The organism is Agromyces humatus (genome assembly GCF_021228295.1).
Lineage (GTDB): Bacteria > Actinomycetota > Actinomycetes > Actinomycetales > Microbacteriaceae > Agromyces > Agromyces humatus.
In genome coordinates this window covers 1-57671 of record NZ_JAJQPD010000010.1, presented here as the reverse complement: position 1 = coordinate 57671, position 57671 = coordinate 1, and the positions used below count along the sequence as shown (strand labels likewise).

Annotated in this window: 51 protein-coding genes and 1 pseudogene; 42 read left to right on the top strand and 10 right to left on the bottom strand. The window is 69.4% G+C overall.

The features are described from left to right. Positions 1–137: 137 nt before the first annotated feature. Complete coding sequence (locus LSF15_RS15755; protein WP_232499514.1) at positions 138–476, top strand: Rv2175c family DNA-binding protein; 339 nt, start codon at positions 138–140, stop codon at positions 474–476. Positions 477–531: 55 nt separating this feature from the next. On the opposite strand, the gene LSF15_RS15750 is transcribed toward LSF15_RS15755, so the two are convergent. Further along, positions 532–1644, bottom strand: coding sequence for a polyprenyl synthetase family protein (locus tag LSF15_RS15750; protein WP_232499513.1), 1113 nt, complete (start codon positions 1642–1644; stop codon positions 532–534). Between the two features lie 74 nt (positions 1645–1718). On the opposite strand from LSF15_RS15750, the gene LSF15_RS15745 reads away from it, so the two are divergent. The 24 genes from LSF15_RS15745 to LSF15_RS15630 all read left to right on the top strand — a co-directional run bounded on the left by LSF15_RS15745 (position 1719) and on the right by LSF15_RS15630 (position 28805). Then, complete coding sequence (locus tag LSF15_RS15745; protein WP_232499512.1) at positions 1719–2102, top strand: SCO2097 family morphological protein; 384 nt, start codon at positions 1719–1721, stop codon at positions 2100–2102. Positions 2103–2495: 393 nt separating this feature from the next. Beyond that, positions 2496–2927, top strand: a complete 432-nt coding sequence (gene mraZ, locus LSF15_RS15740; protein ID WP_232499511.1) for a division/cell wall cluster transcriptional repressor MraZ — start codon at positions 2496–2498, stop codon at positions 2925–2927. A gap of 104 nt (positions 2928–3031) precedes the next feature. Continuing rightward, positions 3032–3985 carry a 16S rRNA (cytosine(1402)-N(4))-methyltransferase RsmH gene (gene rsmH, locus LSF15_RS15735; RefSeq protein ID WP_232499510.1) on the top strand — a complete coding sequence of 318 codons (954 nt, stop codon included), beginning with the start codon at positions 3032–3034 and terminating at the stop codon, positions 3983–3985. Beyond that, a complete protein-coding gene (ftsL, locus tag LSF15_RS15730) occupies positions 3982–4572 on the top strand; it encodes a cell division protein FtsL (protein ID WP_232499509.1) in 591 nt (196 codons plus the stop codon). Before rsmH ends, ftsL begins: the two co-directional genes overlap by 4 nt. Before the next feature lie 44 nt (positions 4573–4616). After that, positions 4617–6425: a peptidoglycan D,D-transpeptidase FtsI family protein gene (locus tag LSF15_RS15725; protein WP_232499508.1), complete on the top strand. Its 1809-nt coding sequence runs from the start codon at positions 4617–4619 to the stop codon at positions 6423–6425. Positions 6426–6438: 13 nt separating this feature from the next. After that, a complete protein-coding gene (locus LSF15_RS15720) occupies positions 6439–7986 on the top strand; it encodes a Mur ligase family protein (RefSeq protein ID WP_232499507.1) in 1548 nt (515 codons plus the stop codon). Beyond that, the gene (locus tag LSF15_RS15715) at positions 7983–9410 is read left to right on the top strand and encodes a UDP-N-acetylmuramoyl-tripeptide--D-alanyl-D-alanine ligase (RefSeq protein ID WP_232499506.1); all 1428 of its coding nucleotides are present in this window, start codon (positions 7983–7985) and stop codon (positions 9408–9410) included. The genes LSF15_RS15720 and LSF15_RS15715 overlap by 4 nt, the downstream gene beginning before the upstream one ends. Next, positions 9407–10504, top strand: coding sequence for a phospho-N-acetylmuramoyl-pentapeptide-transferase (gene mraY, locus LSF15_RS15710; RefSeq protein WP_232499505.1), 1098 nt, complete (start codon positions 9407–9409; stop codon positions 10502–10504). Before LSF15_RS15715 ends, mraY begins: the two co-directional genes overlap by 4 nt. Beyond that, positions 10504–12045 carry a UDP-N-acetylmuramoyl-L-alanine--D-glutamate ligase gene (gene murD / locus LSF15_RS15705; RefSeq protein ID WP_232499504.1) on the top strand — a complete coding sequence of 514 codons (1542 nt, stop codon included), beginning with the start codon at positions 10504–10506 and terminating at the stop codon, positions 12043–12045. The genes mraY and murD overlap by 1 nt, the downstream gene beginning before the upstream one ends. Continuing rightward, positions 12005–13267: a putative lipid II flippase FtsW gene (ftsW, locus tag LSF15_RS15700; RefSeq protein WP_232499503.1), complete on the top strand. Its 1263-nt coding sequence runs from the start codon at positions 12005–12007 to the stop codon at positions 13265–13267. Before murD ends, ftsW begins: the two co-directional genes overlap by 41 nt. Next, the gene (gene murG / locus LSF15_RS15695; protein ID WP_232499502.1) at positions 13264–14364 is read left to right on the top strand and encodes an undecaprenyldiphospho-muramoylpentapeptide beta-N-acetylglucosaminyltransferase; all 1101 of its coding nucleotides are present in this window, start codon (positions 13264–13266) and stop codon (positions 14362–14364) included. The genes ftsW and murG overlap by 4 nt, the downstream gene beginning before the upstream one ends. A 99-nt stretch (positions 14365–14463) precedes the next feature. After that, entirely contained in the window at positions 14464–15864 is a 1401-nt protein-coding gene (gene murC / locus LSF15_RS15690; RefSeq protein WP_232499501.1) for a UDP-N-acetylmuramate--L-alanine ligase, read from the top strand. A gap of 196 nt (positions 15865–16060) precedes the next feature. Then, positions 16061–16942: a cell division protein FtsQ/DivIB gene (locus LSF15_RS15685; protein WP_232499500.1), complete on the top strand. Its 882-nt coding sequence runs from the start codon at positions 16061–16063 to the stop codon at positions 16940–16942. Between the two features lie 251 nt (positions 16943–17193). Further along, on the top strand, positions 17194–18390 hold the full coding sequence (gene ftsZ / locus LSF15_RS15680; RefSeq protein WP_232499499.1) for a cell division protein FtsZ: 1197 nt from the start codon (positions 17194–17196) through the stop codon (positions 18388–18390). Positions 18391–18421: 31 nt separating this feature from the next. Next, positions 18422–19093 carry a YggS family pyridoxal phosphate-dependent enzyme gene (locus tag LSF15_RS15675; RefSeq protein ID WP_232499498.1) on the top strand — a complete coding sequence of 224 codons (672 nt, stop codon included), beginning with the start codon at positions 18422–18424 and terminating at the stop codon, positions 19091–19093. Between the two features lie 33 nt (positions 19094–19126). Further along, a complete protein-coding gene (locus LSF15_RS15670) occupies positions 19127–19612 on the top strand; it encodes a cell division protein SepF (protein WP_232499497.1) in 486 nt (161 codons plus the stop codon). Between the two features lie 5 nt (positions 19613–19617). Continuing rightward, complete coding sequence (locus LSF15_RS15665; RefSeq protein ID WP_232499496.1) at positions 19618–19932, top strand: YggT family protein; 315 nt, start codon at positions 19618–19620, stop codon at positions 19930–19932. A 116-nt stretch (positions 19933–20048) separates the two neighbouring features. Continuing rightward, positions 20049–20726 (top strand): DivIVA domain-containing protein, encoded by a 678-nt coding sequence (locus LSF15_RS15660; protein ID WP_232499495.1) that lies wholly within the window; start codon positions 20049–20051, stop codon positions 20724–20726. A gap of 40 nt (positions 20727–20766) precedes the next feature. Then, a complete protein-coding gene (gene lspA, locus LSF15_RS15655) occupies positions 20767–21360 on the top strand; it encodes a signal peptidase II (protein WP_372460036.1) in 594 nt (197 codons plus the stop codon). Beyond that, the gene (locus LSF15_RS15650) at positions 21360–22280 is read left to right on the top strand and encodes an RluA family pseudouridine synthase (protein ID WP_232499493.1); all 921 of its coding nucleotides are present in this window, start codon (positions 21360–21362) and stop codon (positions 22278–22280) included. Before lspA ends, LSF15_RS15650 begins: the two co-directional genes overlap by 1 nt. 103 nt (positions 22281–22383) lie before the next feature. Then, positions 22384–25851 carry a DNA polymerase III subunit alpha gene (dnaE, locus tag LSF15_RS15645; protein WP_232499598.1) on the top strand — a complete coding sequence of 1156 codons (3468 nt, stop codon included), beginning with the start codon at positions 22384–22386 and terminating at the stop codon, positions 25849–25851. 47 nt (positions 25852–25898) lie between these two features. Then, complete coding sequence (gene hisD / locus LSF15_RS15640) at positions 25899–27209, top strand: histidinol dehydrogenase (protein ID WP_232499492.1); 1311 nt, start codon at positions 25899–25901, stop codon at positions 27207–27209. Positions 27210–27236: 27 nt separating this feature from the next. Then, positions 27237–27710: a transcriptional regulator NrdR gene (gene nrdR / locus LSF15_RS15635; protein WP_232499491.1), complete on the top strand. Its 474-nt coding sequence runs from the start codon at positions 27237–27239 to the stop codon at positions 27708–27710. Positions 27711–27752: 42 nt separating this feature from the next. Further along, complete coding sequence (locus LSF15_RS15630; protein WP_232499490.1) at positions 27753–28805, top strand: quinone-dependent dihydroorotate dehydrogenase; 1053 nt, start codon at positions 27753–27755, stop codon at positions 28803–28805. On the opposite strand, the gene LSF15_RS15625 is transcribed toward LSF15_RS15630, so the two are convergent. Continuing rightward, positions 28778–29836 (bottom strand): App1 family protein phosphatidate phosphatase, encoded by a 1059-nt coding sequence (locus LSF15_RS15625; protein ID WP_232499489.1) that lies wholly within the window; start codon positions 29834–29836, stop codon positions 28778–28780. The genes LSF15_RS15630 and LSF15_RS15625 overlap by 28 nt on opposite strands. Positions 29837–29937: 101 nt before the next feature. Between LSF15_RS15625 and LSF15_RS15620 the strand changes: the two genes are divergently transcribed. From LSF15_RS15620 to LSF15_RS15600, 5 genes are all read left to right on the top strand, one after another. Further along, positions 29938–30600 (top strand): TetR/AcrR family transcriptional regulator, encoded by a 663-nt coding sequence (locus LSF15_RS15620; protein WP_232499488.1) that lies wholly within the window; start codon positions 29938–29940, stop codon positions 30598–30600. A 123-nt stretch (positions 30601–30723) separates the two neighbouring features. Continuing rightward, a complete protein-coding gene (locus LSF15_RS15615) occupies positions 30724–31536 on the top strand; it encodes an ABC transporter ATP-binding protein (RefSeq protein ID WP_232499487.1) in 813 nt (270 codons plus the stop codon). Beyond that, positions 31533–32222, top strand: coding sequence for an ABC transporter permease (locus LSF15_RS15610; RefSeq protein ID WP_232499486.1), 690 nt, complete (start codon positions 31533–31535; stop codon positions 32220–32222). The genes LSF15_RS15615 and LSF15_RS15610 overlap by 4 nt, the downstream gene beginning before the upstream one ends. Next, positions 32219–32962, top strand: a complete 744-nt coding sequence (locus tag LSF15_RS15605) for an ABC transporter permease (protein WP_232499485.1) — start codon at positions 32219–32221, stop codon at positions 32960–32962. The genes LSF15_RS15610 and LSF15_RS15605 overlap by 4 nt, the downstream gene beginning before the upstream one ends. Further along, positions 32959–33885, top strand: coding sequence for an ABC transporter substrate-binding protein (locus tag LSF15_RS15600; RefSeq protein WP_232499484.1), 927 nt, complete (start codon positions 32959–32961; stop codon positions 33883–33885). Before LSF15_RS15605 ends, LSF15_RS15600 begins: the two co-directional genes overlap by 4 nt. Here the strand turns inward: LSF15_RS15600 and LSF15_RS15595 are convergent. The 3 genes from LSF15_RS15595 to LSF15_RS15585 are packed head-to-tail and all read right to left on the bottom strand — an operon-like array spanning position 33882 to position 35921. After that, positions 33882–34646 carry a DedA family protein gene (locus tag LSF15_RS15595; protein WP_232499483.1) on the bottom strand — a complete coding sequence of 255 codons (765 nt, stop codon included), beginning with the start codon at positions 34644–34646 and terminating at the stop codon, positions 33882–33884. The two genes, LSF15_RS15600 and LSF15_RS15595, sit on opposite strands and share 4 nt — an antisense overlap. 34 nt (positions 34647–34680) lie before the next feature. Continuing rightward, on the bottom strand, positions 34681–35544 hold the full coding sequence (locus tag LSF15_RS15590; RefSeq protein WP_232499482.1) for a M56 family metallopeptidase: 864 nt from the start codon (positions 35542–35544) through the stop codon (positions 34681–34683). Between the two features lie 2 nt (positions 35545–35546). Further along, positions 35547–35921, bottom strand: coding sequence for a BlaI/MecI/CopY family transcriptional regulator (locus tag LSF15_RS15585; protein WP_232499481.1), 375 nt, complete (start codon positions 35919–35921; stop codon positions 35547–35549). Between the two features lie 109 nt (positions 35922–36030). On the opposite strand from LSF15_RS15585, the gene LSF15_RS15580 reads away from it, so the two are divergent. The 10 genes from LSF15_RS15580 to holA all read left to right on the top strand — a co-directional run bounded on the left by LSF15_RS15580 (position 36031) and on the right by holA (position 51877). Further along, positions 36031–37443: a cytochrome ubiquinol oxidase subunit I gene (locus LSF15_RS15580; protein WP_232499480.1), complete on the top strand. Its 1413-nt coding sequence runs from the start codon at positions 36031–36033 to the stop codon at positions 37441–37443. A gap of 12 nt (positions 37444–37455) precedes the next feature. Beyond that, positions 37456–38460 (top strand): cytochrome d ubiquinol oxidase subunit II, encoded by a 1005-nt coding sequence (cydB, locus tag LSF15_RS15575; protein ID WP_232499479.1) that lies wholly within the window; start codon positions 37456–37458, stop codon positions 38458–38460. Position 38461: 1 nt separating this feature from the next. Beyond that, a complete protein-coding gene (cydD, locus tag LSF15_RS15570; RefSeq protein ID WP_232499478.1) occupies positions 38462–40102 on the top strand; it encodes a thiol reductant ABC exporter subunit CydD in 1641 nt (546 codons plus the stop codon). Continuing rightward, positions 40095–41834, top strand: a complete 1740-nt coding sequence (gene cydC, locus LSF15_RS15565; RefSeq protein ID WP_232499477.1) for a thiol reductant ABC exporter subunit CydC — start codon at positions 40095–40097, stop codon at positions 41832–41834. Before cydD ends, cydC begins: the two co-directional genes overlap by 8 nt. Positions 41835–41928: 94 nt before the next feature. After that, positions 41929–43464, top strand: a complete 1536-nt coding sequence (locus LSF15_RS15560) for a M28 family peptidase (protein WP_232499476.1) — start codon at positions 41929–41931, stop codon at positions 43462–43464. A gap of 74 nt (positions 43465–43538) precedes the next feature. Next, complete coding sequence (gene pabB / locus LSF15_RS15555; RefSeq protein ID WP_232499475.1) at positions 43539–44966, top strand: aminodeoxychorismate synthase component I; 1428 nt, start codon at positions 43539–43541, stop codon at positions 44964–44966. Between the two features lie 84 nt (positions 44967–45050). Further along, the gene (gene leuS, locus LSF15_RS15550) at positions 45051–47624 is read left to right on the top strand and encodes a leucine--tRNA ligase (protein WP_232499474.1); all 2574 of its coding nucleotides are present in this window, start codon (positions 45051–45053) and stop codon (positions 47622–47624) included. A gap of 108 nt (positions 47625–47732) precedes the next feature. After that, positions 47733–48422 (top strand): ComEA family DNA-binding protein, encoded by a 690-nt coding sequence (locus LSF15_RS15545; RefSeq protein WP_232499473.1) that lies wholly within the window; start codon positions 47733–47735, stop codon positions 48420–48422. Then, complete coding sequence (locus LSF15_RS15540; RefSeq protein WP_232499472.1) at positions 48419–50827, top strand: ComEC/Rec2 family competence protein; 2409 nt, start codon at positions 48419–48421, stop codon at positions 50825–50827. The genes LSF15_RS15545 and LSF15_RS15540 overlap by 4 nt, the downstream gene beginning before the upstream one ends. Before the next feature lie 24 nt (positions 50828–50851). After that, positions 50852–51877, top strand: coding sequence for a DNA polymerase III subunit delta (gene holA / locus LSF15_RS15535; protein WP_232499471.1), 1026 nt, complete (start codon positions 50852–50854; stop codon positions 51875–51877). Between the two features lie 76 nt (positions 51878–51953). Here holA and rpsT read toward each other — a convergent pair whose 3' ends face one another. From rpsT to LSF15_RS15515, 4 genes are all read right to left on the bottom strand, one after another. After that, the gene (rpsT, locus tag LSF15_RS15530) at positions 51954–52214 is read right to left on the bottom strand and encodes a 30S ribosomal protein S20 (protein ID WP_232499470.1); all 261 of its coding nucleotides are present in this window, start codon (positions 52212–52214) and stop codon (positions 51954–51956) included. A gap of 117 nt (positions 52215–52331) precedes the next feature. Beyond that, positions 52332–53111: an alpha/beta fold hydrolase gene (locus tag LSF15_RS15525; RefSeq protein WP_232499469.1), complete on the bottom strand. Its 780-nt coding sequence runs from the start codon at positions 53109–53111 to the stop codon at positions 52332–52334. 3 nt (positions 53112–53114) lie between these two features. After that, on the bottom strand, positions 53115–53738 hold the full coding sequence (locus LSF15_RS15520; RefSeq protein WP_232499468.1) for a response regulator: 624 nt from the start codon (positions 53736–53738) through the stop codon (positions 53115–53117). After that, complete coding sequence (locus LSF15_RS15515; protein ID WP_232499467.1) at positions 53735–54964, bottom strand: sensor histidine kinase; 1230 nt, start codon at positions 54962–54964, stop codon at positions 53735–53737. Before LSF15_RS15515 ends, LSF15_RS15520 begins: the two co-directional genes overlap by 4 nt. Before the next feature lie 94 nt (positions 54965–55058). On the opposite strand from LSF15_RS15515, the gene lepA reads away from it, so the two are divergent. Together lepA and LSF15_RS15505 are read left to right on the top strand one after the other, a co-directional pair. Next, positions 55059–56915 carry a translation elongation factor 4 gene (lepA, locus tag LSF15_RS15510; RefSeq protein WP_232499466.1) on the top strand — a complete coding sequence of 619 codons (1857 nt, stop codon included), beginning with the start codon at positions 55059–55061 and terminating at the stop codon, positions 56913–56915. An 86-nt stretch (positions 56916–57001) separates the two neighbouring features. After that, positions 57002–57160 (top strand): hypothetical protein, encoded by a 159-nt coding sequence (locus LSF15_RS15505; protein ID WP_232499465.1) that lies wholly within the window; start codon positions 57002–57004, stop codon positions 57158–57160. A gap of 304 nt (positions 57161–57464) precedes the next feature. Here LSF15_RS15505 and LSF15_RS15500 read toward each other — a convergent pair. Beyond that, positions 57465–57671 (bottom strand): annotated as a pseudogene (locus tag LSF15_RS15500) (hypothetical protein); the annotation flags it as partial.

Below are 57671 nucleotides of genomic sequence, written 5' to 3'. Positions count from 1 at the left end.
CTCCGCCGATGCGTGCACCGGCCCCTCTCGCGTCACGGTCGCACAGCAGGTGTGGCGAGTCAATCTCCCGCGCGGGCGAGCGACGACTCGACGGCAAGTGCTTTCGTCGGGCCATCCGGCATGGCAATGTTGGTTTCGTGACCGATGCCGCCGAGACCACCTGGCTGACTGTTCCCGACCTCGTCGAGCTGACGGGGCAGACCCCCAGCCGCATCCGCCGCCTCATCGACGACCGGCACCTGCTCGCCGCGCGTGTCGACGGCGTGCTGAAGGTGCCGTCGGTGTTCCTGCGCGATGACGCGCCGGTGCCCGAGCTCCACGGCACCGCGATCGTGCTCGCCGACGCCGGGTTCAGCGATGCGGAGTCGCTCGACTGGCTGCTCGCCGAGGAAGACAGCCTGGGCACGACGCCGATCGCCGCACTGCGGGCCGGGCGCAAGTCCGAGGTGCGTCGGGTGGCGCAGGCGCTCGCCTGATCCCACCTCGAGGCGACCTCCGACCCGAGGCCGGGTTCACCACCGAGGTCGCGACTCAGTGGGCGCGTCGCGTGACCGTCTTGGCGAGCTCGCCGAGCTCGTCGCGCGCCGCGCGGCTGAGCGGCGCTCCCTCGAGCGCCGTGGTCGCACGCGCCACGTTGTCGGCGATCATGCGCTCCACCTCGTCGACCGCTCCGCACTCGGTGATGGTGCGCTGCAGCATGCGCACCTGCTCGGAGGTGAGCTCGGCGTCGCCGAGCAGTTCGTCGAGCAGCCGGCGTTGCCCGGGTGCAAGTCGTTCGCGGGCGATCGCGACGAGCATCGTGCGCTTTCCCTCGCGAAGGTCGTCGCCGCTCGGCTTGCCGGTGACGTCGGGGTCGCCGAACACGCCGAGCAGGTCGTCCCGCAGCTGGTAGGCGATGCCGAGGGGGAGCCCGAAGTCGCGGAGCGCCTCGAGTTGCGCCGACGAAGCGCCGGCGATGGCTGCGCCGATGAGCAGCGGGGCCTCGATGCTGTACTTCGCGGACTTGAACGTGATCACGCGCTCGGCGCGCAACCGCTGCTCGTGGTCGGGCTTCGTGAGCCACGCGCGCTCTTCGAGGATGTCGAGGTACTGTCCGGCGGTCACCTCGGTGCGCATGCGCATGTACTCGCGCCGAGCCGCGCGGGCGGCTCGGCGATCGGCGAGCGGGTCGAGCCCCTCATCGAGTATCTCGTCGCTCCAGCCGAGCAGCAGGTCGCCGAGGAGGATCGCGGCATCGGTGCCGAACTCGGCACCGTCTCCGGCCCAGCCGTTCTCGGCGTGCAGGCCCTCGAACAACCGGTGCGCGGAGGGCGCGCCCCGGCGGGTGTCGGAACGGTCGATGATGTCGTCGTGCACGAGCGCGGCGGCGTGGAAGAGCTCGAGGGCGGCTGCCGCCGAGACGACCGGGTAGCGGTCGTCTGCGCCGTCGGGTTCGAACGGGTCGAACGCGTTCGTGCGCACCCCCTGCCAGCCCCAATAGCAGAACAGCGCTCGGAAGCGCTTGCCACCGCTGAGAAACCGCCGTGAGAACCCGTCGACCGGGTCGAGGTCGGGGCTGATCGAGCGGAGAATGGAGGTACGTTCGGCGAGGAACTCCTCGATGCGTTCGTGCACCAGATCGACCAGACGGGAACCATGAGCCACCCGCCTAGCCTACCGAGGCGAGGCAGGGCTAGAATGGACTCGGATGCGTCGATCCCGAGCCTGAGGGGAATGAGATGCCGCTTTCAGAGCAGGAGCAACGTCTTCTCGAGGAGATGGAGCGCAACCTCTATCGCAACGATGCCGACTTCGTGCATGCGGTCGGTGGAGTACGTGGTCGTCGACCCAACTACCGCGCGATCGTCCTCGGCGTGCTGCTCGCCGTCGCGGGTGTCGGCGCACTCATTGCGGGCGTCGCGCTGCAACTGCTCGTCGTCGGCATCGTCGGCTTCGCGCTCATGTTCGCCGGCGTGCTCATCGCCATCACTCCGGGCAAGAGCGGTGCTGCCGCGCCCGCTCCGACCGAGGCGTCGGCGCCGCAGGGCAAGCGTCGCTCCGGCGGCGGGTTCATGGACCGCATGAACGATCGCTGGGATCGCCGCCAGGAGGGCCACGACTAGGGGCACCTCCCACCTCGTACCACACGGACGGGTCGATCGGATGATCGGCCCGTTTTCTCGTCCCCTCCACCTCGCGCCACCCAACCCCTCCACTTCGCGCCACTTCAGCGGGTCGATCGCGGGATCGGCCCGTTTCGTCGTGCGCGCCGGGGAATCAGTGCCGGAATGGCAGGACCCCGCGGCATCCGTCGGCGGCATCAGTGGTGGCGATCGGCCTCGCGTCGAACTCCCAGCAATCTCCCTCCACTCCACTCCACCGCCCTTCTTCCCCGGATTCATGCGGGTTCTGCGCCGGTGCTCCAACAAAAACGAGCGAATGTCGTTGAAGCGTGGATGAGAGTGGAGTAAAGTGGGGCTCACCTGGATCCTGGCCGGAGGAAAGGGGGTGGTGCGGTGTTCCTCGGGACCTACGAGCCGAAGCTCGACGAGAAGGGCCGCGTCATTCTTCCGGCCAAGTTCCGGGACGAGCTCTCGAACGGACTCGTGCTCACACGGGGACAAGAGCGCTGCATCTACGTGTTCAGTGCACGTGAGTTCGAGAGCATGAGCGACAAGATCCGCCAAGCCCCGGTGACGAGCAAACAGGCGCGCGACTACATGCGCGTCTTCCTCTCGGGGGCATCCGCGGAGACCCCCGACAAGCAGCATCGGGTCACCATCCCAGCCAACCTCCGCGGCTACGCGGGGCTCGACCGGGACCTCACGGTCATCGGCGCCGGCAGTCGGGTGGAGATCTGGGATGCGGCGGCGTGGCAGAGCTACCTCGCCGAGCAGGAGGCGGCCTTCGCGGAAACGGCGGAGGAGGTGATCCCCGGACTCTTCTGATCCTCGGGCCCCGACTCCCAGCCGGCCGGGCCTGGTGCACTTCCCCGCATCAGGACGAACGGGTGGGGATCAGGACCAGAGGCCCACGAAGACAAGGCGGAACCATGGACATCGAACGCATTCACACCCCGGTCATGCTCGAGCGCACGCTCGAACTGCTTGCACCGGCCCTCGACGCCGACGGCGCCGTGCTCGTCGATGCCACCCTCGGCATGGGCGGTCACGCCGCGGCCATCCTCGAGCGGTTCCCGAATCTCACGGTCATCGGACTCGATCGCGACACCGACGCGCTCGCCATCGCGCGCGAACGCCTCGCGAAGTTCGGCGAGCGCGCCCGTTTCGTGCACACGGTCTACGACGGCATCGCTGCAGCCGTGCGCTCCGAAGGCTTCCGCGAGGTCCAGGGCGTGCTCTTCGACCTGGGCGTGTCGTCGCTGCAGCTCGACCGCGCCGAGCGCGGGTTCGCCTACTCGAAGGATGCGCCGCTCGACATGCGCATGGACTCCACGAGCGGTCGCACCGCGGCCGACGTGATCGCCGAGGCGAGCGAAGACGAGCTGCGGCGCATCTTCCTCGACTACGGCGAGGAGAAGCTCGCCGCCCGTTACGCGCGCGCCATCGTGCGAGCAAGGGCCGAGGTCCCGATCACCCGTTCGGCGCAGCTCGTGGCCGTGATCCAGGCGGCGACGCCGGCTGCCGTGGCGCGGCAGGGCCATCCCGCCAAGCGGGTGTTCCAGGCGCTGCGCATCGAGGTGAACGAGGAGCTCTCGGTGCTCGAGCGGGCGATGCCCGCAGCCCTCGACACCGTCGCGGTGGGCGGCCGCATCGTCGTGCTCGCCTACCAGTCGCTCGAGGACCGCATCGTCAAGCGGGTGCTGCAGGCAGCGTCGAGCTCGACGGCGCCCGCAGGGCTGCCGATGGAGCTGCCCGAACACCGTCCGCAGTTCAAGCTCCTCGTACGGGGCGCCGAACTGGCGAGCGAGACCGAGCAGGCGCAGAACCCGCGTGCGAAGCCGGTGCGACTGCGCGCCGCTGAACGAGTGAGGAGGCCGTCATGAGCGCTGTGCCGGCCCAATCCATCCCGGCGCCAGCACGGACGCCCGGGCGCCCGCGCTGGCTGCGGCCTGCGCCAGAGGCGGTACGCCGGGCCAAACCTCGCCTCGCGTACGCGATCATCGCGGTCGCGGGCGTCGCCGCGATCGTCGTGGCGCAGCTGCTGCTCTCGATCGCGGTCACGCAGGGGGCCTACGAGGTCGACAAGTACCAGATCGCACAGGCGAAACTCGATCGACAGCAGCAGCAGCTGCGCGAGGACCTCGACCGTGTGCAGTCGCCGCAGTACCTCGCGGCGAACGCCGAGGCGCTCGGCATGGTGCCGAACGCCAATCCGGTCTTCCTTCGGCTCTCCGACGGGGCGGTGACCGGTGATCCCGCCGCGGCCGGCGCCGGCACCGAGGCGACCGCGCCGCTCGTTCCGAATGCGCTGATCGACGGCGTGCCGCTCGTCACCGAGCATCCGACCGGGGAGACTCCGACGCAGGGGAAGACACCGGGTGCGGCCGGCAATGCGGGCGAGGCGATTCCCGCCCGAGCGCCGGCACCGCCACCGGTCGACGGCAGCCTGCCGACACCCGCGACCCACTGACGAGCAGAAGCGCACGATCCGACGAACGAGGGAACCTGAAGCGGATGAACCGAACCAGCCGGTACCCGATGCGGCGGATCCTCGTCTTCGCGGTCGTGATGGTCGTACTCGTCGGCGTGTTCGTCGTGAAGCTCGTCGACGTCCAGATCGTCAGGGCATCAGCGCTGAACGTGCAGGCGCAGGATGCACGGTCGGTGCCAGTGACGGTCTACGGGGCGCGCGGTGACATCGTCGATGCCGACGGTCAGGTGCTCGCCGACACCGTCATGCGCTACGACATCGCGCTCTCACCGAAGCAGGCGATGAAGGGCGATGTGACCCGCGAGGTGCCCGATCCTGCCGATCCCGCCAAGACCACCGAGGTCGACGTTCCGCTCGAGCAGGTCGCCGCCGAGCTCGGCTCGGTGGTCGGGCTCACCGCCGACCAGGTGCAGGGCATCATCACCGCCGCGCTCGCCGACAACCCCGAATCCGATTTCGCGTACGTCGCGAAACTCGTCGACACGACGACGTACGAGGCGGTCAAGGCGCTCGACATCCCATGGGTCGTCCCCTACCAGCACCCGAGTCGCCGGTACCCCAACGGTGCCGTAGGCGGCAACCTGCTCGGCTTCCTTCGCGAAGACGACGGCGAACCGCTCGCAGGGCTCGAGCTCTCCGAGAACGACTGCCTCGCGAGCGAGAACGGCGAGGCGAGCTACCTGCACAGTCTCAAGGACTGGGTGCGGATCCCCGGCACCGAAGTGGTGCACAAGGAGGCGCACGACGGCGGCACCCTGCAGCTCACGATCGACGCCGACCTGCAGTTCTTCGTGCAGCGCATCGCCGAGGAGCAGCGCCGGGCCGTCGGCGCCGACTGGGCGACCGTGACGGTCATGGAGGCCAAGACGGGGCGACTGCTCGCCGTCGCCGACGTTCCCACGATCGACCCCAACGATCCCGACGCGACGGCCGAGGACGATCGCGGGTCGCGGTCGTTCACCGCACCGTTCGAGCCCGGGTCGACGTTCAAGGCCCTCACCGCGGCATCCGTCATCAATGCCGGCAAGGGCGACCCGCTCAGCCGCATCACGGCCGACTACCGATACCTGCCGCCGAACGGCGCGAACATCAACGACAGCTTCTTCCACGGGCCGACGCCCTACACGATGACCGGGGTGCTCATCGACTCGTCGAACACCGGCATGTCGATCTTCGGCGAGCGGCTCACCGACCAGCAGCGGTACGACGACATGCTGAAGTTCGGGCTCGGCGAACGCACCGAGGTGGGCTTCTCGGGTGAAGAGCCGGGCGACCTGCATGGCGGACCGGGGGAGTGGGACAACCAGACGAAGTACGCGACCATGTTCGGGCAGGGCCTCACCACCACCGCCGTGCAGATCGCGAGCGTGTACCAGACCCTTGCGAACGGCGGTGTGCGCATGCCGGTGTCATTGGTCGACAGCTGCCGAACCGCCGACGGCGAGACGACCGCGACCACGTCCGAGGGCAGGCGGGTCGTCTCCGAGAAGGCCGCCGACGAGACGAGCGCGATGCTCGAGCGCGTGTACGCCGAGGGTTGGCTCGCCGACACGTGGAACATCCCCGGATACCGCGTCGCAGCGAAGACCGGCACGGCGCAGGTTCCCGACGGCCAGGGCGGCTACCTGAGCGGCTATCTCGTGTCGGTTTCGGGCTTCGCTCCGGCGGATGACCCGGAGTTCGTCGTTTCGGTGAGCATCATGAATCCCGTTAAGATGAACTCGTCCGCCGCATCCGCGCCCGTCTTCCAAGAGGTGATGAGCCAGGTGCTGAAGAAGTATCGGACCGTTCCATCCGGCGCCCAGGCGCCCGAACTGCCAGCCACCTGGTGAGAAAGTTGGGTTCGTGACCGGATCGCCTCCCACGGCCCTCCGGCCGCAGCACCCGAGCCCCCGATCACTCCGCGGCCTGGCCGACGAGTTCGGGTTCGACGTGCGCGGCGAGCTCGGCGACCTCGAGGTGACGGGCGTCGGCCTCTCATCGGCGGCGGCGCGCCCCGGCGATCTCTACGTCGGCGTCCCCGGCCGCAACGCCCACGGCGCACAGTTCGCCGTCGCCGCTCGAGAGGCCGGCGCCGTGGCGCTGCTGACCGATGAGGCCGGCGCCGCCCTCGCCACCGACGCCGGGCTGCCGATCCTCGTGACCGCCGACGCGCGCGCTGCGCTCGGCGACGTCGCCGCGTGGATCCACCGCACCGCCGACAACCCCGCGACGCTCTTCGCCGTCACCGGCACCAACGGCAAGACGAGCGTCGTGTACCTGCTCTACGGCATCCTGCGCCAGCTCGGCGTCATCGCCGGGCTCACGTCGACCGCCGAGCGACGCATCGGCGACGAGGCCGTCACCAGCTCATTGACGACCCCAGAGGCGAGCGAACTGCACGCACTGCTCGCCCGCATGCGCGAGGTCGACGTGCGTGCGGTCGGCATCGAGGTCTCCGCCCAGGCGCTGTCGCGCCATCGCGTCGACGGCCTGGTGTTCGACATCGCGGGCTTCACGAACCTCAGCCACGACCACCTCGACGACTACGCGACCCTCGAAGAGTACTTCGAGGCCAAGCTCGAGCTGTTCCAGCCCGGGAGAGCTCGCCGTGGCGTCGTCACGGTCGACTCGGCGTGGGGCGAGCGGCTCGCGCGCGAGTCGGGCATCCCGGTGACCACGCTCACGACCCGTGCCGATGTCGCAGCCGACTGGCGTCTCACCGTGCTCGACGAAGAGGCGGCGTACACGTCGTTCGTGCTCGAGGGTGCCGACGGCCGTCGGCTCGAGACCCGCGTGCCCTTGCTCGGGTGGTACATGGCCGCGAATGCGGCGCTCGCGATCGTCATGCTCGTCGACGCGGGCTACGACTTCGCCCGCATCGCCGAGGTGCTCGAGCGCGCCGGCGGCATCGATGCCTACATCCCCGGCCGTGCCGAGCGCATCTCGGGCGACCGCGGCCCGATCGTCTACATCGACTACGGCCACAGTCCCGACGCGTTCCTGCAGACGCTCGCGGCGATCCGCCGGTTCACGACGGGACGCGTGGTCATGGTCTTCGGCGCCGACGGCGACCGCGACACCACGAAGCGGGCCGAGATGGGGGCCATCGCCGCGCGCGGCGCCGACGTGGTCGTCGTCACCGACTTCCATCCGCGATTCGAGGACCCGGCCGCGATCCGAGCCGCCCTCATCGAGGGCGCCCGCGCTGCGGTGCCCGACCGTGAGATCCACGAGATCGCCGATCCCCGCGAGGCGTTCCGCACCGCACTCGCCCTCGCCGACGAAGGAGATTCGATCCTGTATGCCGGCCCCGGCCATGAGGACTACCACGAGGTGCGCGGCGTGAAGCTGCCCTATTCGGCGCGAGAAGACTCGAAGCAGGCGCTGCGCGATGCGGGGTGGCTCGAATGATCGACCTCACCTTGGCAGAGGTCGCGTCGGCCACGGGCGGCACCCTGCATCTCGACGGCACGGATGCCTCGCCGCAGACCGTCGTCTCGGGCACCGTCACGACCGACTCCCGCGAGATCGGCCATGGGGACGTCTTCTTCGCCAAGCGTGGAGAGTTCGACGACGGGCACCGATTCGCGCCGTCCGCTGCCGAGCAGGGTGCGGCCCTCCTGGTCGTCGAGCACCCGCTCGACCTCGCCGTGCCGCAGATCGTGGTCGCCGACACGGTCGACGCCCTGGGGGCCCTCGCGACCGAGGTCGTGCGACGCGTGCGATCGCACGGGCGCCTCAAGGTCGTGGGCGTCACCGGATCGAACGGCAAGACGACCACGAAGAACCTGCTGCGCGCGATCCTGCAGGGGCATGGCGCCACCGTCGCGTCGCGGAAGTCGTTCAACAACGAGGTCGGAGGGCCGATCACCGCGCTCGAGCTGACCGACGACACCGAGTTCCTCGTCGCCGAGATGGGCGCCTCCGCGGTCGGAGAGATCGCTCGTCTCGTGAAGATGGCGCACCCCGACGTCGGCATCGTGCTGAAGGTCGGCCTCGCGCACGCCGGGGAGTTCGGCGGCATCGAGCAGACCGTGCTCGCGAAGTCCGAGATGGTGACCGGGCTCGCCGCCCACGAGGTCGCGATCCTGAACGCCGACGACCCGCGGGTCTCGTCGATGGCCGAACGCACCGCGGCGCGAGTGGTCTGGTTCGGCCTCGGCGAGCGGGCCGACGTGCGCGCGACCGACCTCGTCGTGCACGCGCGTGGCACGGAGTTCACGATCACGGTCCCCGACGGGCCAGCCCGGACCAGCGCAGTCGCTCGCGTGCATTTCGGGGTGCTCGGCGAGCACCACGTCATGAACGCCCTCGCCGCGACCGCCGCGGCGTTGGAACTCGGGGTGCCGCTCGCCGACATCGTCGATGCGCTCGAGCGGGTGACCCTCGCCGAACGCTGGCGCATGCAGCTCATGGGCGGACGCGACGACATCACGATCATCAACGACGCCTACAACGCGAGCCCCGACTCGATGTCGGCGGCGCTGAAGACGCTCGCACAGGTCAGGGCGCCCGGAACGCGCACGATCGCCGTGCTCGGCGAGATGAGCGAGCTCGGGGAGTTCTCGGGCGACGAGCACGATCGCATCGGCCTCCTCGCCGTGCGGCTCGGCATCTCGCAGCTCGTCGTCGTGGGCCAGGGCGCGAGGCGGCTGCACATCACCGCGATCAACGAGGGATCGTGGGCCGGCGAGTCGGCCTTCGTCGAGACCGCAGACGAGGCCTTCGACCTCGTCGTGTCCTCCGTGCGCCCGGGCGACACGGTGTTGGTGAAATCGTCGAACGCGGCGGGTCTGCGTCTGCTGGGCGATCGACTGGGAGAATGGTTCGCGTGAGAGCACTGTTGACCGCCGGGGCGTTGTCGCTCGCTTTCACGCTGTTTCTGACCCCGCTCTTCATTCGGCTGTTCACGCGGCTCGGCTGGGGTCAGTTCATCCGCGACGACGGGCCGCAGAGCCACCACGTCAAGCGCGGCACGCCCACGATGGGCGGCATCATCTTCATCCTCGGCTCGCTCTTCGGGTACTTCGCGGCGACGCTCCTCTTCTCGAGCGAGCGACCGACCGCGTCGGGACTGCTCGTGCTCGGCATGATGGTCGGGCTCGGGCTCGTGGGCTTCGTCGACGACTTCCTGAAGACCCGCAAGCGACAGAGCCTCGGGCTCGGCGGCTGGGCGAAGGTGCTCGGGCAGGTGGTCATCGCGGCCGCGTTCGCACTGCTCGCGCTGCAGTTCCCGAGCGACGAGGGCGTCACACCGGCGAACACGAAGATCTCGTTCATCCGAGACCTGCCGCTCGACTTCATGGTGTTCGGCACGGTCGTCGGCATCGTGCTCTACGTCGTGTGGATCTGCCTGATCACCGTCGCGGCCTCGAACGGCGTCAACGTCACCGACGGGCTCGACGGCCTCGCCGGCGGTGCGTCGATCCTCGCGATCGGCTCGTTCGTGATCATCGGGTTCTGGCAGTTCAACCAATCGAAGTTCAGTCCGAACCTGAACCCGAGCGACGCCTATCGCGCCTACGACGTGCGCGACCCCCTCGACATCGCGATCGTCGCGACCGCGATCGTCGGCGGCCTCATCGGATTCCTCTGGTGGAACACCAATCCGGCGAAGATCTACATGGGCGACACCGGGTCGCTCGCCCTCGGCGGTGCCCTCGCCGCCCTCGCGATCGTGAGTCACACCGAACTGCTGGTCATCCTCATCGGCGGACTCTTCGTCATGGAGACCGGTTCGGTCATCGTGCAGCGCGCGTACTTCAAGCTGACGCGCGGCAAGCGCATCTTCCTCATGAGTCCGATCCACCACCACTTCGAGCTCAAGGGCTGGGCCGAGGTCACGATCGTCGTGCGCTTCTGGATCATCGGCGGCCTGTTCGTCGCCGCCGGCGTCGGTGCGTTCTACTTCGAATGGCTGCAGCGCTGATGGGCGACGTCCCAGCGTCGAGCGCCTCGAGGCTCGATGGGCTGACCAGCTGGAACGCGGACTGGGCCGGGCTCAGGGTCGCGGTGCTCGGCGTCGGGGTCACCGGGTTCGCGGTCGCCGACACGCTCACCGAGCTCGGTGCCGACGTGCTCGTCGTCGCGCCCGAGGTCGACGACGACCGGGCGAGGATCCTCGAGGTCATCGGGGCGCGCCTGCTGCGGCATCCGCTCGATCACGTGCCCGCCGAGCTCGTGGCGTTCGCACCCGAGGTGATCGTCGCCTCGCCCGGATTCCATCCCGACCACCCCGTGTTCGAGTGGGCCGGCGGCGCCGAGGTCGCGGTGTGGGGCGACATCGAACTCGCCTGGCGCGTGCGCGACAAGGTGAACACGGCCGAGTGGATCCTCGTCACGGGCACGAACGGCAAGACCACGACCGTGCAGATGACGGCGACGTTCCTCGCCGCAAACGGCTTGAGGGCCGCACCGTGCGGCAACATCGGCGTCCCGGTGCTCGACGCCGTGCGCGATCCCGGCGGCTTCGACGTGCTCGTCGTCGAACTCTCGAGTTACCAGCTGCACCACCTGCCCAAGACCGGGCCGGGCGCGCTGCACCCGTGGTCGAGCGTCGTGCTGAACATCGCCGACGACCACCTCGACTGGCACGGGTCGTTCGACGCCTACCGAGCGGCCAAGGCGACGGTCTACGAGAACGCCAAGATCGCGTGCGTGTACAACCGCGCCGACGAGGCGACGCGCAAGATGGTCGAAGACGCCGAGGTCGAAGAGGGCGCTCGCGCGATCGGATTCGGGCTCGATGTGCCGGGGCCGAGCGATTTCGGCGTCGTCGACGGCATCCTCTGCGACCGCGCCTTCCTCGACGACCGTAGAACCGCCGCCCTCGAGATCACGACGCTCGACGAGCTCGAACCGCGCGGCCTGGCGGCGCCGCACGTGGTCGCGAACATCCTTGCCGCGTCCGCGCTCGCCCGCTCGTTCGGGGTTCCGGTGGCGGTCATCCACGATGCGCTGGGCGAGTTCCGCCTCGACGCGCATCGCATCGAGACGGTGGCCTTCGCCGGTGGCATCCGCTGGATCGACGACTCCAAGGCGACGAACCCGCACGCCGCCCAGGCGTCGCTGGCCGCGTTCGGCACGGTCGTGTGGATCGTCGGCGGCCTGCTGAAGGGCGTCGACGTCGACTCGCTCGTCGCGGCGCATGTCGCGCGCCTTCGAGCGGCGATCGTCATCGGGGTCGATCGAGCCGCGCTCGTCGCGGCGTTCGGGCGACACGCGCCCGAACTGCCCGTGTTCGAGGTCGTCGCGGCTGACACTGATCAGGTGATGCCCGACGCGGTGGCGCTGGCTGCGGCGGTCGCCGAAGCCGGCGACACCGTGCTCCTCGCGCCCGCGGCGGCGTCGATGGACCAGTTCGCCGACTACGGCGATCGAGGCAGGCGGTTCCACGAAGCGGTCAGATCGATGCTGGGAGGTGAGGCGGATGGCGACTCCGCCCCGCACGACCCGCCCCGCGAAGCCTGAGGCCTCGGGCATCTCGGCTGCCCGAATTCGACTTGGGCGGGTCTTCCGCGTCGAGTCGGCCGACTACTTCCTCCTCCTCGGCACGACGCTCTTCCTCGTGGTGTTCGGGCTCGTCATGGTGCTGTCGTCGTCGCTCGTCGAGTCCTACATCGCCGACGGCGGGTTCCTCGACCAGGCGATCAGGCAGGCCGTCTTCGCGGTCGTCGGCGTTCCGGCGATGCTGCTCGCGAGCCGCATGCCCGAGGGGTTCTGGATGCGTATCGCGTGGCCGGTGCTCATCGCCTCGTGCGCGCTGCAGCTGCTCGTCGTCGCGACGCCGCTCGGCATCGAGGTCGGCGGCAACACGAACTGGCTCGCGATCGGTCCGGTGCAGTTCCAGCCGTCCGAGTTCATCAAGGTCGCACTCGTCATGTGGCTCGGGCTCATCGTCACGAAGAAGCAGGAGCACCTCGGCGACTTCACCACAGGGATCCTCCCGATCGTGCTCGTCGGCGGCGGAGCGATCGGCCTGGTGCTCCTCGGCGGCGACCTCGGCACCGTCATGGTCATGGGAGGAATGCTGCTCGGGGCCCTCTTCCTCATCGGCGTGCGTCTGCGACTGCTGCTCCTCCCGATCATCGCCGCCGCCGCGGTGTTCGCCGTCGTCGCGGTCTCGAGCGAGAACCGCATGCGCCGCATCACGTCGTTCCTCGACGCCGACTGCGCGGCAGGGGGCACGGGCGACGCGATCAACACCTGCTGGCAGATCCAGCACGGCACGTATGCGCTCGCGAACGGCGGCGTGTTCGGCGTGGGCCTCGGCAACTCGGCGGCCAAGTGGTCGTGGCTGCCGGCGGCCGACAACGACTTCATCTTCGCGATCATCGGCGAGGAGCTGGGCCTCATCGGCGCGGTGGTCGTGATCGGGCTGTTCGCGCTGCTCGCGGTCGCCTTCGTGCGCGTGCTGCGCTCAGCGCGCACGCCGTTCGCGACGGCGGCGACCGCTGCGGTGCTCGTGTGGGTCATCGGGCAGGCGTGTGTCAATATCGGTGTCGTGCTCGGTGTCTTCCCTGTCCTCGGTGTTCCGCTGCCGCTCGTCTCCGCCGGCGGCACGGCGCTGCTCACCACGTTGTTCGCAATCGGCATCGTGCTCTCGGTCGCGCGCGACCCCGGCGCTCCGGCGCGTGCTGCCGCGCGGGTCGCCGCGCGCAAGGCGGCGAAGGCGGGACGCGCGACGCGATGACCGTCTACCTGCTCGCCGGCGGGGGCACCGCCGGCCACGTCAATCCGCTGCTCGCCGTGGCCGACCGGCTGCGTGAGCGCGACCCCGCCGCCGACGTGCTCGTGCTGGGCACGGCCGAAGGCCTTGAAGCCCGACTCGTCCCGGCACGCGGGTACGAGCTCCTCACGATCGCGAAGGTGCCGTTCCCGCGACGGCCGGGCCGCGCCGCCGTCGCCTTCCCGTCGCGGTTCCGCAAGTCGATCGCCGACGTGCGTCGCATCATCGATGAACGCGCGGTCGACGTCGTGGTCGGCTTCGGCGGCTACGTCTCGACGCCGGCGTACCTCGCTGCTCGACGCGCCGGCATCCCGGTCGCGATCCACGAGGCCAATGCGAAGCCCGGCCTCGCGAACCGGCTCGGCGCCCGAAACGCAGGTGCCGTCGGCGTCGCCTTCGAGGGAACGCCGTTGCCGCAGGCCATGGTCGTCGGCATGCCGCTGCGTCGCGAGATCGAGCGGCTCGATCGCGGCGCGCTCCGCGACGAGGCCGCCGCGTTCTTCGGACTCGACGCCGCACGACCCGTGCTGCTCGCGACCGGTGGATCGCTCGGCGCGCGTCGCATCAACCGCACGATGGTCGAGAGTGCCGCCGAGCTGACCGGCGCCGGCTGGCAGGTGCTGCACATCACCGGCGCGAAGTCCGAGGTGACCGACCCCGGCATCGCCGACTACCGCATGGTCGAGTACGCCGACCGCATGGACCTCGCACTCGCGATCGCCGACTTCGCGGTGTCGCGCGCCGGGGCGGCGACCGTCAGCGAGCTCGCGGCGCTCGGCATTCCCGCCGTCTACGTGCCGTACCCCGTCGGCAACGGCGAGCAGCGGTTCAACGCCGCCGGCGTGGTCGGGGCCGGGGGCGGCATCCTCGTCGACGACGCGCGATTCCTGCCCGCCTGGGTGCGCGACGAACTCGTCCCGCTCCTGGCCGACGAGGCGCGTGTCGACCGTATGGCGCGCGCCGCGACATCCGCCGGCGTGCTCGACGGTACCGACCGCATGGTGGCGCTCGTCGACGCGGCGCTCGGCGGGGCAGCCGGCGGCCGGCCGAGCAGCGCGTAACGTTGGAGTGAGCGGATGTCGCGGCATCCGCCAGATCGACGAATCGGCCCGCCGGCCACCCGACTCCCGCAGCGACCGCATCCGAGGAAGAACGCTCCAGTGACCATCAAGCCCGACCTCACCGCCAAGATCCCCGCCGAGCTCGGCGCCGTCCACTTCGTCGGCATCGGCGGCTCGGGCATGAGCGGCATCGCTCGACTCTTCATCGACGCGGGCCACCGAGTGACCGGATCCGACGTGCGCGACTCGGCGAACATCACGGCGCTCCGCGCGCTCGGCGCCGAGATCGCGATCGGCCACGACGCCGCGAACGTCGGCGATGCCGAGGCGGTCGTCGTCACCGGGGCGCTCTGGCAGGACAACCCCGAGTACCAGCTCGCCCTCGAGCGCGGCCTGCCGGTGCTGCACCGTTCGCAGGCGCTCGCCTGGCTCATCTCGGGTCAGCGACTCGTGTCGGTCGCGGGCGCGCACGGCAAGACCACGTCGACCGGCATGATCATCACGGGCCTGCTCGCGCTCGGCGTCGATCCCAGCTTCGTCAACGGCGGCGTCATCGAGGAGCTCGGCGTCTCGTCGGCGGCGGGCTCCGACGACCTGTTCGTCGTCGAGGCCGACGAGTCCGACGGCTCCTTCCTGCTCTACGACACGGCGGTGGCGCTCATCACGAACGTCGACCCCGACCACCTCGACCACTACGGCTCCCGCGACGCCTTCGAGCAGGCCTTCGTCGACTTCGCCGACCGTGCTCGCGAGCTCGTCGTCATCTCGTCCGACGATTCGGGCGCGAAGCGAGTCACCGATCGACTCGCGCACGAGCACGTCGTGACGTTCGGCGAGGCGGCCGACGCCACGGTGCGCGTGCATTCCATCGAGACCGACGGCCCCGTCTCGTTCGCGGTGGCCTACCAGGGGGTCGACCATCGCGCGACGTTGCGGATCCCCGGGCGGCACAACGCCATCAACGCGGCCGGTGCGTTCGCGGTGCTCGTCGGGCTCGGCTTCGACCCTGCGGCATCCCTCGCGGGCATCGCCCGCTTCGCCGGCACCGGCCGCCGTTTCGAACTGCACGGCACCGTCGGCGGCGTGAGCGTCTACGACGACTATGCGCACCACCCGACCGAGGTCGCGGCCGCCCTGGCCGCGGCGCGCACCGTCGTCGGCGAGGGCCGCATCATCGCGGTGCACCAGCCCCACACCTACAGTCGCACTCAGGCGTTCGCGCAGGAGTTCGCCGACGTGCTCGAACAGTACGCCGACGAGACCGTCGTCCTCGATGTGTACGGCGCCCGCGAAGACCCGGTGCCCGGCGTGACGGGCGCGCTCGTGAGCGAGCGCTTCACCGACCGCTCGCACGTCGCGTTCGTGCCCGACTGGCAGGAGGCCGCCGACCTCACCGCGAAGATCGCGCGTGAGGGCGACTTCGTGATCACCCTCGGCTGCGGCGACGTGTACCGCATCGTGCCGCAGCTGCTCGAATCGCTCGGGCAGGAGCGCGGATGACGGCGAGCCGCCGGTGAAGCGGCCGCAGGGATTCGACCGGCCCGCGGCGCGCCCGCGAGGTACCGGTTCGGGTACCTCGGCGCCATCGGCGGCGCGATCGGATGTCCCAACCGCGCCGGCCCCGCCTGCGGCAGCCCCGACGCAGGCCGGCGCCCGCACGACGCGCGATCGCGAGCGTGGTGCCGATCCTGACCGCGTGCCGACCGAACCCCTCGAGCTCGGCACGCTTCGGCGCGCCGCCGGCGCGCCGGAGGATGGTGGATCGTCACCGGCGAATTCCGCAGCGTCCGACCCGGCCGCAACCTCGACCGGTTCGCGGGCGGCCAAGCGGGCTCTCGCCGCGGCCGCGCGTGAGCGACGCCGCTACGAACGCCAGGAGGTGCGGCGCTTCACGAAGCGATCGCGTCGCCGCCGCATCGCGTGGTGGGTGGCCGGGGGAGCGGTGGCGCTGGTCACGATCGGCGTGGTCGCGGGCGCCTACTCCCCGCTGATGGCACTGCGCGAGGTGCGCGTCGAGGGGGCGCAGCGCATCGCTGCGGCCGAGATCGTCGCGGCGTTCGACGGTGAACTGGGCACCCCGCTGCCGATGATCGCCCGCGACGCCGTGCACGACGCGCTCGCGGACTTCTCGCTCATCGAGACCTATTCGACCGAGACCATCCCACCGGGAACCCTCGTCGTGCGCATCGTCGAGCGGACTCCGGTCGGCGTGATCGAGACCGATGGCGGGCTGGCGCTCGTCGACGGGGCCGGGGTCGTGATCGAGCGCCCGGCCGAGCGTCCTGAGGGCCAGCCGCTCATCACGGTCGAGGGCGGCATCGGCAGCGACGGTTTCCGCGCGGTGGCGGCGGTCGTGCGCAGCCTTCCGGCCGACGTGCGCGCGCAGCTCGTCGCGGCCTCGGCCGAGACGGCCGACGACGTGCGCCTCGAACTCGCCGGTCGTGTGCCCGTGGTGTGGGGCGGCGCGAGCGAGTCGGCGGTGAAGGCGGTCGTGCTCTCGAGGCTCATGGCCGTCGCGCCGCCCGATTCAGTGGCGGGGTACGACGTGTCGTCGCCAGAGAGCGCCGTGACGTACTGAACGCCGATCGCCGTCGATCGAGGCGGCGCGCGTCAGCGCCGTATCGAGATCCAGGGGGTCTCGAGACGATCCCGCGTCGCTCCTCGACCGGCGGAACGGTGCGATTCGGCCCGCGGTTCGCGACACGCGGGCGAGCCTTGCGCGGAGCGTGCGCGAGGGCACCTACCGTCAAGTTCAGGAATTGCATACTCAGCAAAACTTTAACCTTCGACTAGAGGTTCAGGGTTCAGAGTTCGCACGGAAGGCCGGTCATGTCGACAAACCAGAACTACCTCGCCGTCATCAAGGTCGTCGGTATCGGCGGCGGCGGTGTCAACGCCGTCAACCGAATGATCGAACTCGGCCTGCGCGGGGTCGAGTTCATCGCGATCAACACCGACGCGCAGGCCCTGCTGATGAGCGACGCCGACGTCAAGCTCGACGTCGGCCGCGACCTCACCCGCGGCCTCGGGGCTGGGGCCGACCCCGAGGTCGGCCGCCGCGCCGCAGAAGACCACGCCGAGGAGATCGAAGAGGCACTCGCGGGCGCCGACATGGTCTTCGTCACGGCCGGCGAGGGCGGCGGCACCGGCACCGGCGGCGCCCCCGTCGTCGCGCGCATCGCGAAGTCGATCGGCGCGCTCACCATCGGTGTGGTCACGAAGCCGTTCGGATTCGAGGGCAAGCGCCGGCAGACGCAGGCGGAGCAGGGCGTGGCACGCCTGAAGGAAGAGGTCGACACCCTCATCGTCGTGCCGAACGACCGGTTGCTCGAGATCAGCGACCGCGGCATCTCGATGCTCGAGGCGTTCGCCACCGCCGACCAGGTCCTCCTCGCCGGTGTCCAGGGCATCACCGACCTCATCACCACGCCCGGCCTCATCAACCTCGACTTCGCCGACGTGAAGTCGGTCATGCAAGGCGCCGGATCGGCGCTCATGGGCATCGGCTCGTCGCGTGGAGCCGACCGTGCCATCAAGGCGGCTGAGCTCGCGGTCGCCAGTCCGCTGCTCGAGGCGTCCATCGACGGCGCTCATGGCGTGCTGCTGTCGATCCAGGGTGGCTCGAACCTCGGCATCTTCGAGATCAACGACGCGGCACGTCTCGTGCAGGAGGCGGTGCATCCCGAAGCGAACATCATCTTCGGTGCCGTCATCGACGACACGCTCGGCGACGAGGTGCGAGTCACCGTCATCGCGGCAGGCTTCGACGGCGGCGAGCCGAACGCCAAGCCGGTCGAGGCGCGGCGCACGAACTTCGTGCCCGCAGCGGTCGGCGCAGCGGTCGGCGGCGGATCGTCGCTCGGCAGCGAGTCGGCCGCCGACGTCATGGGCGAGATCGACATCGACGAACTCGTCGAGACCGCGAACTGGGGCGAGGTCGAGACCTCGACGGCCGACCAGATCGTCTCCGACCCCGCGTTCGGCGACGACAGCGACGACCTCGACATCCCCGACTTCCTCAAGTGACCGGGCGCTGCCACGACGGGCGGCGGGGTGCATGAGCGACCTCGCCGACCGTCTCGCCGTCGTGCGTGCGAGCGTCGCGGATGCCGCGACCGAAGCAGGGCGCGAGGCATCGGGCATCACGACCATCGTCGTGACCAAGTTCCACCCGGCGTCGCTCGTCGCCGAACTGGCGGCGCTCGGCGTACTCGACATCGGCGAGAACCGTCATCAGGAAGCGCAGGCGAAGGCCGCCGAACTCGAGGGGCTCGGCATCCGCTGGCACTTCGTCGGCCAGCTGCAGAGCAAGAAGGCGAAGCAGGTGCGCGCCTATGCGAAGGTGATCCACTCCGTCGATCGAGTCGCGCTGGTCGACGCGCTGCGCTCCGACGAGGCATCCGTCGACTGCTTCGTGCAACTGAACCTCACCGACGATCCGGGTCGAGGCGGGGTGTCGAGCGAGGGTCTCGAACCGCTCGTGGAACACGTGCTCGCAACGCCCGGCCTCAACCTGCTCGGCCTGATGGCGGTCGCGCCGCTGGGCGAGCCGGCCCGACCGGCGTTCGCCCGGGTACGTCGGCTCTCGGAGCGCGTGCGAGCGATCGCACCGGCGGCGACCTCGTTGTCCATGGGGATGTCCCACGACTTTCGCGATGCGATTCTGGAGGGTGCGACACACCTGCGGATCGGATCCGCAATCACCGGGAATCGGCCGGTCGCCGGTTAGCCTCGAAGAGACGGAACCCAGACGGAGGCATCGATGTCGAACCCGCTCAAGAAGACCATGGTCTATCTCGGACTCGCCGATGAGGAGTTCGAGAACGAGAACCAGCAAGCGAGTACGCCGGCCCCCGCTCCTGCGCCCGTCGTGCACGCCGCGCCGGCGCCCGCACCCAAGTCCGGTGCAGCAGTGACCCCGCTGCGAAAGCACCAAGTCCAACCGAGCACCCCGCAGGCGGAGATGAACGAGATCCTGACCGTCCACCCGCGTCAATACCGTGACGCGCAGGTGATCGCCGAGTCCTTCCGCGAGGGCGTGCCGGTCATCATCAACCTCTCGCAGATGTCCGACGGTGATGCCCGTCGACTCATCGACTTCGCGAGCGGGCTCTCCCAGGGGCTCCACGGCAGGATCGAGCGGGTGACGAGCAAGGTGTTCCTGCTGTCGCCCGCGCACGTCGTGGTCTCCGGCGAGACGGGTGACGCCGAGGGCGACGTCGACGCGTCGTTCTTCGCGCACGCGTAGCCGCCGTGGGCGCACTGCTGATCGTCTGGAATCTCCTCTACGCGCTGCTCCTCATCTACTTCTTCGTGATGTGGGGGCGGTTCGTGCTCGACCTCGTGCGCACGTTCAATCGATCGTGGCGGCCGCGAGGCTTCTGGCTCGTCGTGGTCGAGGCCGTCTACAGTGTCACTGATCCGCCGGTGCGTTTCTTCCGGCGGCTCGTTCCACCGATTCGCATCGGGCAGGTTGCACTCGATCTCGGGTGGAGCCTCGCGATGCTCGTCGTCATCATCGCCATGACCGTAGTGTCATGGTTGGCCGCGGCAGCCGCCGCGGCGTGAGGATCTCTTGAATTCGTGACAGACCGAGACACTCGGCTCTCACGTCTCTCAGGATGTCTTTGCTACCGTTAGCAGAACGTGATCGAACCGTTCGACAGATTTGAGGGTGGGAAGCCATGGCGCTAACTCCGGAAGATGTGGTCAACAAGCGCTTCCAGGCGACGAAGTTCCGGGAGGGCTACGACCAGGATGAGGTCGATGACTTCCTCGACGAAGTGGTCGTCGAGCTGCGCCGGTTGAATCAAGAGAATGACGAGCTGCGCCAGCGGGTGGCAGCAGCCGAGGCGCGCGCATCCGAGTCCGCGTCGGTGTCCGCCGCCGCTGTCTCCGCTCCGACGCCCGCTGCGGTCTACACCGAGCCCGCGTCGCCGCCGCCGACCGTGGCCGTGCCGACGCAGGTCGGCCAGGCGCAGTCCGACCTCGACGAGCAGACGTCGACCACCAACCTGCTGCAGCTCGCCCGGCGCCTGCACGAGGAGCACGTCCGCGAAGGCGTCGAGAAGCGCGATGCGCTCATCGCCGAAGGCCACGCGACTGCCGCGCGCGTCGTAGCCGAAGCCGAGGCCAAGCAGCGCCAGCAGATGGGCATCCTCGACCAGGAGCGCCTGTCGCTCGAGAAGCGCGTCGACGAGCTCCGTGCCTTCGAGCGCGACTACCGCCAGAAGCTGAAGAGCTACATCGAGGGCCAGCTGCGCGAGCTCGACACCGCCGCGCCGGTCTCCGTCTCGGGCAACCAGGGCTTCTCGTCCGCGGCCGAGCAGCCTGCACCGACCTTCCAGGGCTTTGGAGGCTGAGCGCGCCGCCAGGGTCGGCACCACAACTGCGCTTCTGGTCTTGGCCGGCGCCGCGATCGCGGCGTACGGCCTCGACCAGTTCAGCAAGTACCTGGTCGTCTCGAACCTCACCGAAGGCGAGATCGTTCCGGTGCTGGGCAGCGTGCTGCAGTGGCAGTTCGTGCGCAACCCGGGCGCCGCATTCTCGCTCGCGAGCGGCATGACCTGGATCTTCACGATCCTGGCCGCCGGCGTGATCACCTTCATCGTCTGGTTCGCACGGCGCATCCACTCGGTCGCATGGGCGCTCGTGTTCGGGCTCCTGCTCGGTGGCGTGCTCGGCAACCTCACCGATCGGTTGTTCCGCGAGCCGAGCTTCGGCCTCGGTCACGTGATCGACTTCATCGCGACACCGTGGCTCATCCCCGCGATCTACAACATCGCCGACATCGCGATCGTGTCGAGCATGGTGCTGTTCATGATCCTCACGATCCGCGGCGTCGGGCTCGACGGCACGCGCGAGGTCAGGGCTGCGAAGACTCCTGCCGATGCCGCCGAGGGTACGCGGCCTGCAGGCGACGCTGCCCCCGGCACCGCTGCCCCCGGTGACGGCCCCGCACCGACGGCGAATCCGCAACTCGCCACCGACGCCTGATGGAGCATCGGTCCCTTCCCGTTCCCGACGGGCTCGACGGCACGCGCGTCGATGCAGGGCTCGCGAAGCTGCTCGGATTCTCGCGCACACTCGCAGCCGAGATCGCCTCGGACGGCGGGGTACTCGTCGACGGGGCATCCGTCGAGAAGTCCGACCGATTGCGCGCCGGCAGCTGGCTCGAGGTGAGCTGGCAGCCGCCGCGCACACTCGAGATCGAGCCGATCGCCGTGCCCGACCTCGGCATCGTGCACGACGACGCCGACCTCGTCGTCGTCGACAAGCCGGCCGGCGTCGCCGCGCACCCCTCGCTCGGGTGGAACGGGCCGACGGTCGTCGGCGCACTCGCCGCCGCGGGGTTCCGCATCTCGACCTCGGGTGCCCCCGAGCGCCAGGGCATCGTGCATCGACTCGACGCCGGCACGAGCGGACTCATGGTGGTCGCCAAGTCCGAGCGCGCGTACACCGAGCTGAAGCGCCAGTTCCACGACCGCGAGGTCGAGAAGATCTATCACACCGTCGTGCAGGGGCATCCCGATCCGCTCTCCGGCACGATCGACGCGCCGGTGGGTCGGCACCCGCGGTCCGAGTGGAAGTTCGCCGTCACGGCCGACGGCAAGCACGCGATCACCCACTACGAGACGCTCGAGGCGTTTCCGTACGCGTCGCTCCTCGAGGTCCGCCTCGAGACCGGTCGCACGCACCAGATCCGGGTGCACATGGCCGCGCAGCGGCATCCGTGCGCCGGCGACGCGATGTACGGCGCCGACCCGACCCTGTCGGCCAGGCTCGGGCTCGAGCGGCAGTGGCTGCACGCGAAGCGGCTCTCGCTCACCCACCCGGGCACGGGGGAGTGGACCACGTTCGAGTCGGAGTACCCGGCAGATCTCGCGGGCGCGCTCGAGCAGTTGCGCGGGGACTAGCGTGGGCGCTCGACCCTAGACTGGAAGTCCCGTCGAACCCGCTGTGAGGAGCTCCGTGGCCGCCGATTCCTTCGTCCACCTCCATGTGCACAGCGAGTACTCGATGCTCGACGGAGCGGCACGGGTGGGCGAGCTCATCCAGGCGGCGAGCGACGAGGGAATGCCGGCCGTCGCGGTCACCGACCACGGCAACGTCTTCGGTGCCTACGACTTCTGGAAGCAGGCGACCGACGCCGGCATCAAGCCGATCATCGGCACCGAGGCGTACATCACGCCCGGAACGCACCGCGGTGACAAGACCCGGGTTCGGTGGGGCTCCGGCGGCGGCGACGATGTGTCCGGCTCCGGTGCATACACCCACATGACCCTGTTGTCCGAATCGACAGCGGGCATGCACAACCTGTTCCGCCTCTCGAGCCGGGCGTCGATCGAGGGCTACTACTTCAAGCCGCGCATGGATCGCGAACTGCTGTCGCAGTACTCCGACGGGCTGATCGCGACGACCGGATGCCCCTCCGGCGAGGTGCAGACGCGTCTGCGGCTCGGGCAGTACGACGAAGCCGTGAGAGCGGCATCCGACTACCGTGACATCTTCGGCCGCGAGAACTACTTCGCCGAGATCATGGACCACGGCCTCGGCATCGAGAAGCGCATCATGGACGACCTGCTGCGTCTCGCGAAACAGCTCGACCTGCCGCTCGTCGCCACCAACGACCTGCACTACACGCACGCGCACGACGCCAAGAGCCATGCCGCCCTGCTGTGCGTGCAGTCGGGCTCGACGCTCGACGACCCGAACCGGTTCAAGTTCGACGCCGACGAGTTCTACCTGAAGACCGCGGCCGAGATGCGGCACGTGTTCCGCGATCACCCCGAGGCATGCGACAACACCCTGCTCATCGCCGAGCGCTGCGACGTGCAGTTCAACACGAACGCCAACTACATGCCGCGCTTCCCCGTGCCCGAGGGCGAGAGCGAAGAGACCTGGTTCGTCAAGGAGGTCGATCGCGGCCTCGAGGTGCGCTACCCGAACGGCATTCCCGCCGAAGTGCGCACGCAGGCCGACTACGAGGTCGGCGTCATCCTGCAGATGGGCTTCCCGGGCTACTTCCTCGTGGTCGCCGACTTCATCAACTGGTCGAAGAACAACGGCATCAGGGTCGGCCCCGGCCGTGGCTCGGGCGCCGGCTCGATGGCCGCCTACGCGATGCGCATCACCGACCTCGACCCGCTGCAGCACGGGCTCATCTTCGAGCGCTTCCTGAACCCCGATCGCGTGTCGATGCCCGACTTCGATGTCGACTTCGACGAGCGTCGTCGCGGTGAGGTCATCAAGTACGTCACCGACAAGTACGGCGACGAGCGCGTCGCCCAGATCGTGACCTACGGCACGATCAAGGCGAAGCAGGCGCTGAAGGACTCGTCGCGCGTGCTCGGGTTCCCGTTCGGGATGGGCGAGAAGCTCACCAAGGCGATGCCGCCTGCGGTCATGGGCAAAGACATTCCGCTCTCGGGCATCCTCGACACGCAGCACCCCCGCTTCAAAGAGGCCGGTGACATCCGAGCCCTCATCGAGACCGACGCCGAGGCGAAGACGGTCTTCGAAACGGCGCTCGGCCTCGAGAACCTGAAGCGCCAGTGGGGTGTGCACGCCGCGGGCGTCATCATGTCGAGCGACCCGCTCATCGACATCATCCCGATCATGAAGCGGGAACAAGACGGGCAGATCGTCACGCAGTTCGACTATCCCGCATGCGAGTCGCTCGGGCTCATCAAGATGGACTTCCTGGGGCTGCGCAACCTCACGATCATCGACGACGCCCTCGACAACATCGAGGCCAACCGGGGCCTCCGGCCCGTGCTCGAAGACCTCGCGCTCAACGACACCGAGGCGTACGAACTGCTGTCGCGCGGTGACACGCTCGGCGTGTTCCAGCTCGACGGCGGCCCGATGCGCTCCCTGCTGCGGCAGATGAAGCCCGACAACTTCGAGGACATCTCGGCCGTCATCGCGCTGTACCGGCCCGGGCCCATGGGCGCGAACTCCCACATCAACTACGCCCTGCGCAAGAACGGGCTGCAGCCGATCACGCCGATCCACGCTGAACTCGAGGAGCCGCTGAAGGACATCCTCGACACGAGCTACGGCCTGATCATCTATCAAGAGCAGGTCATGGCGATCGCCCAGCGCGTCGCCGGGTTCTCGCTCGGTCAGGCCGACATCCTCCGTCGCGCGATGGGCAAGAAGAAGAAGTCCGAGCTCGACAAGCAGCACGAGGGCTTCTCGGGCGGCATGAAATCGAACGGCTTCTCGGATGCCGCGGTGAAGACCCTCTGGGACATCCTGCTGCCGTTCTCCGACTATGCGTTCAACAAGGCGCACTCCGCCGCGTACGGCGTGCTCAGTTACTGGACGGCGTACCTCAAGGCGCACTACCCGGCCGAGTACATGGCGGCCCTGCTCACGAGCGTGGGCGACGCGCGCGACAAGCTCGCGCTCTACCTCAACGAATGCCGACGCATGGGCATCAGGGTGCTGCCGCCCGATGTCAATGAGTCGATCGGCTACTTCGCCGCCGTCGGCGACGACATCCGCTTCGGCCTCGGCGCGGTGCGCAACGTGGGCTTCAATGTGGTCGACGCCATCCGGGCCGCCCGCAACGAGAAGGGGCGATTCGAGTCGTTCCACGACTTCCTCAAGAAGTCGCCGCTGCAGGTCGCGAACAAGCGAACCGTCGAGTCGCTCATCAAGGCCGGCGCGTTCGACTCGCTCGGCGCCACGCGGCGCGCACTCGTCGAGATCCACGAGAGTGCGGTCGAGTCGTCGGTCGGCGAGAAGCGTGTCGAAGCGACCGGACAGGCGGGCTTCGACTTCGACTCGCTGCTCGCCCAGGTCGATGCGGCACCCGTGTCGCTCGTTCCCGACCGCCCCGAGTGGTCGAAGCGCGACAAACTCGCCTTCGAGCGCGAGATGCTCGGGCTCTACGTCTCCGACCATCCGCTCGCCGGACTCGAGGTGCCGCTCGCGAAGCATGCGTCGACCACGGTCACTGAGCTCATGGGCTCCGACTCCACGCAAGACGGCGACACCGTCACGATCGCGGGGCTCGTCACGAGCGTGCAGCACCGCGTGGCCCGGCAGAGCGGCAACCAGTACGGCATGATCCAGGTCGAGGACTTCTCGGGCGAGATCACGGTCATGTTCATGGGCAAGGCCTACCAGGAGTTCGCACCCGGACTGCAGAGCGACTCCATCGTCGTCGTGCGCGGGCGCGTGAGCCTGCGCGACGACGGCATGAACCTGCACGCGTACAGCGTGTTCACGCCCGAGCTCGGGCAGGGCGACGAATCGGGCCCGGTGGTCATCTCGCTGCCCGACATCCGTGCCACGACCGACACGATCACCGCCCTGAGCGATGTGCTGATCCGCCACGCCGGCGACACCGAGGTGCGGCTCAGGCTCATCCGCGGGCGCACTGCGCGCGTGTTCGAACTGCCGTACCCGGTGCGCGTCACGGCCGATTTCTACGGTGAGTTGAAGAGCCTGCTCGGGCCGAACTGCCTCGTGTGACGGGTCCGAGCGCAGCTCACCGGGGTGGTCGATAGGCTGGAGCGGTCATGCTGAGAACGATCGACCTGCGCGCAACCCGTCCTTCGCCGAGCGAGCTGCTCGCCCTCGTGCCGCGCGCCGCGACCGATGTCTCGGCCGCGCTCGAGCCCGCGCGCGGGCTCATCGACGCGGTGCGCGAGCAGGGCGAGGCCGCGCTCATCGAACAGGCCGAGCGGCTCGACCGGGTGCGCCCGCCGCACCTGCGGGTGCCCGCCGACGAGCTCGAGCGCGCCCGTGACGAGCTCGCGCCCGCCATCCGCGACGCGATCGAGCGCACCATCGAGCGCGTGCGTGCCGCAAGTGAAGCGCAAGTCCCAGCCCCTGAGCGCACCGTGCTCGGTGACGGCGCGGTCATCGAACAGCGGTGGCAGCCGGTCGCGCGTGTGGGCCTCTACGTGCCGGGCGGCAAGGCCGTCTACCCGTCGAGCGTGGTCATGAATGTCGTCCCCGCCCAGGTCGCCGGAGTCCGATCGATCGCGCTCGCCTCACCGCCGCAGGCCGCGTTCGGCGGACGCGTGCACCCCACCGTCGCGGGCGTCGCCGCACTCCTCGGCATCACCGAGGTCTACGCCATGGGCGGCGCCGGCGCGATCGGAGCCTTCGCCTACGGCGTGCCGAGCCTCGGGCTCGATCCGGTGCAACGGGTCACCGGCCCGGGCAATGTCTACGTGGCCGCGGCCAAGCGGCTCGTGCAGGGTGCGACCGGCATCGACGCCGAAGCCGGACCCACCGACATCCTCGTCATCGCCGATGATTCGGCCGATGCCGACTTCGTCGCCGCCGACCTCGTGAGCCAGGCCGAACACGACGAACTCGCGGCAGCCGTGCTCGTCACCGACTCGCCCGCGTTCGCCGCTCGCGTCGTCGAACGGCTCGAGGTCCGCGTGGCGGCGACCAAGCACTCGGCTCGGGTGCGCACCGCAGTCGAGGGCGTACAGTCTGCGGTCGTGCTCGTCGACGACCTCGATCAGGCCGCCGACTTCGCCAACGCCTTCGGCCCCGAGCACCTCGAGATCCAGGTCGGCGACCCCGAGGCGGTGCTCGCCCGCATCGAGAACGCCGGTGCGATCTTCGTCGGGCCGTACTCGCCGGTGAGCCTCGGCGACTACGCCGCCGGCTCCAACCACGTGCTGCCCACCGGCGGCCAGGCGCGATACGCCGCCGGACTCTCGGCCGCCACCTTCCTGCGCCCGCAGCAGGTCGTGCGCTACGACGCGGCTGCGTTGCGCGAGGTCGCGTCGGCGATCGCCGTACTGTCGACCGAGGAAGACCTGCCCGCGCACGGCGACGCGGTCACGGCACGGTTCGAACGCGCCTGACCGCCCGCCACTAGGCTGGGGGGCACCATGTACTGCCCCTTCTGCCGCCACCCCGACTCCCGTGTCATCGACTCCCGCACGAGCGACGACGGGCTCTCGATCCGGCGCCGTAGACAGTGCCCCGAGTGCGGCCGGCGGTTCTCGACGACCGAGACGGCGAGCCTCGCGGTCATCAAGCGCAGCGGCGTCATCGAACCGTTCAGCCGCGAGAAGGTCGTGCTGGGTGTGAAGAAGGCCTGCCAGGGCCGCCCGGTCACCGATTCCGACCTCGCGGTGCTCGCCCAGAAGGTCGAGGAGACCATCCGGTCGACGGGTGCGTCGCAGATCGAGGCGAACGACATCGGGTTGGCGATCCTCTCGCCGCTGCGCGAGCTCGACGAGGTCGCCTACCTGCGGTTCGCGAGCGTGTACCAGGCATTCGACTCGCTCGACGACTTCGAGGGCGCGATCGAGCAGTTGCGCGCCGAGCACGGCCGGCTGCCTGCGCGGCCCGTCGAGTGAGCGACGCGACAGCCCCGACGGCTCCGATAGCCTGAGTCCGGCATGTACCGACTCCTCTTCTCAGCCTTCCTGTCCCGAATGGACCCCGAGGCGGCCCATCACCTCGCGTTCCGGTTCATCCGCGCTCTCCCGACGCTCGGGTTCGGCCGGCTCGTCGAGCGATTCACCCGACCTGAACCTTCTCTGGCGGTGGAGACGCTGGGCCTCACCTTCCCGTCGCCCTTCGGCGTCGCAGCCGGGTTCGACAAAGACGGCTTCGCGGTGCGCGGTCTCGGCAACCTCGGGTTCGGCCACGTCGAGGTCGGCACCATCACGGCGATCGCGCAGCCCGGCAACCCCGCGCCGCGGCTGTTCCGCCTGGTCGGCGATCGAGCGCTCATCAATCGCATGGGCTTCAACAACGGCGGTGCGGATGCCGCTGCCGGGCGTCTCTCGCGGCTCGCGCGCCGCACCCGTCGGCCGGTGCTCGGCATCAACATCGGCAAGAGCCGGGTGACCGCGGTCGACGACGCCATCGGCGACTACGAGCGCAGTGCCCGCCTGCTCGCGCCGTACGCCGACTACCTCGTGGTGAACGTCAGTTCCCCGAACACCCCCGGGTTGCGGGGCCTGCAGGAGCTCGACGCACTCGCCCCGCTGCTCGAGGCCGTGCGTGCGGTGGCGGGCACGACGCCGCTGCTCGTGAAGATCGCGCCCGACCTCGACGACGACGAGGTGGTGCGCATCTGCGAACTCGTGGTGCGTCTCGGGCTCGACGGCATCATCGCGACCAACACCACGATCTCGCGCGACGGGCTTCGTGAAGCGGCATCCGTCGTCGCAGGCATCGGCGCCGGCGGCCTCTCGGGGGCGCCGCTCGCGCAGCGTTCGCTCGACGTGCTCCGCATCGTGCGCGCCAACGTGCCGGCGCAGCTGTGCGTGATCTCGGTCGGCGGCATCGAGACCGCGGCCGACGTGCAGCAGCGCCTCGACGCGGGCGCCACGCTCGTGCAGGGCTACACCGCCTTCATCTACCGAGGGCCGCTGTGGGCGAGGCAGGTGAACCGGGGCCTGCTGGCGCTCCGGCGTCAGAGCACCTCGACCTCGGCGAGCTGATCGGCGATCCGCGAGCCGTCGCTCGCTGACACCCAGGGCACGTCGGCACCGTGCTGCTCCGCCTTCGTGCGACCGCCTGCGAGCACCGCCTCACCCGTCGAGAGTCGACGGATCGCGACGGCAGCCACCCGATCGGGGTGTTCGGCAGCGAAACGGGCGTACAGCTCCTCGTCGTGCTGTCCGTCGTCGCCGATGAGCAGCCACCGCATGCCGGGGAACTCGTAGGCGAGCCGACGGAGGTTCTCCTCCTTGTGCGCGCGACCGCTGCGGAACCACCGGTCGTGCGTGGGTCCCCAGTCGGTGAGGAGCAGCGGGCCGGCCGGATAGAGGTTGCGCGAGAGGAATCGTGTGAGCGTCGGCGCGACGTTCCACGCGCCGGTGGAGAGGTAGATGACCGGCGAACCGGGATGGGCCCGGGCGAGGCGTTCGAAGAGCACGGCCATCCCGGGGGTGGGGATTCGGGCGTGCTCGTCGAGCACGAAGGTGTTCCAGAACGCGAGCAGCGGTCGCGGCAGCGCGGTCACCATGACGGTGTCGTCGACGTCGGAGATGATGCCGAAGTCGACATCGGGTCCGACGATGCGAATCGGGGCATCGGCGACCTTCGAACCCTCGGTGTGCAGCCGGGCCTCGTGCCAGCCCGGGGTGAGGGCCACGGGGATGCGGGTGTCGACGACGCCGCCGCGGTCGGCGAGCACTTCGATGCGTGCACCGCCGATCTCGATGACCACGGGCACCTCGCCGACCGGAACGCTCGTGAAGCTGCGCCAGCCGCGGATGCCCTGCTCGCCGCGTCGCCGACGGCGTTTCGATCGCTCATCGGGCGCGACCGGGCGGCTCAGCAGCACGCGGCAGAAGACCCGCACCCATTCGGTCGAACCGTACCCCGTGTATGGAACGACGGTCGGGATGTGGCCGCGCCGACGTGCCCAGCGTTCCCTGATGTCGTGGATCCGGTCCTCGATGCGCGCAGCACGGTGTCGTATCTGGGGTTCGGGGGATCCGGTCGGGTTGGGGGTGCTCGCCGGCATTCACTCAGTCTGTCATGAGCGCCGCTCGGGTCGCGAAACCGCGTGGTGCACGGGACGCCCGGCGCCTCCGAGTAGACTGAGGCCGCAACTGAGGAGGTTTCGTGTCCAATGTCGACCTGATCCTTGGGGCCGATCCGAGCCGCAAGCGGGCTGTCCGAACCGAGCCCACCCAACGACGCAGCAGCCAGCGCCTCGACGCGCTGCTCGACGCTGCCGCCGAGATCGTCGACGAATACACGTTCGAGCGGCTGACGACGCAGATGGTCGCCGAGCGCGCTGGCGCGTCCATCGGTACCGTCTATCGCTACTTTCCCGATCGCGTCGCCGTGCTGCACGCCCTGCGCGAGCGCTCGGTACGCCGATTCCGCGAACGCCTCGCCGATGAGCTGGAACGCACCGAACTCGAGACGTGGTGGTCGGTCATCGATCTCTCGATCATGGTGAGCGCCGAAATGTACCGTGATGAGCCGGGGTTCGCGGTCGTGCACGGCGCCGAACGCGAGCTCGCCGAAGGCGATATCGAGCCCGAGCTGGCACACCGCTTCGCTCAGCTGATCGAGGCGGAATTCGGCGCGGACGCCGACCAGGCCGAGCTGCGGTTCCGGCTGGGCGTCGCCATGGAGTTCGGCGGTGCATTGATCTATCGTGCATTCGAGCGCGACGAGTCCGGCGACGAGCGGTACCTCGAAGAAGCCCGCCGTCTCGTGCACGACTACCTCGCCGAGCATCTCGGTGAGGCGCGCGCCGAGCACAACGCGGCCTGACGACGCGCCGAGCACAACGCGGCCTGACGACGCGCCGTGCTTCGTGCGTTGCCTCGACGCGCGAATGGTGTTTGGCTGGTATCCGCCGTTCGAGCGAACGTCGCCGACGTGGATTGAGGCAGCATGATCGAGTTCCGAGGCGTGTCGAAGACGTTCCCTGACGGCACGCGCGCCGTAGTCGACGTCGACATCGTCATTCCGCCTCGCAAGACGACGGTGTTCGTGGGCTCGTCGGGTTCGGGCAAGACCACGCTGCTGCGAATGATCAATCGCATGGTCGACCCGACCTCCGGACAGGTGTTGATCGACGGCACCGATGTCGCGACCCGGGAGCCGGTCGCGCTTCGGCGCGGCATCGGCTATGTGATGCAGAACTCAGGGCTGCTGCCGCACCGAACGGTCATCGACAATGTCGCGACGGTGCCGCTGCTTCGCGGCGCGCGCAAGCGCGACGCGCACGCCCATGCGCTCGAATTGCTCGACACCGTCGGCCTCGACCGATCACTTGCCGACCGGTACCCGAGTCAGCTCTCGGGCGGGCAGCAGCAACGCGTGGGCGTCGCACGCGGCCTCGCGGTCGACCCGAACATCCTGCTCATGGACGAACCGTTCGGCGCGGTCGATCCGATCGTTCGCGCCGAATTGCAGCAGGAGCTGCTGCGCCTGCAGGGCGAGCTCGGAAAGACCGTCGTCTTCGTCACGCACGACATCGACGAGGCGTTTCTGCTCGGTGACCAGGTGGTCATCATGCAGCACGGTGGCAAGATCTCGCAGGCCGCCTCGCCGACAGAGATCCTCGCGAACCCCGCGGACGACTTCGTTGCCGAGTTCGTCGGCGCCGACCGCGGCAAGCGTGCGCTCCACATCACCGAGGTCGGAGGTCGGCGCATCGTGCTCGACGGCGACGGTCGCGCGGCGGGAGTGCTCGCCTCGTGACCTGGCTCTGGTCGAATCTCGACCTGGTCGGCGAACTGATCCTCGTGCACCTGGCATTGTCGGTGCCGGCGATCATACTGAGCTTCGTGATCTCGGTACCGATCGGGTGGCTCGCGCACCGCTACGCGTGGTCGCGCGGGGTGCTGCTGTCACTCTGCGCCCTGCTCTACGCGATCCCGTCGCTTGCCATGTTCGTCGCGCTCCCGCCGATCACGGGTCTCGGGCTGCGATCGCCCGTGAACCTGGTCATCGCCCTCACGCTCTACGGCATCGCCGTCATCGTGCGCACGGCCGCCGACGCCTTCGATTCCGTCGCATCCGATGTGCGCCAGTCGGCGACCGCACTTGGGTATTCGGCGGCGGGCCGATTCTGGGGGGTCGAACTGCCCCTCGCCGGCCCCGTGCTGCTCTCAGGGCTGCGGGTCGTCGTCGTCAGCACGGTGAGTCTCGCCACGGTCGGTGCGGTGATCGGGGTGCAGAGCCTCGGCAGTCTCTTCACCGACGGGTTCCAGCGTGGCATCGAGGCCGAGATCATCACGGGCATCGTCGCGACGATCCTGCTCGCGCTGCTCCTCGACTGGCTGTGCGTCATGGCCGGCCGACTGCTCATGCCGTGGTCCGGTCCCCGCCGGTCACGGCGGCCCGCGCTCTCCGACGTGCGCTCGATCGAGGCGGATCCCGCATGAACCTCTTCCTCGACGGCATCGCGTGGATCCTCGACCCCGCGAACTGGAGCGGGCCGGGCAGTATTCCGCAGCGGTTGTGGGAGCACGTGTCGATCACCGCCCTGGTGCTGGTCATCGCGTCGGCGATCGCGCTGCCGGTCGGTGCGGTCATCGGCCACACCGGCCGGGGCCGCGAGCCCGCGGTTCGAGTGTCCGGAGGGCTGCGCGCGCTACCCACGCTCGGCGTGCTCACACTCTTCGGCATCTGGCTCGGCATCGGCCTCGCAGCCCCGATCATCGCCCTCGTCATCCTGGCGATTCCGCCATTGCTCGCCGGTGCCTACGCGGGCTTCGAGTCGGTCGACCGGCGTACCATCGATGCCGCCCGAGCGGTCGGCATGCTCGAGTCGCAGATCGTGGGCAAGGTCGAACTCCCGCTCGGCATGCCGATCGTCGTCGGCGGCATCCGGTCGGCGACCCTGCAGATCATCGCCACCGCGACCCTTGCGGCCTACGTCGCCAACGAGGGGCTCGGGCGTTTCATCTTCGAGGGCCTGAAGACCCGTGACTTCCCCCAGATGCTCGGCGGTTCGATCCTGGTCATCATCCTCGCGCTCGTCATCGACGGTCTGTTCGCCGTCATCCAGCGCCTCGTCGTGCCCGCGGGAGTGCGGGCATCCCGCACCAGAGAGCTCCGCTCGCGGCCGACCCGGTCGCGAGCGGTCGTGGGGCAACCCATCATCGAAGGGAATCAGAAATGATCACAGCAGGAAGAGGCCGGCTCGTTGCGCTCGCAGCGGTCGCGGTCGGGGCGACAGTGGCCCTGGCAGGGTGTGCGTCGGGCGATCCGCTCGACAGTGCGTCGACAGACGACGGCGGCTCGTCCGAGACGCTCGTCGTCGGCTCGCAGGACTATTACTCGAACGAGATCATCGCCGAGATCTACGCGCAGGCGCTCGAGGCCAACGGGCACACGGTCGACCGGCAGTTCCGCATCGGCCAGCGCGAGGTCTACATCCCCGAGATCGAGAGCGGGGCGATCGACGTGTTCCCCGAGTACACGGGCAACCTGTTGCAGTTCTACGTGCCCGACACGACGGCCACGACGAGCGACGACGTCTACGCCGAACTCGAGACGTCGCTGCCCGAGGGCCTGCGCGTACTCGAGGAGGCACCCGCGACCGACCAGGACTCGTACAACGTCACCAAGGAGTTCTCCGACGCGAACGACGTCACGAGTCTCGCCGATCTCGCGAACGTCACGACACCGCTCACCCTCGGCGGTAACTCCGAGCTCGCGACCAGGCCGTACGGTCCCGACGGGCTGAAGGAGGTCTATGGCGTCGACGTCGCGTTCACACCGATCGAAGACAGCGGCGGACCCCTCACGCTCAAGGCGCTCGAAGACGACCAGGTGCAGATCGTGAACATCTTCAGCGCGAACCCGGCGATCGCCTCCAGCGATCTCGTGACGCTCGAAGACCCCGAGGGTCTCTTCCTCGCGTCGAACGTCGTCCCGGTCGTGAGCGACAAGGTCACCGATGAGATCGCCGAGGTCATCAACACGGTGAGTGCTGCGCTCACCGCCGAAGAGTTGGTCGCGCTCAACGCGCTCAGCATCGACGAACAGCAGTCGGCCGAGCAGATCGCGACCGACTGGCTCGCCGAGAAGTCGCTCTTCTAGCGCTCGGCGTCGAGGTTCGAGGGGTCGGGTGCCACGGCATCCGACCCCTCGTCGTCTGGGCCGGCCTCGACGATGTCGAGGTCGTCGTCGCCGGAGTCGTCGTCGAGTCGGCCGATCTCGTCGATCGCCGCCATGTGCTTGGCCTCGGAGCGGACGATCAGCTTCTTGAGGCCCCACGCGACGAGCAGAAACCCCGCGATGATGGCGACGAAGACGTACCCGGCCCAGTGCAGGTTCCGGCTGAGCTCGCGATAACTGCCCGCGGCGAGTGATCCGACCGTGACGTACGCGAACGCCCAGATGACGCAGGCGGGCAGCGTCCACGCGATGAATCGCCGGTACCGCATGGTGCTCATGCCGACCGTGAGCGGGATGAGCGAGTGCAGCACCGGCAAGAACCGTGAGATGAAGATCGCCGGCCCGCCGCGACGGTCGAGGTAGCGCTGGGCACGGTGCCAGTGGTCTTCGCCGATCTTGCGGCCGAGGCGCGAATGCAGGATGTGCGGGCCGAACCATCGTCCGAGGGCGAAGCCGATGCTCTCGCCGATCAGGGCGCCTGCGATGACGGCGAACGCGAGCGCGAAGTACTCGCCGACGCCGTCAACGGCGGTGGAGGCGACAAGCACGATGGTGTCGCCGGGCACGATGAGACCGATGAGCACCGAGGTCTCGAGCATGATGCCGATGCCGGCGAGCAGGGTGCGCAGCACCGGGTCGACGCTCTCGACGGTGTCGAGGATCCATGTGAGGATCTCGTTCATCCTTCGAGCGTATCGACGACGCGGGTGCTGCGCGTCACACTCGGGGAGGATTCTGAGTGTGCTGCGCCGTCGACGGCGCGAGTCGGGCGAGCCGTGCCTCGAGCATCGCGAGGTCGGGGCTCACCCCGCCCGCGTCGGCGTAGGCGCCCGGCTCGCCGGCCGAGCCGACCTGGATGATGGCGCGGCGTACCGAGTCGTCACCCGTGGCGTGCCGCGCGCCGTCGTCGGCGAGCATCTCGGTGAGCTGGGCGACGGCGCGCTCGGCGCGATTCGCGATCGGGAACCAGGGCAGCGCGCTGTGCCAGGCGCGGAAGGCGAGGAGCACGAGGTGGTGCAGCTGGTCGAGGTGCGTGCGCTCGTGCGCGATCACGGCAGCGAGTTCGTCGGCGCGCAGGGTCTCGACCAGTCCATCGGTGAGCACGGTCGCCGTGCGAATGCCGGGGACGCAGTACGCGAGCGGCACCGGGTGCGCGAGCACGCGGGTGCGGGGCTCGCCCGGGATCGGATCGCCGAGCAATGCGACGAGCTGGTGCTGGCGACGCCGCTCGCGCTCGGCTCGCACGGCCGTGACCGCGAGGTTGAGTGCGAGGTGGACCGCGAGTCCGGCGGCGAGGGTCAGGGCGGCGAGATGCACGACCCCGAAGCCTGCCGGCAGGGGGCCCGTGAACATCGCGGGTGCGAGTGCCGTCCATGCGCCGAACAGCGATCCGGCGGGCGCGGCGCCGAACAACAGCAGGCTGCCGATCATCGAGACGCCGCCGGCGACGGCGATCGCCTGCCAGAGCGCCAGTGCGACCCCGGGGGAATGGGCAGGCCAGGCGGCACCCGCGAGGGCGACGGGCACCGGCCACGCCAGCGCGAGGGCGAGGATTCCGAGCAGGACCGCGACGACGAGCACGGTCAGGGGCGTGAGTGTTCGTCGAGCAGGCGGCGCAGCGTGGCGGCCTCGCCGTCGCTGACGGTGCGGACGAAGCGAGCGAGTGCAGCGTCGCGATCGCTCGAGCGGTCGAGGACCTCGTGCATGAGCTCGGCGGTGTGCTCTTCACGCGAGAGCAGCGCGTGGTACCGATGCGGTCGCGTGTCGCGTTGCCGGCTGACGAACCCCTTGCGCTCGAGCCGCGAGAGCACTGTGAGCACGGTCGTCGTGGCCACCGACTTGCTCGGCGCGCCGTCGCGCACCGCGAGCGCGTCGCGCAGCTCGTTGGCCGTGAGCAGGGCCTCGCCCGACCACAGCACGTCCATCACGGAGCGCTCAAGTTCGCCGAGGTTCGCCATACAGCAAGAATATCGCCATCGAGAGAAGTGTTCTACGTGCGGTAGAGAAGTGCTCTACGCTCTGTAGACGAACGATTCTTCGACGACTGCGGTCGTGAAAGGGGCATCCGTGAACGAGCTGCTCGACCCGCTGCTCCTCGCCCGTTGGCAATTCGGGCTCACCACCGTCTACCACTTCCTGTTCGTCCCTCTCACCATCGGTCTCGCGTCGACCGCGGCCGTGTTCCAGACCGCCTGGTACCGCACCGGCAAGGCCGAGTACCTGCGGATCACGCGGTTCTTCGGCGGGATCTTCCTCATCAACTTCGCCATGGGCGTCGTCACCGGCATCGTGCAGGAGTTCCAGTTCGGCATGAACTGGTCGGAGTACTCGAGGTACGTGGGCGATGTGTTCGGCGCGCCGCTCGCCCTCGAGGGCCTGCTCGCGTTCTTCTTCGAGGCCACCTTCATCGGGCTCTGGATCTTCGGCTGGGACAAGCTGCCTCGGGGCCTGCATCTCGCGACCATCTGGTGCGTGGCCATCGGGTCGATCGTCTCGGCCTACTTCATCATCGCGGCCAACGCGTTCATGCAGAACCCGGTCGGGTTCCAGATCAATGAGGAGAAGGGGCGGGCCGAGCTCGTCGACATCGGCGCCCTGCTGACGAACCCCGTCGCCCTCGCCGCGTTCCCGCACACCATCGCGGCGAGCTTCATGGTCGCCGCCGGCCTCGTCATCAGCGCGGCGGCATGGCACCTGGCCCGCAATCAGCACCTCGACACGATGCGGCCGGCGCTGAAGTTCGGCCTCTGGGTGATGGTCGGCTCGGGGATCCTCACCACCCTCTTCGGCGACCAGCTGAGCCTCGCGATGGTCGCGACGCAGCCGATGAAGATGGCGGCCGCCGAAGCGACGTACGACACCGTCTGCGGTGCGGATGCCTCGTTCTCGATCTTCACGCTCGGAACCCCCGACGGGTCGACCGAGCTGTTCTCGATCCGCGTACCATACCTGCTGTCGTTTCTCTCGACGCACACCTTCGACGGGTGCGTCGAGGGCATCAACGACCTGCAGGCGCAATACCAGGAGCTCTTCGGCCCTGGCGACTACACCCCGATCATCTGGGTCACCTACTGGTCGTTCCGCTGGATGATCGGACTCGGCCTGGCGCACGTGCTCGTCGCCGTCGTCGGCCTGTGGCTCACCCGCAAGGGCCGGCTTCCGGAGCAGCGCTGGATATGGACGATCGCGATCTGGAGCTTCCCGCTCTCGCTCGCCGCCATGATCGTGGGCTGGGTCTTCACCGAGATGGGCCGGCAACCGTGGATCGTCTTCAGCCAGATGTTCACCGAGTCGGCCGTCTCGCCGAACGTGACCGGCCTCGAGGTGCTCATCTCGCTGATCGCCTTCACCCTCGTCTACGGCGCGCTCGCGGTCGTCGAGGTGCGCCTCGTGATCCGCGCCATCAAGAAGGGACCACCCGAGGTCGGCGAGCCCGACCCCGAGACCGGTCGGCACGAACCCGCAACGACGGTGTACTAGGAGGCAATGGACATGGATCTCACGGTGCTCTGGTTCTGGATCGTCGCGTTCCTCTTCGTCGGCTACTTCGTGCTCGACGGGTTCGACTTCGGCGTCGGCATGTCGCTGCCCTTCCTCGGAAAGGACGACATCGACCGCCGCGTGCTCATCAACACGATCGGGCCGGTGTGGGATCTCAACGAGACGTGGGTCATCGTCGCGGGCGCTGCACTGTTCGCCGCGTTCCCCGAGTGGTACGCGACGCTCTTCTCGGGGTTCTACCTCGCGCTCCTGCTCATCCTGCTCGCCCTCATCGCCCGCGGCGTATCGTTCGAGTACCGACACCAACGGCCCGAGTCGCAGTGGAAGGCGTGGTTCGACCGCATGATCATCGTCGGCTCGGCCGTGCCGGCGCTGCTGTGGGGTGTCGCGTTCGCGAACATCGTGCAGGGCGTGCCGCTCGACGCCGACCACAACTTCACGGGATCGCTGTTCGACCTGCTGAATCCGTACGCGTTGCTCGGCGGCCTCACGACCCTGCTGCTGTTCTTCACGCACGGCGTCGTGTTCGTCTCGCTGAAGACCGAGGGCGAGCTGCGCGAGCGGGCCCGGCGCCTCGCCGCGCGGGCCGGCGTCATCACGATCGTCGTCGCCGCGGTGTTCCTGGTCTGGACGGGACTGGCGCACGGCGGCCTCTGGTTCTGGATCCTTGCGGCCGTTTCGGCCGTCGCCCTCATCGCCGGCTGGCTGGCGAACGCCCGCGGATCCGAGGGCGTCGCCTTCACGCTGCTCGCGGTCACGGTGGCTGCGGCCGTGTTCGCGCTGTTCGCGTCGCTCTTCCCCGATGTGATGCCCGCGTCGAACGACCCTGCGAACAGCCTCACGATCGTGAATGCGTCGAGCTCGACGTACACGCTGACGGTCATGAGCTGGGTGGCGCTCGTCTCCCTGCCGCTCGTGCTCCTGTATCAGGGCTGGACGTATTGGGTGTTCCGCAAGCGCGTCACCCGGGCATCGATCGAGGCGGCAGTGCACTGACGTGAGGCCACTCGATCCGAGGCTCATCCGGCGTTCGCGAGCCGCCCGAGCATTCCTCGTTGCCGGCGGTGGGCTCGCGCTCGTCCAGGCCGCATCGACGATCGCGTTCGCCTGGGCGCTCGCGACACTCGTCACGGGACTCATCGACGGCATGCGGATGCCCCGTGCCTGGCCGTTGCTCGCCATCCTCGTGGTCGCGGCATCCGTTCGAGCACTTGCCGCTTGGGGATGGGACCTCGTCGGTTCGTCGGGCGCGATGCGAGTGAAGGCCGAACTGCGAACCGAACTGCTCACTGCGCTGGAATCGCGGCCGACGGGGGTGCCGGGTTTTCCGACCGCGCGTGTCGCCACGCTGCTCGGTGCCGGCCTCGACGCGCTCGACGCCTACTTCGGCACCTACCTGCCGCAACTCGTGCTCACGGTCGTCGCGACCCCGGTGCTCATCGTCACCGTGTGGATCGCCGACCCGTTGTCGGGCCTCGTGCTCGTGATCGTGCTGCCGCTGATCCCGATCTTCATGGCATTGATCGGCATGGCGACCGAAGTCGTGCAGCGGCGCCAATGGGAGAGTCTCGCGTCGCTCTCGCGCGGCTTCCTCGAGGTGGTCGGGGGGCTGTCGACGCTGGTCGCGTTCGGTCGTGCCGAGCGGCAGGCCGCCCGCATCCGCGCGGTCACCGATGACTATCGCTCACGCACGATGAAGGTGCTGCGCATCACGTTCCTCTCGGGGTTCACGCTCGAGTTCGCCGCCAGCCTTTCGGTCGCGCTCGTCGCCGTGTCGATCGGGCTGCGGCTGGTCGGGGGCGACATGACGCTCGTGGCCGGGCTGTTCGTGCTCGTGCTCGCGCCCGAGGTGTTCCTGCCGCTGCGCAATGTCGGCGCCGCGTTCCACGCGTCGGCGGCGGGCGTCACCGCGTCGGGCGATGCGTTCGACCTGCTGGCCGCGGCGCGGGAGCATCGTCGCGGCCGCGTCGACGGCGGGAACGACCCGGCTTCGGTTGCCATGGGACCATCCGCCGATGGGCTCGTGATCGACGGGCTCACGCTACGTCACGGTGAGCGGACGGTGTTCGACGGATTCGGGCTGGAGGCACGGTCGGGCGAGGTCGTCGCCATCACGGGCGAGAGCGGGTCGGGGAAGTCGAGCCTGTTCGCCGCGCTGCTCGGCTTCGCCCATGCCTCCGGCGGTGTCATGCTCGACGGTTTCCGCCTCGAGCCCGGCGATCGGTCGGCGATCGCGTGGGCGGGGCAGACTCCGTCGCTCCTGGCCGGCACCATCGAAACGAATGTGCGGCTGGGCGATGAAGGCGCCGATCCCGCACTGCTCGCCCGTGCCCTCGACCTCGCCGGCGTCGAGCTCGACCCAAGTCGTGTGCTCGGGCCGGGCGGCGCGGGGCTGTCGGGCGGCCAGGCGCAGCGGGTCGCCACCGCGCGGGCGATGCACCGCCTGCTCGCCCGTGACGGGCGACTGCTGCTGCTCGACGAACCCGCGTCGGCCCAGGACGAGGCGCGCGAGCTGCGGCTGGCGCGACGCCTGCGCGAACTCGCGAGCGAGGGGCGCATCGTGCTCGTGACCACTCACCGCGCCGGACTCGCTGAGATCGCCGACCGACGCATCGACCTGGCGGTGACGTATGCGTGATCGAACGACTGAGACGCTGCGCCGCGCCGTTCCGAGATTCTCGCGCCTGCTGCCGTCGGTGCTGTTCGGCATCGCGTCGGCAGGATCGAGTATCGCCCTGCTCGCCTGCTCGGCCTGGTTGATCGCGCGCGCCGCTGAGCAGCCGCCCGTGCTCTACCTCTCACTCGGCATCGTCGGCGTGCGGGCGTTCGCACTCGGACGAGCGGTGTTCCGCTACCTCGAGCGGCTGACCGGGCATGACGCATCCTTCCGTCAGCTCGCGACGATCCGGATCGGAGTCTTCGAGCGCCTCGTACCGATCGCGCCCGACGGGCTTGTCGCGAGCCGACGCGGCGACCTGCTCGCGCGCTTCGTCGACGACGTGGATGAGCTGCAGAACGTGCCCCTGCGTGTCGTGCAGCCGGTCATGAGTGCCGCGATCATCCTCGTGCTCGCCGTCGTGGGCGTCGCGTTCATCGCCCCGGAATCGGGGTGGGCGGTGTTCGTCTGCCTCGTCGTCGGCATCGGCGCCACCCTGCTGGTGCAGCGCCGCGCGGCGATCCACGCCGAGCGCACGCTCGCGCCGCTGCGCGGCGAACTGCAGGCGGCGGTCGTCGAACACGCCCAGTCGCTCGACGTGCTCGTCGCGTTCGACGCGGCCGGAGCGGGCCGCAGTCGCATCGATGCCATCGGGGCACGGCTCGCGAAGGCGACGCGGGCACGGGCCGCGGCAGGCGGCGCCGCCTCCGCCGCGATGGTCGCCGTTGGCGGGTTCGCCGTAGCCGCGAGTCTCGGTGCTTCGGCGCCGTTGCTCGAGTCGGGTCGCATCGACGGCCCGACCTTCGCGGTGCTGTGCCTCGTGCCGCTTGCCATCGCCGAGGTGGCCGGGGCGATTCCGCTCGCGATGAGTGCGCTCCGCCTCGCACGGGCGAGCGCCGAGCGCGTCGCCGATGCGGTGCCCGACGAGGTGCCGACGGGCATTCCAGTGCCGCCGACCGATCCGGCGACGCCGCCGGCGGTGCATCCGACGCCTTCCATCGAACTGCGCGGCGTTCGCGCGCAATGGCCGATCTTGGCCGACGTCGATCCCGACCTGGTCGTCGATGCGCCGCCGGCCGCGCTCGCGGGCGTCGACCTGACGATCGCGCCCGGTGAACGCCTCCTCCTGCGCGGCGCATCGGGCGCAGGCAAGACGACGCTCGCGCATGTGCTCGTACGGTTCCTCGACTATGCAGGGTCGTATCGTCTCGGCGGCGTCGAGGCGTCAGCGCTCGAACCCGGCGCCGTCCGCCGCATCGTCGGACTGGTCGAGCAGCGACCGTGGCTGTTCGACGAGGACGTGCGCCAGAACCTGCTCTTCGCGAGGGACTCAGCGACCGACGAGGAGCTGCGGGAGGTCATCGACCGCGTCGGCCTGGGCGGATGGCTCGATGAGCGCGGCGGACTCGATGCGAGGGTCGGGGAGCGCGGCGCGCTCGTCTCGGGCGGTCAGGCGCAGCGCATCGCCCTCGCACGAGCTCTGCTCGCCGGCTTCCCCGTGCTCGTGCTCGACGAGCCGACCGCGAGCGTCGACCCGGCGCGCGCCGATGCGCTCATTCGCGACATCACCGAGGCCGCGGGCCGATCGGGCCGCTCGGTGGTGCTCATCTCGCATGCGTCGGTCGACGAGTCCTTCATCGATCGCGTCGTGATGCTCGAGGAAGGGCGCGCCGTGTCGCGCATCCCTCTATCGAAAGCCTCCGGCGTGCGCTAACGTCGCCCGAAGTGGCACTGGTCTGCACAGATCAGGCCGCGCGGCGCCCGCACGCCGGGTCCGCACCCATAACTGCTGCGACGAAGGAGCAATGGTGAATCATCGAACTCGAACCGGTCTCAGGGTCGGCGCCATCACGGCATCGGTCGCGGTCTGCGGCGCGCTCGCATTTGCCGTGCCCGCCCAGGCGGCCGTTCAGACGAACACCCAGCCGCTGCGCGATGCCGTCACCGTCGAAGCCGTCATGGAGCATCTGGACGCGTTCCAGGCGATCGCCGACGCAAACGGCGACAACCGTGCGGCCGGCACATCGGGCCACGACGCGTCCGTCGACTACGTCGAGGGCCTGCTCGACACGGCCGGGTACACCACCACGCGACAGGAGTTCACGTACGAACGCACCGACTTCGGCGACTCGGCGCTGCAGCAGCTCGCGCCGAACGCCGTCGACTACGTGCTCGGGGTCGACTTCTTCCCGATGGACTTCTCGGGTGACGGCGACGTCACCGCGCCGGTCACCGCGGTCGACGTGAACATCACGGGAGACCACGCGTCGACGAGCGGGTGCGAGGCGGCCGACTTCGCAGCCTTCCCCGCCGGGAACATCGCGCTCATCCAGCGCGGTACCTGCGCCTTCGCGGACAAGGCCGACAACGCCTCTGCCGCCGGAGCAACCGCGGTCATCATCTTCAACCAGGGCAACGTCGTTCCCGGCGACGACCGTCTCAGCCTCTTCGGCGGCACGCTCGACGAGCCGGTGCGGTCGATCCCCGTCGTGAGCGCACCGTACGCACTCGGTGCCGAGTGGGTGACGACGGCCGGGCTCGAGATGCGGCTGAACCTCGAGGCCGAGGTCGTCGAGGTGACCACCGAGAACCTGCTCGCGGACACCACCACTGGTCGCACCGACCGCACGGTCGTCGTCGGCGGACACCTCGACAGCGTCGCGGAAGGGCCCGGCATCAACGACAACGGATCGGGCATTGCCTCGATCCTCGAGACCGCGCTGCAGATGGCCGAGCTCGGCATCGAGCCCGAGAACCGGGTGCGATTCGCCTTCTGGAGCGGCGAAGAGGACGGCCTCATCGGGTCGAGCTTCTACGTCTCGCAGCTCTCGGCTGCTGAGATCAAGGGCACCGCGCTGAACCTCAACTTCGACATGGTCGGCTCGCCGAACTCGGTGAACTTCGTCTACGACGGCGACGGTGACGCGCTCGGCATTTCGGGCCCGAACGGATCCGGTGTGATCGAAGACGTCTTCACCGACTTCTTCGCGGGCCAGGGCGAGCCGACCGCGCCGACCGACTTCGACGGCCGCAGCGACTACTTCGGCTTCATCGAGGCGGGCATCCCTGCGGGCGGCCTCTTCACCGGAGCCGAGGGCATCAAGTCCGCGGAGCAGGCCGCGATCTTCGGCGGCACCGCCGGCCTTGCGTACGACCCCTGCTACCACGCCGCGTGCGATGACATCATGAACCTCAACGAGGACACCCTCGACCTGATGGCGGATGCGATCGCGCACTCGACCCTCACCTTCGCCGAGACGTCCTCCGCGGTCAACGGCACGGGCAAGGGCAAGGCGGTCGGTCAGATCGACTGGGAGTTCAAGGGCAGCCGCGCGCTCCGCTGATGATCGGCACTGACGGGGCGGGGCGAGCGATCGACCCGCCCCGTCAGTCTTCTCCGGCGTCCTAGGCTGGGAGGGTGTCGCGTCGCATTCGATTCCGCCCGCTCGCGGCGTGGCGCGACCCCGAACTCGTCTTCCGGGGCCTGTTCGCCGATGCGGCCTACGCAGTCTGGCTCGACGGAGGATCGGACGCCGATTCAGGCATCAGCGTGCTCGCCGCCGCCCACGCCACGAGCGAATTCGTCACGGTCGACGCCGCGCGCGGCACCGTTATGCGCAGCATGCCGGCCGGTGCGGATCCGCGCGGGGTATCGCACGAGGCCTCCGTTTTCGAGGTGCTGGCCGACGGGCTCCGCGACGCCGTAGCCGAGAGCGACGGCGCGGAGGTGCCCGGCCCGCTGGGCTGGTACGGCTGGTTCGGGTACGAGCTCGGCGCACTCGTGAACGAGGTGCCGGCCGATCAGGCCGAGACGCCCGACGCCGCGTTCCTCTTCGTCGACCGTGCAGTCGTCTTCGATCACGGCGCCCGTTCCGTAGGCCTCGTGTGGCTGGAGGGCCAGCCGGTCACCGCCGGGGAGGTGTGGGCCGACGAAGTCGAACTCGCCGTGGCTGCGCTCGACGACGCCCGGTTCCCGGCGGATGTCGTCGAGGTGACCGGGCAACTTCCGACCGTGCACTGGCGCCACCGACCGGGGCGGTACGCCGAACTCATCGCCGAGTGCCAGGCGGCGATCGTGCGTGGCGACGCCTACCAGCTCTGCCTGACGAACCGTGTCGACGTCGACACCCGACCCGACCCCGCCGCGACGTACCTCGCGCTTCGCGCGTCGAGCCCCAGCCACCACGGCGGCTACATCCGGTTCGGCGGACTCGCGCTCCTCAGCGCCTCGCCTGAACAGTTCCTGCACGTCGACGCCGACGGTCTCGTCTCGACGAAGCCGATGAAGGGAACGCGTCCCCGTGGCGCCGATCCGCTCAGCGACGCCGCCCTCCGGCGCGAGCTTGTCGAGAGCGACAAAGAGCGTGCCGAGAACCTGATGATCGTCGACCTCATGCGAAACGACCTCGGGCGCATCGCCGAACTCGGGAGTGTCTCGGTACCGAACCTCCTCGACGTCGAGGAGTACGCGCACGTGCACCAGCTCGTCTCGACGGTGCAAGCGAGGCTGCGTCATCCGCTCACCGCGCTCGACGTCGTGCGGGCGGCGTTCCCGGCCGGATCGATGACGGGGGCGCCGAAGGTGAGCGCGATGACGATCCTGCACGGCCTCGAGGCAGGACCTCGCGGGGTGTACTCGGGCGCGTTCGGGTACCTCGGCGTCGACGGCAGCGCCGACCTCGCGATGGTCATCCGCTCGATCGTGCTCACGCCCGCCGGGGCGAGCATCGGCACCGGCGGTGGCATCACCGCGCTCTCCGACCCCGATGAGGAGATCGAGGAGACGCGGGTGAAGGCGCGGGCGCTGCTCGCAGTACTCGGGGCGGCGACGCCCGGCGATGAGTGAGTAGGCTTGAGGTTCGAGCGCGCCGCGATGCAGCGTGCCCTGAACTTCGGGCGACGCCCCCGCCGACACACGATTGAGAGTCACGTGGCACACGATCACGACCCTGCACACGCCGACAACGGCGCGTACGACTTCGCCGAGATCCAGGCGAAGTGGCTTCCCGAGTGGGACGAGCTCGCGCCGTTCCGCGCCGGGGTGTCGGGCGACACTCGGCCGCGCAAGTACATCCTCGACATGTTCCCCTACCCGTCGGGCGACCTGCACATGGGCCACGCCGAGGCGTTCGGCTACGGCGACACGGTCGCACGGTACTGGCGTCACCAGGGCTTCGATGTGATGCACCCGGTCGGCTGGGACTCGTTCGGCCTCCCGGCCGAGAACGCCGCGATCAAGCGGGGAATCGATCCGCGCGCATGGACCTACGAGAACATCGAGCAGCAGAAGCGGTCGTTCCGCCAGTACGCGCCGTCGTTCGACTGGAGCCGCGAGCTGCACACGAGCGACCCCGAGTACTACAAGTGGAACCAGTGGCTGTTCCTGAAGCTCTACGAGAAGGGCATCGCCTACCGCAAGGCCGGCCAGGTCAACTGGTGCCCGAACGACCAGACGGTGCTCGCGAACGAGCAGGTCATCGACGGTCACTGCGAACGATGCGGCTTCGTCGTCACGAAGAAGGCGCTCACCCAGTGGTACTTCCGCGTCACCGACTACGCCGACCGCCTGCTCGACGACCTCAACCAGCTCGAGGGCGCCTGGCCCGGCAAGGTGCTGTCGATGCAGCGCAACTGGATCGGCCGGTCGGCCGGTGCCGACGTCGACTTCGAGATCGAAGGCCGTGACGAGCGGGTCAGCGTGTTCACGACGCGGCCCGACACGCTCTACGGTGCGACGTTCATGGTCGTCGCGCCGGATTCCGAGCTCGCAGCCGACCTCGTGGGCGGGGCACCCGCCGAGGTGCAGCAGCGTTTCGCCGACTACCTCGACACGGTTCGCGCCGAGAGCGACATCGATCGCCTCGCGACCGACCGGCCGAAGACCGGCGTGTTCCTCGAGCGCTACGCGGTGAACCCGGTGAACGGCGAGCGCCTGCCCATCTGGGCGGCCGACTACGTGCTGGCCGACTACGGTCACGGCGCGATCATGGCGGTGCCCGCGCACGACCAGCGCGACCTCGACTTCGCCCGCGCGTTCAACCTTCCTGTCCGCGTGGTCGTCGACACGAACGCGCCGGTCACGGGTGTGATCCCGGTGATCCAGCTCGACGAGCAGGGCGACGCGATCATGCCCGACGACCTGCCGCCGCTCGACCCGGCGTCGACGGGCATCGCACTCGGCGGCGAGGGGCGGCTCATCAACTCGGGCCCGCTCGACGGGCTCTCGAAGTCCAATGCGATCCGCCGAGTCATCGAGGTGCTCGAGCAACGCGGACTCGGGCGGGCGGCGAAGAACTTCCGCCTGCGCGACTGGCTGATCTCGCGCCAGCGCTACTGGGGCACGCCCATCCCGATCATCCACTGCGCCGAGTGCGGTGAGGTGCCCGTGCCCGAGAGCGACCTGCCCGTGCGGCTGCCCGAGGCCGCCGGCCTCGACCTGAAGCCCAAGGGCTCGAGTCCGCTGGGTGCGGCCGAAGACTGGGTGAACGTCGCCTGCCCGAACTGCGGCGGCGCGGCGCGGCGCGACTCCGACACGATGGACACGTTCGTCGACAGCTCGTGGTACTACCTGCGGTATCTGAGCCCGAACGACGACACCAATGCGTTCGACGTCGCCGAGGCCGAGAAGTGGCTGCCGGTCGACCAGTACGTCGGCGGCGTCGAGCACGCGATCCTGCACCTGCTGTACTCGCGATTCATCACGAAGGTGCTCTTCGACCTCGGCTACCTGAGCTTCACCGAGCCGTTCACCTCGCTGCTCAACCAGGGCATGGTGATCATGGACGGCGCGAAGATGTCGAAGTCGAAGGGCAACCTCGTCGAGTTCGCGAGCGAGCTGTCGGCGCACGGCGCCGACGCGCTGCGCGTGACGCTCGCCTTCGCGGGTCCTCCCGAAGACGACATCGACTGGGCGGATGTCTCGCCGGTGGGTGCCGCGAAATTCCTCGCCCGCGCGTGGCGCATCTCGGGTGAGGTGACCTCGTCGCCCGACGTCGAGTGGAAGTCCGGCGACGCGGCGCTGCGTCGCGTCACGCACCGCCTGCTCGCGGACGCGCCGGGTCTCGTCGAGGCGTTCAAGTTCAACGTGGTCGTCGCACGACTCATGGAACTCGTCAACGCGACGCGCAAGACGATCGACTCGGGCGCCGGCGCGGGCGATGCCGCCGTGCGTGAGGCCGCCGAGATCACGGCGATGATCCTCGACCTGTTCGCGCCGTACACGGCTGAAGACATGTGGCAGCGTCTCGGCTACGAGCCGACCGTCGCGCTCGTGCAGTGGCGCAAGGCCGATCCCGCGCTCCTCGTCGAGGAGTCGGTCACCGCGATCGTGCAGGTCGACGGCAAGGTGCGCGACCGGCTCGAGGTCTCGCCGAAGATCTCGACCGACGAGCTCGAGTCGCTCGCACGCGCATCCGACGCGGTCTCGCGATCGGTCGGCGAGCGCGAGATCGTGAACGTGATCGTGCGCGCACCGCGACTCGTGAACATCGCGACCAGGGGCTGAGCTGCCCTCGGCTCCACTCGTCCTCGACAGCGGCCCCCGCGGGCGGTTCCGTCGACAGGTGTGCTGACCGGCTCCCGAGTGGGTCTGCACCGCGCATAGCGTGCGGGTATGCCCGCAGCCCATGGACCCGATCCGTTGGGCGCGCTCGATCCCGCTTCGAGGCGAGCGTCGCCACGTCTGCGCGTGAGCGTCGGGGCTGCGGTGGTGCTCTTCATCGCTGCCGTCGCCTTGGCCGCGGTGCTGTCGTTCAGTGCGACGGGTGGTGGGGCGCAGGGCACGATCGGCGAGACGGTCCGCGTGGAGAACCCCAGTGGGGGTGGCGGAGCATCCGCATCCGATGACGTCGCGGTCTCGGGAGCGCCGTTGCTCGTTCATGTGCTCGGTGCGGTGGCACAACCAGGCCTCGTCGAGCTCGAAGCGGGCGCGCGGGTCGTCGACGCCGTCGCAGCCGCGGGCGGGCTCACGCCCGAGGCCGATCCGGCAGGTGTGAACCTTGCACGGCCGGTGGTCGACGGCGAGCAATTGGTCGTGCCGGTGGTCGGCGCCGTTCCGCAACCCGGGGTGGCCACCGGTGGCGCTCCGGGCGGGGGCGTTCCTGCAGGCGACGGGCTCGTTCACCTCAACACGGCCGATGTCGCCGAGCTCGACACGCTGCCGCGCATCGGACCGGCGCTCGCGCAGCGCATCATCGAGTGGCGCGATGCCAACGGCCCGTTCACGAGCGCCGAACAGCTGCTCGACGTGGCGGGCATCGGCGACGCGGTGTTCGCGGGCCTCGCCGACAAGGTCGCTCCATGATGCCCGACCTCCGGCTCGTGGCGCCCGCGATGGCAGCGTGGACCGGCGCGTGGCTCGCGGTCGCGGCGCCTGATGCGGGCATCCCGGCATGGCCGACGGTCATCGCGATCTGGGTGGCCGCGGTGGTGATGCTGGTGGCGCTCGTTTCGGTGCAGGCGCAGGCGGTGCGGCTCCCTCGGGCCACGCGGCCCGGTGGCCGGCGCAATCGCGTGTTGCGTGCCGTGGTGCGCTGGTGCGCGATGCTGCTGATCGCGCTCGCGGCCACCGGCCTGGTGGCGACCTCCGCCGCAGTCGCGCTCGAGGCGCGTTCGCATTCGCCGCTCGCCGAGGCGGCATTGAGCGGATCCGCCGTGAGCGTCGTCGTCGAGCTCACGGCTGCACCCCGGGCGATGTCGGCGCCCTGGTTCGACGGTGGGGCCGACGGCGCGACGACCGAGCTGCCGCAGCGGGTGGAGGGACGGGTGGTCGCCGTCGACGGCATCGGCGTCGAGTCCGTTCCGGTCACCGCGACGGTCGATGTCGCGCCGTCGAAGCTGCAGCTGGGGACGACGCTGTCGTTCGACGCGAACGCCGCCACGCTGCCCGCAGCTGACGCAGCGGCGTTCCGCCTCAACGTCGCGGGCGACGTTCATGTATCCGCGCCGCCGGTCTGGCTCGCGTGGAGCGGAGCCCTGCGCATCGGGTTCGCCGAGGCGGCCACGTCACTCGGCGGCGATGGGGGAGCGCTCGTGCCGGGGCTCGCGATCGGCGACACGAGCGCGGTCGGCGACGCACTCGACGACGCCATGAAGGCGAGCTCGCTCAGCCATCTGACTGCCGTCTCCGGAGCAAACTGCGCCATCGTCACCGCAGCCGCGTTCGCCCTCGCCGGGGCCGCAGGCCTCCGGCGTGGCGCGCGCGTGCTGGTCGCGCTCGTCGCGCTCGTGGGGTTCATCGTGCTCGTGACACCCGAGTCGAGTGTGGTGCGAGCGGGAGCGATGGCGGTCGTCGTGCTGATCGCGCTCGCGTGGGGCCGTCCCGGGGGCGGGATCGCCGCCCTCGCGGTCGCCGTCATCGTGCTGCTCTGCGTCGACCCGTGGTATGCGCGCGACTACGGCTTCGCGCTCTCGGTGTGCGCGACCGCCGGATTGCTGCTGCTCGCCGGCCCATTGGCACGCGCGATGGCACGGGTGATGCCGACCCCGCTCGCGATCGTGCTCGGGGTGCCGCTCGCGGCCCAGCTCGCCTGCCAGCCGGTGCTGATCCTGCTCGACCCCGCACTCGCGCTCTATGGCGTGCCGGCGAACCTGCTCGCCGCTCCTGCCGCCCCGGTCGGCACGATCGCCGGACTGATCGGGTGCCTGCTGATGCCGCTGCTGCCCTCGGTCGGGTTCGCATTCCTCCAGCTCGCATGGGTGCCCGCGGCTTGGATCGCGCTCGTCGCGCACGCAGGCGCCGCCCTCCCCTTCGGGCGACTGCCCTGGTTGCCGGATGCCGCGGGCGCGGTGTTGCTCGTCGCGTGCACCGCGCTCGCCCTCTGGCTGGTCCTCGATCGTTCACCGCGGGTGCGGGTGCGTGCCGCGGCAGTGTCGCTCCTGCTCATCGCGGTCGCCGTCCCGGTCGGCGTCAGCGTCGGAGCCCCGACGCTCGGGAGGGCGATGCGACCGGGGTCGTGGGATCTCGCGGCATGCGACATCGGGCAGGGCGACGCGGTATTGCTGCGATCGGGTGGCACCACGGCGCTCATCGACACGGGCCCCGATCCCGCGGCGCTTCGCCGGTGCCTCGACTTCCTCTCGATCGACCGCATCGACCTGCTCGTGCTGACGCATTGGGACGCCGATCATGCGGGCGGGACATCCGCCGTGGTCGGACGCGTCGACATCGTCATCCACGGTCCGCTCGACGACGAGCGCTCGAGCCGTGCACGCGACCCGCTCATCGCGGGCGGAGCCGAGGCCATCGAAGTGACCTCGGGTGATCGCGGGCTCTTGGGCGATGCGCGCTGGCGGGTGCTCTGGCCCGAGCCGGGCGCGGCGCCCGGCAACGATGCGAGCGTCGTGCTCGATGTCGAGACTCCGGAGTATCGCGGCATCTTCCTGGGCGACCTCGGCGAGGGGGCGCAGCGCCGCCTGCTCGCGGCCGCTCCGATCGGTGCCGTCGATCTCGTCAAGGTGGCGCACCACGGCTCGGCCGACCAGAGCGAGGAGCTCTACTCGCGGCTGAACGCTCCGGTCGGCATCATCGGCGTGGGGGCTGAGAACGGGTACGGGCATCCGACCGACCGGCTCCTCGAACTCCTCGAGGGTACGGGCACGGCCGCGGTGCGGACCGACCGCTCGGGCACGCTCCTCCTGACCGCCGACGAGGCGGGGTTCTCGCTGTGGACGGAGCGCGCCGACGAGGACGTCGGTGCCCGACCGTAGACTTGACGCGGAACGGAGGCACGGGTGGCAGCACGCACAGGGGCCGCTTCGGCACGGTCGAAGACGGCGATCCCGCAATTGGCGTTCAGCGCGGTGCGTCCGGCACCGATCGTGCTGGTGACCGGTCCCGAAGACGTGCTCGCCGAGCGGGCCATCACGATGCTTCGAGATTTCCTCCGCACCGAAGACCCGTCGCTCGAGGTGAGCGACCTCGAGGCCGACGGCTATCGGCGCGGCGAACTCCTGACGCTCGCGAGCCCGTCGCTGTTCGGCGAGCCGCGACTCATCCGTGTGAGTGCCGTCGAGAAGTCCAGCGATGACTTCCTGCTCGATGCGCTCGACTACCTCGGCCAGACCGCCGAGGCCACCACCGTCGTGCTGCGTCATCGAGGCGGGCAGCGCGGCAAGCGGCTGCTCGACGCGATCCGTGCCGGAACGGGGGCGGGCATCGAGATCGTCTGCGCCGAACTCAAGCGCGACGCTGACAAGCAGGATTTCGCGGTCGCCGAGTTCCGTGCGGCCGGGCGCAAGATCAGCCCGGGCGCGTTGCGAGCACTCGTCGCGGCGTTCAGCGACGACCTGCGCGAGCTCTCGGCGGCGTGCCGGCAACTGATCGCCGACAGCCCGGGCGACATCTCCGAAGCGGTCGTCGCGAAGTACTACGGCGGGCAGGTCGAGACCAACGCGTTCGCCGTGGCTGACGCGGCGATCGCCGGCCGCTACGGCGAGGCGCTGATCGCGCTCAGGCACGCACTCGACAGCGGCGCCGACCCGGTGCCGATGGTCGCGGCGTTCGCCATGAAGGTGCGCACGATGGCCAAGGTATCGGGCGCACGCGGGGGCGGTGCGCAGCTGGCGTCCTCGCTCGGCCTTGCGCCGTGGCAGGTCGACCGCGCCCGGCGCGACCTCGCCGGCTGGACCGATGCCGGTATCGGGGTCGCGATCGAGGCGCTCGCGGCGACCGATGCTGCAGTGAAGGGCGCCGAGCGCGATCCGGTGTTCGCGCTCGAGCGACTCGTGGGCATCATCGCGGCACGCGGACGCGCGTAGCCGCCGCTCAGCCGAACTCACCTCGCAGACGACGAAAGCCCCGCCGAAGCGGGGCCCTCATTCGAAGCTGCGCGACTCAGAGCGCTGCGGCCTGCTTCGCGATGGCCGACTTGCGGTTCGCGGCCTGGTTCTGGTGGATGACACCCTTCGACACGGCCTTGTCGAGCTTGCGCGACGCGACGCGAACGGCGTCGGTGGCCTTGTCTTTGTCGCCGCCGGCGATCGCCTCGCGGGCGGCGCGGACGACGGTCTTGAGTTCGCTCTTCACGGCCTTGTTGCGCTCTTCGGCCTTGCGGTTGGTGCGGATGCGCTTGATCTGCGACTTGATGTTTGCCACGTGGTTCGTCTTTCGTTGTCGTGTGGGTACCGGTTGTGCCGGGCGTAGGTAGAGGGGCCTCGCCGGCGAATCGTGCGGGGTGGGACCCACACGGAAGCCAACAGGCAACGATACCAGCTACGTGACGGCCTTGCCAAAGCGTCGGCGTCGTGCCGCGCGGGCCTCGAGTTCGGCGACCGCGCCGAGCACTGCGGCCGTGAAGTCGTCGGGGCGGCTGAGGCTGACCAGGTGGGTGGCACCGGGCACCACGACGAGTCGACCGTACGGCGTGGCACGCAGCATCCGACGTTCTTCGAACCGGAAGTGGTCGAATCGGCCGTTCACGAACCACACCGGTACGTCGATGCGGGCGAGCGCCGCCTCGGGGTCGAGCTCTCCGACCGCCAGGAGGGCCGGCGCCATCACGTCGAGGGCCACGCCGCCTGCCAGCACGTCGTCGACGGCGTCGCCGCGAAGGAAGATCCGCACCATGGCGTCGTTCATCGCCCTGCCGCGGTCGGGCAGCCTGCCGATGAGGTCGGCGAGGCGCCGGTACCCGGAGAGTCCTGCCCCCCTCGGGCGGGCGCCGCATGAGGCGGCCACCAGCCCGTCGATGCGACCCGGATGCCTCGCCGCGAACTCGACGGCGAGGTAGCCGCCCAGACTCAGGCCGACGAGCAGTGTCGGTGGCGGCGTCGCCGGTCGCGAGGGGTCGCGGCCGTCGCGGGCGGGGAGCGCCTCGCGCAGGACGCGCATCGATTCGTCGAGGGTGAACGGCTCGCCGATGTGGGAGCCGTGACCCGGAAGGTCGATCGCGACCGCCTCGATGTCGTGCCGAGCGAGCGCTGCGAGCTGGCGGCGCCACATCGTCGCCGAGGTGCGCAGACCGTGCACGAGGACGACGCGGGCGCGAGGCATCGGTCAGCCCGCCCTGATCGCACCCAGTTCGCGAGCCCTCGCGACCGCTGCGGTACGAGAACCGACGCCGAGTTTCGTGAAGATGTGCACGAGGTGGGACTTCACGGTTGCCTCACTGAGGAAGAGCGTGCGGCCGATGTCGCGGTTCGTGCGGCCCTCGGCCACGAGCGAGAGCACTTCGGCCTCGCGGGCGGTGAGGCGCTCGTTCGACGTGCGCGATGCCTCGAGCCGTGACGAGACCTCGGGCGCGAGTGCCGATTCGCCAACCGCGGCCGCGCGCACCGCCGAGATGAGGTCGGCCGGAGGGGCGTCTTTCAGCAGGTACCCGCTTGCGCCGGCCTCGATGGCGCCGATGATGTCGGCGTCGGTGTCGTAGTTGGTGAGCACGAGCACCCGCGGAGCGCCGGCCTGCGAGCGGATGCGCCGGGTCGCCTCGGCGCCCTGAAGTGCGCCGGGGAACTGCAGGTCCATGAGCACGAGGTCGACGTCGGCCGTCAGTGCGAGGCGTACGGCGTCTTCGGCGGTGGCGGCCTCGGCGACGACCTCGAGGTCGGACTCGCTCTCGAGCAGCGCGCGGATTCCGGCGCGCACGACCGGGTGGTCGTCGGTGAGGAGCAGCCGGATCACGGGGTCACCACCGGAATGCGTACCGAGAGCGCCGTGCCCTCGCCCGGCGCGCTCTCGACCTCGAGTGTGCCGCCGAGTTGCTCCGCCCGTCGGCGGATGGCCCGCAGCCCGAAGTCGCCGATCTCGGAGGAGGAAGCGGGTGCCCCCATGCCCACAGGGTCGAAGCCGACGCCGTCGTCGACGACGTCGAGGGCGATCTCGTCGCCCAGGAAACTGAGCGTCAGCGACGCCACGGTCGCGTCGGCGTGCTGCAGCACGTTCGCGAGCGATCCCTGCGCGATGCGCAGCAGCGCCGCGTCGGTCGCCATCGGCAGCATGACGGCGTCGCCGCTCACGACGAAGTCGACGCGCACGCGCGACCCCGCCTGCTCGGCCTGCGCGGTCGTGGCGCGCGCGAGCCGGCCGAGGGCGGCGGGCAGCGTCTGCACATCGAGTGCCGGGGGAGTGAGCTCGCGGATGAACCGGCGCGTCTCACTCAGGTTCTCGGCGGCCGTCTCACGTGCGAGTCGAAGTCGCTCACGCACCTGATCGTCGACCACGTCTCGTTCGGCCGCGTGCAGCAGCATCTGGATGCTCGAGAGCCCTTGGGCGACGGTGTCGTGGATCTCACGGGCGAGCCGCTCGCGCTCAGCACGGGTTCCGGCTTCGCGGCTCGCCGTCGCGAGCTCTTCGCGCGTGGCGACGAGGTCGAGGATGAGCGCCTGCCGTTCGTGCGTCTCCTGCGACATGGCGCGGTAGCCGAGGCCGAGGACGATCGCGACGCCCGCGCTGATGAGCGGCCCGAGGATGGATCCGATCTCGAGACCGAGGTGCGTCGCCGTGCCCCACACCGAGAGGCCGAAGGTCACGACGACGAGCGGCACCGCGATGGGTGCGGCGAGCACGTGCAGCTCGAGGAAGAACAAGGGGAACGCGAGGAACGCGGCGTCTGGGGTGAGCGCAGACAGGCCCACCCACAGCGCGAGCAGTGTGACGAGCCACACCACGCGCACCCACGTGGGAAGGTGGCGGCGAGCGGCGGCGATACCCGCGCCGTAGCAGGCGAGGAACGCGACGGCGAGCACGGTGATCGCGACTTCGGACGGGTCGTCGGCGAGCAGCGAGCGAACGACCACGAAGAGGGTGAGCCCGACGACGAGCAGGTGCAGGCCGAGCCGCAGCGCCGTGAACACGGGACGCAGGGCCGAAGCGGCGATGCGCTCATCGGTGGGCTCGATGACGGTCATGATGCCTCCGAGCGTAGCCGGAGCGTTTCGCGCGAGGCATCCGTCGAAAGTCGGAACGCAATTCAGCAACGCAACTCATGGGAGAATCGACAGGATGTCCCCTCGAGCCGTAACCCCACCGGTGCCCGCCGCCACCGACCCCGCATTGATCCGCAACTTCTGCATCATCGCGCACATCGACCACGGCAAGTCGACCCTTGCCGACCGCATGCTGCAGATCACGGGCATCGTGAGCGATCGCGACATGCGCGCGCAGTACCTCGACCGCATGGACATCGAGCGCGAACGCGGCATCACCATCAAGAGCCAGGCGGTTCGCATGCCGTGGCAGCTGGGCAACACGTCGTTCGCGCTCAACATGATCGACACCCCCGGGCACGTCGACTTCAGCTACGAGGTCTCGCGCTCTCTCGCCGCCTGCGAGGGGGCGATCCTGCTCGTCGACGCCGCGCAGGGCATCGAGGCGCAGACGCTCGCGAACCTCTACCTGGCACTCGAGAACGACCTCGAGATCATTCCGGTGCTGAACAAGATCGACCTGCCCGCCGCCGACCCCGACAAGTACGCCAAGGAGCTCGCCGACCTCATCGGCGGCTCGCCCGACGACGTGCTGAAGGTCTCGGGAAAGACCGGCGTCGGCGTCGAAGAGCTGCTCGATCGGGTCGTCGAGCGCATCCCGGCTCCCATCGGCGACGCGGATGCCCCGCCACGGGCCATGATCTTCGACTCGGTGTACGACAGCTACCGCGGCGTCGTGACCTACGTCCGAATGATCGACGGCCATCTGAACCCGCGCGAGCGCATCCAGATGATGTCGACCAGGGCGACGCACGAGATCCTCGAGATCGGCGTCAGCGCGCCCGAGCCGCTGCCCACGAAAGGGTTGGGCGTCGGCGAGGTCGGCTACCTCATCACGGGCGTGAAAGACGTGCGGCAGTCGAAGGTCGGCGACACGGTCACGACGGCGGCGAAGTCGGCGACCGAGCCGCTCGCGGGCTACACCGAACCGCTTCCCATGGTCTTCTCGGGTCTCTACCCGATCGACGGCAGCGACTACCCCGAACTGCGCGAGGCGCTCGACAAGCTGAAGCTCTCCGACGCCGCGCTCGTATACGAGCCCGAGACCTCGGTCGCCCTCGGCTTCGGGTTCCGCGCCGGATTCCTCGGGCTCCTCCACCTCGAGATCGTCACCGAACGGCTTCGCCGCGAATTCGGGCTCGACATCATCAACACCGCACCGTCGGTGATCTACGAGGTCACGACCGAAGACAAGAAGACCGTCACGGTCACGAATCCGAGCGAATTCCCGACCGGAGCCAAGATCGCCGAGGTGCGTGAGCCCATGGTGCGCGCCGCGATCCTGGCGCCGAAGGACTACGTCGGCACCATCATGGAGCTCTGCCAGTCGCGCCGCGGCACGCTGCTCGGCATGGAGTACCTCGGTGAGGACCGCGTCGAGATCCGCTACAACATGCCCCTCGGCGAGATCGTCTTCGACTTCTTCGACCAGCTGAAGTCGAAGACTGCCGGATACGCCTCGCTCGACTACGAGCCCACGGGCGACCAGGCCGCCGACCTCGTGAAGGTCGACATCCTGTTGCAGGGCGAGCAGGTCGACGCATTCAGCGCGATCGTTCACCGCGAGAAGGCGTACGCCTACGGGGTGCTCATGACCGGACGCCTGCGTGAGCTCATTCCGCGCCAGCAGTTCGAGGTGCCCATCCAGGCCGCCATCGGCGCGCGCATCATCGCTCGCGAGTCGATCCGCGCCATGCGAAAGGACGTGCTCGCGAAGTGCTACGGCGGCGACATCAGCCGCAAGCGCAAGCTGCTCGAGAAGCAGAAGGAGGGCAAGAAGCGCATGAAGATGGTCGGTCGCGTCGAGGTGCCCCAAGAGGCGTTCATCGCCGCGCTCTCGGGCGACACCGAGAAGAAGGACGCGAAGAAGTAGCTGGCGTGCGGCGGCCTCCGAACTCAGTTGTCTTGCGCCCTCGGCCGACAACCCGCGTTGCCAACCTGGCTCCGGCCGTACTGCTGATGATCGTCGTCCCGATCGTATTCGCTCGTGAGCACGGCGGAGGCTGGTGGTGGCTGGCCGCGACAGCGACCGCCGTCGCTGTCGCGCTTTGCGTCCGAGCATGGAACTACTCGGTGGTCCTCGAAGCCGACTGGATCATCGTGCGCGGCCTGTTGTGATCCCGCAACGTCTCGCGTCGTCGAGTGCGTCGAGTCACGGAGTTCGCGTGGATTCATTGGTCAGATCGCAACGGACGAATGCGACGCACGCCACTCACACTCTTCTGGCTCCCCAGCGTGTTCGCGCCCGAGTTCTACCACGAGCATGCTCGGGATGGCCTGCGCCGCGTCCAGAGGTGGGCTCCATCGGAGCCGGACGCTATGCAACTTCGTCTGATCGGTTCCACCCCACCGGCAGCTCATTGCTTGGTACGCGATCTCGCATGCTCAGAAAGCGCCAGTGCTGCCGTACAGAGTCGACCTCTCACGCGGCCGTTGCGGTGTCGGGTAGGGCGTATCGGGCCTTGCCGCCGAGTCGTGGGGTTCGGCTGGGATCGATGTGCGGGGGTGGGATGAACCAGACGTCGGTCGTGGTGGCGCGGATGTGCCAGCCTTCGCGGTGTATTCGGTGGTGGCAGAACGAGCAGAGCATGACGCCGTTGCTGAGGTCGGTGGGGCCCGTGTCGCGATG

Bases quoted from the DNA above. Each gene is read 5' to 3' on its own strand.
- LSF15_RS15545 (WP_232499473.1), top strand. From the start codon at position 47,733: ATGCCCGCAGCCCATGGACCCGATCCGTTGGGCGCGCTCGATCCCGCT.
- LSF15_RS15515 (WP_232499467.1), bottom strand. From the start codon at position 54,964: ATGACCGTCATCGAGCCCACCGATGAGCGCATCGCCGCTTCGGCCCTG.
- LSF15_RS15630 (WP_232499490.1), top strand. From the start codon at position 27,753: ATGTACCGACTCCTCTTCTCAGCCTTCCTGTCCCGAATGGACCCCGAG.
- LSF15_RS15650 (WP_232499493.1), top strand. From the start codon at position 21,360: ATGGAGCATCGGTCCCTTCCCGTTCCCGACGGGCTCGACGGCACGCGC.
- LSF15_RS15595 (WP_232499483.1), bottom strand. From the start codon at position 34,646: ATGAACGAGATCCTCACATGGATCCTCGACACCGTCGAGAGCGTCGAC.
- nrdR (WP_232499491.1), top strand. From the start codon at position 27,237: ATGTACTGCCCCTTCTGCCGCCACCCCGACTCCCGTGTCATCGACTCC.
- LSF15_RS15615 (WP_232499487.1), top strand. From the start codon at position 30,724: ATGATCGAGTTCCGAGGCGTGTCGAAGACGTTCCCTGACGGCACGCGC.
- LSF15_RS15625 (WP_232499489.1), bottom strand. From the start codon at position 29,836: ATGCCGGCGAGCACCCCCAACCCGACCGGATCCCCCGAACCCCAGATA.
- LSF15_RS15660 (WP_232499495.1), top strand. From the start codon at position 20,049: ATGGCGCTAACTCCGGAAGATGTGGTCAACAAGCGCTTCCAGGCGACG.
- lepA (WP_232499466.1), top strand. From the start codon at position 55,059: ATGTCCCCTCGAGCCGTAACCCCACCGGTGCCCGCCGCCACCGACCCC.
- LSF15_RS15600 (WP_232499484.1), top strand. From the start codon at position 32,959: ATGATCACAGCAGGAAGAGGCCGGCTCGTTGCGCTCGCAGCGGTCGCG.
- LSF15_RS15745 (WP_232499512.1), top strand. From the start codon at position 1,719: ATGCCGCTTTCAGAGCAGGAGCAACGTCTTCTCGAGGAGATGGAGCGC.
- cydB (WP_232499479.1), top strand. From the start codon at position 37,456: ATGGATCTCACGGTGCTCTGGTTCTGGATCGTCGCGTTCCTCTTCGTC.
- LSF15_RS15585 (WP_232499481.1), bottom strand. From the start codon at position 35,921: ATGGCGAACCTCGGCGAACTTGAGCGCTCCGTGATGGACGTGCTGTGG.
- murD (WP_232499504.1), top strand. From the start codon at position 10,504: ATGGGCGACGTCCCAGCGTCGAGCGCCTCGAGGCTCGATGGGCTGACC.
- LSF15_RS15675 (WP_232499498.1), top strand. From the start codon at position 18,422: ATGAGCGACCTCGCCGACCGTCTCGCCGTCGTGCGTGCGAGCGTCGCG.
- hisD (WP_232499492.1), top strand. From the start codon at position 25,899: ATGCTGAGAACGATCGACCTGCGCGCAACCCGTCCTTCGCCGAGCGAG.
- cydC (WP_232499477.1), top strand. From the start codon at position 40,095: ATGCGTGATCGAACGACTGAGACGCTGCGCCGCGCCGTTCCGAGATTC.
- LSF15_RS15670 (WP_232499497.1), top strand. From the start codon at position 19,127: ATGTCGAACCCGCTCAAGAAGACCATGGTCTATCTCGGACTCGCCGAT.
- ftsW (WP_232499503.1), top strand. From the start codon at position 12,005: ATGGCGACTCCGCCCCGCACGACCCGCCCCGCGAAGCCTGAGGCCTCG.
- LSF15_RS15715 (WP_232499506.1), top strand. From the start codon at position 7,983: ATGATCGACCTCACCTTGGCAGAGGTCGCGTCGGCCACGGGCGGCACC.
- rsmH (WP_232499510.1), top strand. From the start codon at position 3,032: ATGGACATCGAACGCATTCACACCCCGGTCATGCTCGAGCGCACGCTC.
- murG (WP_232499502.1), top strand. From the start codon at position 13,264: ATGACCGTCTACCTGCTCGCCGGCGGGGGCACCGCCGGCCACGTCAAT.
- ftsZ (WP_232499499.1), top strand. From the start codon at position 17,194: ATGTCGACAAACCAGAACTACCTCGCCGTCATCAAGGTCGTCGGTATC.
- LSF15_RS15505 (WP_232499465.1), top strand. From the start codon at position 57,002: ATGATCGTCGTCCCGATCGTATTCGCTCGTGAGCACGGCGGAGGCTGG.
- LSF15_RS15605 (WP_232499485.1), top strand. From the start codon at position 32,219: ATGAACCTCTTCCTCGACGGCATCGCGTGGATCCTCGACCCCGCGAAC.
- ftsL (WP_232499509.1), top strand. From the start codon at position 3,982: ATGAGCGCTGTGCCGGCCCAATCCATCCCGGCGCCAGCACGGACGCCC.
- LSF15_RS15725 (WP_232499508.1), top strand. From the start codon at position 4,617: ATGAACCGAACCAGCCGGTACCCGATGCGGCGGATCCTCGTCTTCGCG.
- dnaE (WP_232499598.1), top strand. From the start codon at position 22,384: ATGCTCGACGGAGCGGCACGGGTGGGCGAGCTCATCCAGGCGGCGAGC.
- LSF15_RS15540 (WP_232499472.1), top strand. From the start codon at position 48,419: ATGATGCCCGACCTCCGGCTCGTGGCGCCCGCGATGGCAGCGTGGACC.
- LSF15_RS15525 (WP_232499469.1), bottom strand. From the start codon at position 53,111: ATGCCTCGCGCCCGCGTCGTCCTCGTGCACGGTCTGCGCACCTCGGCG.